This is a genomic window from Pantoea sp. ICBG 828, from assembly GCF_002928355.1.
Lineage (GTDB): Bacteria > Pseudomonadota > Gammaproteobacteria > Enterobacterales > Enterobacteriaceae > Pantoea > Pantoea dispersa.
In genome coordinates this window covers 343,670-400,677 of sequence record NZ_POWN01000005.1, presented here as the reverse complement: position 1 = coordinate 400,677, position 57,008 = coordinate 343,670, and the positions used below count along the sequence as shown (strand labels likewise).

Here is a 57,008-nt window from a genome sequence, read left to right as displayed (position 1 = left end):
ACGCTGTGCGTCTCCTCGCAGGTAGGCTGTGCGCTGGAGTGTAAATTCTGTTCGACCGCGCAGCAGGGCTTTAACCGTAACCTGCGCGTGTCTGAAATCATCGGTCAGGTATGGCGCGCGGCAAAAATTATCGGTGCCGCTAAAGTGACCGGCCAGCGTCCGATCACCAACGTGGTCATGATGGGCATGGGCGAGCCGCTGCTCAACCTTACCAACGTGGTACCGGCGATGGAGATCATGCTGGATGACTTCGGTTTCGGCCTCTCCAAACGTCGCGTGACGCTGTCGACCTCGGGCGTAGTGCCGGCGCTGGACAAGCTCGGCGATATGATCGACGTGGCGCTGGCGATTTCGCTGCACGCACCGAATGACACCATCCGCGATGACATCGTGCCAATCAACAAAAAGTACAACATCGAAGCCTTCCTGGCGGCGGTGAAGCGCTACATTGGCAAATCCAACGCCAATCAGGGCCGCGTGACGATTGAGTACGTGATGCTGGATCACGTCAACGACAGCACCGAACATGCGCATGAGCTGGCGGCGCTGCTGAAAGAGACGCCGTGCAAGATCAACCTGATTCCGTGGAACCCCTTCCCGGGCGCGCCGTATGGCCGCAGCTCGAACAGCCGTATCGACCGCTTCTCCAAAGTGCTGATGGAGTACGGTTTCACTACCATCGTGCGTAAAACGCGCGGCGATGACATTGATGCCGCCTGTGGTCAGCTGGCCGGCGATGTTATCGATCGCACCAAGCGTACGCTGCGTAAAAAAATGGCCGGTGAAGCCATCTCTGTGAAGGCGCTCTGAAAGATCGCGCCCGCTGCTACGCATCGGGCGTCAGGCATGGCAGTCTCTGCGCTGAACTGACAGGGAGAGACTGAGATGCGTAAAGGATTACCCGCCGCGCTGCTGGCCGGCTTTGTTGTAACCGGGTGTGTCGAAGCACCGGCGCGGCACGGCGCGGCCGATATCCGGCTGCAGCTGGGATTGCACTATCTGGCGGTGAAGGATTATGCCGCGGCGCAGCGCAATTTGCTGCGCGCGCAGCAGGCCGCGCCGCGCGATTACCGGGTGCCGCTGGCGCTTGCGCGCGTCGCGCAGGCACAGCAGAATAACGCCCGGACGCGCCATTACTACCAGCGCGCGCAGCAGTTAGCGCCGCTGAATGGTTATGTGGCTAACAATTACGGTGCGTTTCTCTGCGGTTTGAGGCAGTATGACGAAGCGCATCAACAGTTTAAGCTGGCAACTGAAGCGCAGCACAGCGACGCCGCTCAGGATGCCCTGCTGTTTTCGGGCTATTGTTACCTGCAGGCGGGAGAGGATCGCGCCGCGCGCCAGCAGTTCGATCTCGCGCTGGATGCCGCACCGGAGCAGGGCAGTATGCTGCTGACGGAAGTGGAACGACGGCTTGAACAGCAGCAGTGGGCTTCAGTGCCGCTGCTTTTAGAAGTTTACCATCAGCATTTGCCGGCAACGGCAGAGAGTCTGGGGTTACAGATACGTTTCGCCGCGCAACAGGGAAACGCTGCTGACGTTACACGTTATGGCGACCGGTTGGCGCGAAGTTTTCCACAATCGATACAGTACCAGCGTTATTTAGCTAATGAATACTGAAGCCACTCAAGAGAATTCTGCAGTACATTCCACAGGTGAACGCCTGCGTCTGGCCCGTGAGCAGATGGGGCTGACCCAGCAAAACGTCGCTGAGCGCCTGTGCCTGAAACTTTCTACCGTGCGTGATATTGAAGAGGATAAATCCCCGGCGGATTTGGCCTCGACCTTCCTGCGCGGCTACATTCGCTCTTATGCGCGTCTGGTGCATGTACCTGAAGATGATCTGCTGCCGATGATGGCGAAGCAGGCTCCGGTGCGTGCGGCGAAAATTGAGCCGATGCAGAGCTTCTCACTGGGTAAACGTCGTAAAAAGCGTGACGGCTGGTTGATGATCTTCACCTGGCTGGTGATTTTCGTGGTGGTCGGCCTGACCGGCGCCTGGTGGTGGCAGAACCATAAAGCCTCGCAGGCAGATCTGGTGTCGATGGCTGACCAGAACGGCAGCAGCAGTGACAACAGCCAGTCGATTCCGCTGGGTGACAACAGCACAGACAGCACTACCGACAGCGACACTAACGCGGCCGGTACGCCGATTGACACCGGTGCCGGAGCGGCCAGCACGCCAGACAACGCTGGCAGTACCAGCAGTGCGCCAGCAGCGACCAGCAGCAACACGGCAACCAGCAGCGACAACGCGGTGGTGTCTCCGAGCCAGGCGCCGATTGATAACGCACCGCCAGCGGCCACCTCACCGGCGCCGGCCAACAGCGTGCCGGCAGGCTCAATGCCAACCGGTACCGCTGCCGTCAGCCAGCCCGCGGGCGATCCTAACGCCGTGGTGATGAACTTCAAAGCTGACTGCTGGCTGGAAGTCACCGATGCGACCGGTAAGAAGCTGTTCAGCGGATTGCAACGTAGCGGCGGTAAACTCAGCCTGTCCGGCACCGCTCCGTATCGTCTGAAAATTGGCGCTCCGGGTGCGGTTGACGTGCAATATCAGAATCAGCCCGTTGATTTAAGTCGTTTTATCCGTAATAACCAGGTTGCCCGTCTGACGCTGGGTGCGCAATAACGCGCAGCGCGCTTTCCGGGTAATTGTGGAGAGAGAATATGCATAACGAAGCACCCATTATCCGTCGCAAATCTACACGTATTTACGTCGGCAAGGTGCCGGTTGGCGATGGCGCGCCTATCGCCGTTCAGTCAATGACCAACACCCGTACCACGGACGTCGAAGCCACGGTGAATCAAATCCGTCAGCTGGAGCGCGTCGGCGTGGATATCGTGCGTGTGTCCGTGCCCACCATGGATGCGGCGGAAGCCTTCAAACTGATTAAGCAGCAGGTCAACGTGCCGCTGGTAGCGGACATTCACTTTGACTACCGCATCGCTCTGAAAGTGGCCGAGTACGGCGTCGATTGCCTGCGCATTAACCCGGGCAACATCGGTAACAACGAGCGTATTCGCCAGGTAGTGGATTGCGCCCGTGACCACAATATTCCGATCCGTATCGGCGTTAACGCCGGTTCGCTGGAAAAAGATCTGCAGGAAAAATACGGTGAGCCAACGCCGCAGGCGCTGCTCGAATCCGCGATGCGTCATGTTGATCACCTCGATCGCCTCAACTTTGACCAGTTCAAAGTGAGCGTCAAAGCCTCCGATGTGTTCCTGGCGGTGGAATCTTACCGTCTGCTGGCAAAAGCCATCGATCAGCCGTTGCACCTTGGCATCACCGAAGCCGGTGGCGCGCGTGCGGGTGCCGTGAAGTCGGCAATTGGCCTTGGCCTGCTGCTGGCGGAAGGGATCGGCGATACGCTGCGCATTTCGCTGGCCGCCGACCCGGTTGAAGAAGTGAAAGTCGGCTACGACATCCTGAAATCACTGCGCATCCGCTCACGCGGCATCAACTTCATCGCCTGCCCGACCTGTTCGCGCCAGGAATTTGACGTCATTGGCACGGTGAACGCGCTGGAAGAGCGGCTGGAAGACATCATCACGCCGATGGACGTCTCGATCATTGGCTGCGTGGTGAACGGTCCCGGCGAAGCCACGGTCTCGACGCTCGGCGTCACCGGCGGCAACAAGAAAAGCGGTTTCTACGAAGATGGCGTGCGCCAGCGCGATCGCCTCGACAACAGTGACATGATCGATCAGCTGGAAGCGCGCATCCGTGCGAAAGCCACCATGCTGGACGAGAGCCGCCGCATTAACGTGCAGCAGCTGGAAAAATAAAGGACGGTGTGCGCCCGGCGCACGCCAGTTGTGATTGAACCTGTGCGGTTTCATCCTCATAAGGTATGATGCCGGACAGGTTTTTTTGTATTAAGAGATTCTAACGTGGCGAAAAATATTCAAGCGATTCGCGGGATGAACGATTACCTGCCGGCAGATACCGCCATCTGGCAGCGTATTGAGGGCACCCTGAAGCAGGTGCTGGCCAGCTACGGCTACAGTGAAATCCGTCTGCCAATCGTCGAGCAAACCCCCCTGTTCAGCCGCGCGATCGGTGAAGTCACCGACGTGGTTGAAAAAGAGATGTACACCTTTGAAGACCGCAACGGCGAAAGCCTGACGCTGCGTCCGGAAGGCACCGCAGGCTGCGTGCGCGCCGGTATCGAACATGGTCTGCTGTACAATCAGGAGCAGCGCCTGTGGTACATCGGTCCGATGTTCCGCTACGAGCGTCCACAGAAGGGTCGCTATCGCCAGTTCCACCAGATGGGTGTGGAAGTGTTTGGCCTGCAGGGGCCTGACGTGGACGCCGAGCTGATCATGCTGACCCATCGCTGGTGGAAAGCGCTGGGGATTGCTGACCACGTTGAGCTGGAACTGAACTCCATCGGTTCACTTGACGCGCGCGCCAACTACCGCAGCGCGCTGGTGGCCTTCCTCGAACAGCATAAAGAGGTGCTGGACGAAGATTGCAAACGCCGTATGTATACCAATCCGCTGCGCGTGCTGGACAGCAAAAATCCGGATATTCAGACGCTGCTTAATGACGCGCCGACGCTGGGTGAATTTCTCGACGAGGAGTCACGTGAACACTTCAGCGGCCTGTGCGCGCTGCTCGACGATGCCGGCATCAAATACCGCATCAATCAGCGCCTGGTGCGCGGCCTCGACTACTACAACCGCACCGTGTTCGAATGGGTGACCAGCAGCCTCGGCTCGCAGGGCACCGTGTGCGGTGGCGGTCGCTATGATGGTCTGGTGGAGCAACTGGGCGGCCGCGCAACGCCGGCGGTCGGTTTTGCCATGGGGCTCGAGCGTCTGGTGCTGCTGGTGCAGGCGGTGAATCCGGAATTTGAACCGACGCGCATTGTTGATGTCTATGTTATCGCTTCGGGGCAGGGCGTGCAGTCCGCCGCGATGCAACTGGCGGAAAAACTGCGTGATGCCGACCCGGCGCTGAAGCTGATGACCAACTTCGGCGGCGGTAACTTCAAGAAGCAGTTTGCCCGTGCAGACAAGTGGGGTGCACGCATTGCGCTGGTGCTGGGCGAAGACGAAGTGAAAGCGGGCCAGGTGGTGATTAAAGACCTGCGCACCGGCGATCAGCAGACGCTGGCGCAGAGCGACGCCGCCGCGACGCTGCACACGCTGCTGCAGTAAGCGCAGCACTGCAACAGGCATTTTAAGGAGAGGGATTGCGTGGAAGTTTACAGCAACGAAAACGAACAGGTTGATGCGCTGCGTCGCTTCTTTGCCAATAATGGCAAAGCGCTGGCGGTCGGGGTCATCGTCGGTATCGCTGCGCTGGGTGGCTGGCGTTTCTGGAGCAGCCATCAGGAAGGAGCGGACAAAGCCGCGTCGGCGCAGTATCAGCAGCTGACCAGCGCCATGCAGGCAGACAAGCCGCAGACGCTGGAAGCGGTCGCCAGCTTCGCCAGCGAGAACAACAACACCTACGGTGCGCTGGCCGCGCTGGATCTGGCTAAACAGTACGTTGCCGCCAATCAGTTAGACAAAGCCATCACGCTGTTACAGAGCGGGCTGAAAGACACCAAAGATGCCAATCTGCAGGCGGTGATCAACCTGCGTCTGGCACGCATTCAACTGCAGCAAAATCAGGCCGATGCCGCCCTTACTACCCTGAACAATGTGAAGGGTGATGGCTGGACAGCCATTGTGGCGGACATTCGTGGCGAAGCACTGCTGAGCAAAGGCGATAAGCAGGGCGCCCGCGATGCCTGGAGTAAAGGTGCGGAATCGCAGGCTTCTCCTGCGCTGAAGCAGATGCTGCAGATGAAGATGAATAACTTAAGTTAAGCCAGTCAAGAGAGCGCACATGGAATTACGTAAATACCTGCTGCCAGGGCTGATGTCAGTCACTCTGCTCAGCGGTTGCTCGCTGTTCAGCGGCGAAGAAGATGTAGTGAAAATGGCCCCGCTGCCGAAGGTTGAAAACCAGTTCACGCCGGAAACCGCGTGGAGCACCTCGGTCGGTGACGGCGTGGGTGATTTCTACTCCAATCTGCATCCCGCCTGGCAGGACGGCACCGTGTATGCCGCCGACCGCTTCGGTATCGTGAAAGCGCTCGACGCCAGCAACGGCAAAGAGAAGTGGAAAGTGAACCTCTCTGAGAAGACCGGCTTCTTTTCGAAAAACATTTCGGCACTGCTGTCTGGCGGCATCACGGCCAATGGCGATCGCCTCTACATCGGTAGCGAGCGGGGGCAGGTATTTGCCCTGAACAGCAGCGACGGCAGCATTGCCTGGCAGACCAAAGTGGCCGGTGAAGCACTGTCGCGTCCGGTGGTCAGCGATGGTCTGGTGCTGATTCACACCAGCAACGGTATGCTGCAGGGGCTCGATCAGAGCAGCGGCGCGGTGAAATGGAGCGTGAATCTGGATATGCCAGCGCTGTCGCTGCGTGGTGAATCGGCGCCGGCAGTAGCGTTCGGCGGCGCGATTGTTGGCGGCGATAACGGTCGCGTCAGCGCGGTGATCATGAACCAGGGTCAGCTGATCTGGCAGCAGCGTATCTCCCAGCCAAGTGGCGCGACCGAGATCGATCGTCTTAACGATGTCGACACCACGCCGGTTATCGTCAATGGCGTGGTCTATGCGCTGGCCTACAACGGTAACCTGACGGCGCTGGATCTGCGTTCCGGTCAGATTCTGTGGAAGCGTGAAATCGGCGGCGTCAAAGATCTGATCGTCGATGCCGGTCGTATCTATCTGGTGGATCAGGATGACCGCGTGATTGCGCTCAACGCCGATGGCGGCGTGGCGATCTGGCGTCAGAGCGATCTGCTGCACCGTAACCTGACGTCTCCGGTGCTGTTCAACGGTTACCTGGTGGTCGCCGATAGCGAAGGCTACGTGCACTGGATCAACACCCTGGACGGCCGCTTTGTGGCGCAGCAGAAACTGGACAGCGATGGCTTCCAGACCGAGCCGGTTGTGGTCGGTGACAAGCTGCTGATCCAGGCAAAAGGCGGTGAGGTCTACGCCATCACCCGTTAAGGCGATGGCCCAACGGGCAGCGTTTCGCACGCATTGATACGGCTCCTGATTCGTCAGGGGCCGTTCTGTTTTTAGTCAGGCATGATATTCTTGGCGCCTGCGGCCTGAACCTGACGGCAAATGCCGTTATAATCACGCCATTCGGGCGATTTATTTTTAAAACTGAGGCAAGTGTTATGGTACCTGTGGTCGCGCTGGTTGGGCGTCCCAATGTGGGGAAATCCACGCTGTTTAACCGCTTAACGCGCACACGTGATGCGTTAGTGGCCGATTTCCCTGGACTGACTCGCGATCGCAAATATGGTCGCGCCGAAGTGGAAGGGCGCGAATTTATTGTTATCGATACCGGCGGTATTGATGGCACCGAGGAAGGCGTGGAAAACCGCATGGCGGAGCAGTCGCTGCTGGCGATTGAAGAGGCCGATGTGGTGCTGTTTTTAGTTGATGCGCGTGCTGGCGTCATGCCGGCGGATCAGCAGATCGCCAATCATCTGCGTTCGCGCGATAAAGCGACGTTCCTCGTTGCCAACAAAACTGACGGTCTCGATCCGGATGCTGCGGTGCTGGACTTTTACGCGCTCGGCCTGGGTGAGATTCACCCGATTGCCGCGTCGCATGGTCGTGGCGTCACCAGCCTGCTGGAAACCGCGCTGCTGCCGTGGATGGATGATATCGCGCCGCGGGAAGTCAGCGAAGAGGACGAAAACGAAGCTTACTGGGCCGCGTTAGCCGCCGAGGAGAACGGTGAAGCGCTGGAGGAAGAAGAGGAAGAAGCCTTCGATCCGACCGGTCTGCCGATCAAACTGGCGATTGTCGGGCGTCCCAACGTAGGTAAGTCAACGCTCACCAACCGTATCCTCGGTGAAGATCGTGTGGTGGTGTACGACATGCCGGGCACCACACGCGACAGCATCTACATTCCGATGGAGCGTGATGACCGCGAGTATATTCTGATTGATACCGCGGGCGTACGTAAGCGCGGCAAAATCACTGATACGGTGGAAAAATTCTCCGTCATCAAAACGCTGCAGGCGATAGAAGATGCCAACGTGGTGATGCTGGTGATTGACGCGCGCGCGGGCATTTCCGATCAGGACCTGTCGCTGCTCGGCTTTATCCTGAATAGTGGGCGCTCACTGGTGATTGTGGTCAACAAGTGGGATGGCCTGTCGCAGGAGATTAAAGATGAAGTGAAAGAGACGCTGGACTTCCGTCTCGGCTTTATCGACTTCGCGCGCGTGCACTTTATCTCGGCACTGCACGGCAGCGGCGTGGGCAACCTGTTTGAATCCGTGACCGAAGCGTACGACTGCTCGACCAAACGCGTAAATACCTCCATGCTGACGCGTATCATGAACATGGCTGCTGACGACCATCAGCCGCCGCTGGTGCGTGGCCGCCGCGTGAAACTCAAATACGCGCATGCCGGTGGTTATAACCCGCCGATTGTGGTGATTCACGGTAATCAGGTGAAGGATCTGCCGGATTCTTACAAGCGTTACCTGATGAACTACTTCCGCCGCTCGCTGAACGTGATGGGAACGCCGATTCGCATCCAGTTTAAAGAGGGCGATAACCCGTATGCGGGCAAACGTAACCTGCTGACGCCAACCCAGCAGCGTAAGCGTAAGCGTCTGATATCGCATCTGAAGAAAAACAAACGCTAAACATGATGAGGGCCCGGATGGGCCCTCTTTTTTTGGCGTAACATCCGGTTTTATCACGATCCTCAGCCACGATTCCGGAGTCATCATGCTCACCCCATGCCCTCACTGTCAGCAACCGCTCACTTACAGCGAACAACGCTTCGACTGCCCGCACTGCCAGCGTCATTTCACCGCGCTGGCCTGCTGTCCCGACTGCCAGCAGCCGCTGCAGGTACTAAAAGCGTGCGGTGCCATAGATTATTTCTGTACCCACGGTCACGGCCTGATCTCCAGCAGACGCGTGCATTATCGCCCGGAAAACGTCATGGAATGAGGGTTTGCGATAGCGCGAAGTGGCACTGGCTGCTCGCTTCGCGCTGCGTTTGTAGCAAAAATGCTATTGCCCAGTAACTACCGCGTTATGGATGTTCACTTTTAATTGTACCGGATGGTACAATCCTGCCCGCCTTGTCGCGAATGCCAGCGGATATTGATCCTGCGGCCTCGCTCACAAGCGCTGCATAACGGGCGTAGCTCCCGTACCAACAGATATAAAATAAAGCGTAACGGATAACTTCCTGTCCCTGCTCAGTCAGGAGGACATTGACCGGCTGCTCCCGCATTCCGGCCGCCACGCGTTATTTTTTCAGGAGAGTTTGTGTTATGGCAGAAAATTCCGCTCGTCCCGGTAAAGGGTTGAGTCTCTGGTCCGTGTTATTCGGGCTGGTCCTGCTGGCGATCGGCCTGTTCTTCGCGATCGGTGGCGGTAAACTGGTGGCCCTGGGCGGCAGCTGGTACTTCCTCATTGCCGGTATCGTCATGTTACTGTCGGCGATTCAGTTCTTTCGCCGTAAATCCTCGGCGGTTACGCTGTTCATTCTGGTCTTCGCCGGCACGTTGATCTGGGCGCTGTACGATGCTGGCTGGCAGTTCTGGCCGCTGGTGTCGCGCCTGATGGTGCCGGCCGGCCTGATGGTGCTGGCGTTTATTACCTGGCCGGCGCTGCGTAAGCGTGAAGGCAAGGCCTCGCTGGCGAAGCTTTCGTATGCGCTGTCAGCGGTGCTTGCCGTTGGTATGGTGGTCACCTTTGTCCAGATGTTCCAGCCGCATCCGACCGTGGCCTTCACCGGCAAGCAACTGCCGCTGATCCCGGTAGATAAAAGCAAACCGCAGCAGGACTGGAGCAGCTACGGCCGTACGCCGCAGGGTGACCGTTTTGCCGCTATCGACCAGATTACCCGCGACAACGTGAAAGACTTGCAGGTTGCCTGGACGTTCCATACCGGCGACACGCCGATCAGCCCGACCGGTAACGGTGCAGAAGATCAGGAAACGCCACTGCAGGTGGGTAATACCCTGTATCTGTGTACGCCGCACAACAACGTGATTGCGGTGGAAGCCGACAGCGGTAAGCAGATCTGGAAGCGCGAAATCAATGCGCAGGCGCAGGTGTGGAACCGCTGCCGTGGTCTGGCGTACTTTGATGCCACCAAACCGGTACAGCAGCCAACGCAGCCGGGCTCCACGCCGGTGCCAGCGGTAACGCTGGCGGCGGGCGATAGCTGCCAGCGTCGCATCCTGATGAACACCATCGATGCACGTCTGATTGCCATCAATGCCGATAACGGCGAGCTGTGTGAAAACTTCGGCAACCACGGTGTGGTCGATCTGAAGCAAGGTCTCGGCAGCGCGCCGGACCCGCAGTATCAGCTGACCTCGCCGCCGCAGGTGGCAGGCACCACGGTTGTGGTGGGCGGTCGCGTCGCGGATAACGTACAGACAGACATGCCTGGCGGCGTTCTGCGTGGCTTCGACGTCATCACCGGCCAGATGCGCTGGGCGTTTGACCCGGGCAATGAAGATCCAAATGCCGTACTGATGCCAGGTCAGGATTACACCCGCAGCACGCCAAACTCATGGGCGCCAATCTCTTACGATCCGGCGATGAACACCGTGTTCCTGCCGATGGGCAGTTCGTCGGTGGACCTGTGGGGTGCCAACCGTACCGCGCTGGATCACAAATATGGCGCGTCGGTGCTGGCGCTGGATGCCACCACCGGTAAAGAGAAGTGGGTGTATCAGACGGTCCACAATGACCTGTGGGACTTCGACCTGCCAATGCAGCCGAGCCTGGTGGACTTCCCGATGAAGGACGGCACCACCAAACCTGCGGTGGTGATCGGCGGGAAAACCGGCATGATCTGGGTGCTGGATCGCCTGACCGGCAAGCCTTTGACCAAAGTTGAAGAGCTGCCGATGCCGCAGGGCCATATCCCGAACGAGCAGTACACCAAAACTCAGCCGCACTCGGTAGAAATGCCAAACATTGGCAATCAGAAACTGACCGAGTCAGACATGTGGGGCGCCACGCCGTTTGACCAGCTGGCTTGCCGTATTGCCTTTAAAGGCATGCGTTATGACGGCCTGTTCACCGTGCCGGACACCGATGTTTCGCTCAGCTTCCCGGGCTCGCTCGGTGGCATGAACTGGGGCAGCATCTCGTTCGATCCGAACAACCAGTACATGTTCGTTAACGATATGCGTCTCGGCCTGTGGGTGCAGATGATTCCGCAGGACACCACCAAATCGGCTGCCAGCAACGGCGGTGAAGCCATCAACACCGGCATGGGTGCGGTACCGCTGAAAGGCACGCCGTACGCAGTAAACAAAAACCGCTTCATGTCGCCGCTGGGCATTCCGTGTCAGGCACCGCCGTTCGGTACGCTGTCGGCCATCGACATGAAGACCCGTCAGATTGTGTGGCAGGTGCCGGTTGGTACGGTGCAGGATACCGGTCCGTTTGGTATCAAAATGCTTGCGCAGATGCCGGTCGGTATGCCGACGCTGGGCGGTACGCTGGCAACGCAGGGCGGTCTGGTATTTATTGCCGGCACCCAGGATTACTACCTGCGCGCCTTCGACAGCTCAACCGGTAAAGAAGTGTGGAAAGCACGTCTGCCGGTGGGCAGCCAGGGCGGACCAATCAGCTATGTTTCGCCGAAAACCGGCAAGCAGTACATCCTGATCTCCGCAGGCGGTGCGCGTCAGTCACCGGATCGCGGTGATTACGTGATTGCTTACGCGCTGCCCGACAGCAAGTAAGCCGCAGTAAAAGAAAGGCCGACATCATGATGTCGGCCTTTTTTATTAACCTTCCGTGGCGTACTCCTTCCTGTAAGGATCCTTACTTACTTCTGCTTAGAGGGGCGACGGCTTTTTTGACCTCCTTTTCTTCCAGCTTCCCTGGCTCTCTCAGGATCGTTCCTGAAATTGCCCCCACTGACTTTGCCGCCCGCGCTACCGGCTTCCCTGGCGCGCTCCGGGTCCTCTGCAAAGTTCCCGGCACCGCCTCGTTGCTTGGTTTGTGTCATAGCAGAGACCTCATCTAAGGGTATTTTCTTTGATGTGGACTAGCTAGCCACGTTATCCAGTATAGTCAGTTAGTTACGGCGATGCTGTGGGAACTGTCTAAGTTATTCTTCGCCATCGCGCCACAGCGCCTGCAGTTCAGGAGGCGCAACGTTTTCCGGAATCAGAATCACAATCGTTCCGGCTTCGCGGTGGGTCGCGTAGCTTATCTGGATGCGAAAATAGCGCTGGTCGCCGCGCCCGATACTGGCGGCCTGTTCCTCCGGCTCGCCGAGCGGCAGCGCCTGCTCCAGCACGTTGCACACGCGCTGCTTTTGCGGTTCCGGCAGCTGCGCCAGCGCAAATCGCCGCTCGCTGCGCAGGCCGGGGATAAATGCAATGCCGCCTTCACGCGCCAGCTCAATGATGGCGTCATCGGTCAGCTGAATATTCACCTTACACCTACCTCGTGCCACGCGGACTGGATCGCCTGTGCCACCGTATTATCAAAACGTTTTGCGGCATGCTGTACGGTAAAGCGCGCAAAGGTGCTGAAGTCGGCATCCTGCGGCAATTCCTTATCGCATAGCGTGTCGTACCATGCCTGACCGGCCCGTTCCCAGGCAAAGCCGCCCAGCGCGGTCGCTGCCAGATAGAAGGCGCGATTGGGAATGCCGGAGTTAAGATGCACGCCGCCGTTGTCTTCGCGCGTGTCGATATAATGATCCATATCGGCAGGCTGCGGATCTTTGCCGAGCAGCGGATCGTCATAGGCGGTACCGGGCGCAGACATCGAGCGCAGGCCGCTGCCCTTAATACCCGCCGCCAGCAGCCCTTCGCCGATGATCCAGTCGGCCTGATCGGCGCTTTGCCTGAGGTGATACTGCTTCACCAGCGAGCCAAACACATCGGACATCGATTCGTTGAGCGCACCCGCCTGCTGGAAGTAAATCAGCCCGGCTTCGGTTTCGGTTACGCCGTGCGTCAGCTCGTGCGCGACCACATCAATGGCAATGGTAAAGCGATTGAAGATCTCACCGTCGCCGTCGCCAAATACCATCTGCTGGCCATTCCAGAAGGCGTTCTGGTACTCCTTGCCGTAATGCACGGTGCCATCCAGTTTCAGGCCTTTGTTGTCCAGCGAGTTGCGCTGATAGATCTGCCAGTAGAAATCATAGGTGATGCCGAGATAGTTCCACGCTTCGTCGGCGGCGACGTCACCGTTACCGGGCTGGCCTTCCTCACGGATCAGGGTGCCAGGCAGATTTTGCGTATTACCCGCATCGTAGATAGCACGCAAAACACTGCCGGGCTGCGCGGTGCTGGCTGCGCTGGCGGTATGAGGATGTTCCGCCATCAGCTGTTGCACGTGGGTGAGGGTGCGCCGCGCGTAATCCTGCTGTGCGCCGGAACAGTTATCGATGATGTTTCGCAGAATATACGGAGGAATAACGCTGTAAGGCATGTCGGACTCCCTGACGGATGGGTATGTCAGAAAGTATAGACCCGCTTATCAATCGCGCGCCGCTGCGTCTGCGGTGCGCGCGATTTACGAGGGGTTATCAACCATTTATGCGGCTGAAAAGATTATCACGCCTTACGGCTGCGCGTCTTCTGCGGTTGTAACGCCGTCACCTGACTCTCCACCCAGCCATCATCCAGCCGGGTACGCAGCAGATCGCCGGTATGCAGCTGACGGGTCTTTTTCACCACCTGGCCCTGAGCATCGGTGGTGACGCTAAAGCCACGCGCCAGCGTCGCCAGCGGACTTACGCCTTCCAGCTGTGCTGTCAGCGTACCAAAACGCTGCCGGCTGTGATTGAGCTGTTTTTCCATGCCCTGCTGCAGCCGGTAGTGCCACTGCTGTAACTGCTGCTGAGCGCGCAGAATACGTCCCTGCGGCTGCTGGGATTGCAGGCGCTGCAGCAGGCGATCCTGCTGGCGATGCGCCAGGCGCAGCCGCTGGTCGGCCGCTTCCTGCAGACGACGCTGCAGCTGAATCAGCGTGGTTTGCTGCCGTGCCAGGCGCAGCTGCGGATGCTGCTGTTGCAGACGATGCTGCAGCCGGGTGAAGCGGCGTTGCTGCTGCGCCACGTAATAATCCATCGCCATCTCCATGCGCTGCTGCTGAGACTGCAAACGGCGCAGCAGCTCGAGCTGGTTGCGGCTCACCAGTTCGGCAGCGGCAGAAGGCGTCGGCGCGCGCAGATCGGCAACAAAGTCGGCGATGGTGACATCGGTTTCATGCCCAACGGCGCTGACGATCGGCAGGCGGCTGGCAAAGATGGCCCGCGCCACGCGCTCGTCGTTGAAGCTCCACAGATCTTCCAGTGAACCGCCGCCGCGCCCGACAATCAGCACGTCGCACTCGTCACGCTGGTTGGCCAGCTCGATGGCGCGCACGATGGCGGCGGGCGCATCAACGCCTTGCACTGCCGTCGGATAGATCACCACCGGCAGCGAGGGATCGCGGCGATGCAGCACGCGCAGCACATCGTGCAATGCCGCGCCGGTGGCAGAGGTGATCACGCCCACCTGGCGCGCCGGCTCCGGCAGCGGCTGTTTAAACTGCTGGTCGAACAGCCCCTCCGCCGCCAGCCGGGCTTTCAGCTGCTCAAACTGTTGCTGCAGCAGCCCTTCACCGGCCGGATGCATGCTTTCGATAATCAACTGATAGTCGCCGCGCGGCTCATACAGCGTGATGCTGGCACGCACCAGCACCTGCTGACCGTGCTGCGGGCGAAAGCTGACGCGTCGATTGCTGTTGCGGAACATGGCACAGCGCACCTGCGCGCCATCGTCCTTCAGGGTGAAGTACCAGTGACCGGAAGCGGGCTGAGTGAAATTGGAAATTTCAGCGCTGAGCCACACCAGGCCCATCTCATTTTCCAGCAGTTGGCGCACCGTGGTGTTCAGGCGGCTGACAGTAAAAATATTGGCGGTTGGCGGTAGCGACATGTGATGAGGATCAAATTTCAAATCAGAGGGTTAATTAACCGATACTACATGCCTGCCCCGGAGGATCAAGACTTTTTCCGAAAAAACACTGGAGGCAACCGATTTCGGCCTGTATAATGCCGCGGCAATATTTTATCTGTTTTAAACGCCCCAGGTGGAGATATTGCAATGTTAAGAATCGCGAAAGAAGCCCTCACATTTGACGACGTCCTGCTCGTTCCCGCTCACTCCACTGTTTTACCCAACACGGCCGATCTCAGCACACAGCTGACCAAAAACATCCGTCTCAACATTCCTATGCTGTCTGCAGCGATGGACACCGTGACCGAAGCCGGTCTGGCGATTGCGCTGGCGCAGGAAGGCGGTCTGGGCTTTATCCACAAAAACATGTCGATTGAGCGCCAGGCGGATGAAGTTCGCAAGGTGAAAAAACACGAAAGCGGCGTCGTAACGGAGCCACAGACCGTGCTGCCAACCACCACGCTGGCCGAGGTGAAAGAGCTGACCGAACGTAACGGCTTCGCCGGTTACCCGGTGGTTAACGCTGACAACGAGCTGGTGGGCATCATTACCGGTCGTGACGTGCGCTTCGTGACCGATATGACGCTGCCGGTGACCGCGGTCATGACGCCGAAAGAGCGCCTGGTGACGGTGAAAGAGGGTGAAGCGCGTGAAGTCGTGCTGCAGAAAATGCACGAAAAACGCGTCGAGAAAGCGCTGGTTGTTGACGACAGCTTCCACCTGCTGGGCATGATTACCGTTAAAGATTTCCAGAAGGCCGAGCGTAAACCTAACGCCTGTAAAGATGCGCAGGGTCGTCTGCGCGTCGGTGCCGCGGTGGGTGCCGGTGCCGGCAACGAAGAGCGCGTTGATGCGCTGGTCGCTGCGGGCGTTGACGTACTGCTGATCGACTCCTCGCACGGCCACTCCGAAGGCGTGCTGCAGCGTATCCGTGAAACCCGCGCAAAATATCCGGACCTCGAAATCATCGGCGGCAACGTGGCGACCGGTGCAGGCGCACTGGCGCTGGCTAACGCGGGCGTGAGCGCGGTGAAAGTGGGCATTGGCCCGGGCTCCATCTGTACTACCCGTATCGTTACCGGCGTTGGCGTACCGCAGATCACGGCAGTATCCGACGCTGTTGAAGCGCTGGAAGGTACCGGTATTCCGGTCATCGCTGACGGCGGTATCCGTTTCTCTGGTGACATCGCCAAAGCCATCGCCGCGGGTGCGTCGGCGGTAATGGTTGGCTCCATGCTGGCCGGTACCGAAGAATCGCCGGGCGAAATCGAGCTCTACCAGGGCCGTGCGTTCAAATCCTACCGCGGTATGGGTTCACTGGGCGCGATGTCCAAAGGCTCGTCTGACCGTTACTTCCAGAGCGATAACGCTGCCGACAAACTGGTGCCGGAAGGTATCGAAGGGCGCGTTGCCTATAAAGGCCGCCTGAAAGAGATCGTGCACCAGCAGATGGGCGGCCTGCGCTCCTGCATGGGCCTGACCGGTTGCCCGACCATCGACGATCTGCGCACCAAAGCCGAGTTCGTGCGCATCAGCGGCGCCGGCATCAACGAAAGCCACGTGCACGATGTGACCATCACCAAAGAGTCACCGAACTACCGCATGGGTTCATAATCCCGTAAGATTTCCCGCCCGGCTCCAGCCGGGCGCTTTTATTATTAAGTCCATCCCAATGGAAACGCCTCAATGACGACTGAAAATATTCATAAACATCGTATTTTGATCCTCGATTTTGGTTCTCAGTATACGCAGCTGGTCGCGCGCCGCGTGCGTGAGCTGGGCGTCTACTGCGAACTCTGGGCGTGGGATGTCACCGAAGAGCAAATACGCCAGTTCAACCCGAACGGCATCATCCTGTCCGGTGGTCCGGAAAGCACCACCGAGCACAACAGCCCGCGCGCGCCGGAATATGTGTTCAACGCCGGTGTGCCGGTGCTGGGCGTGTGCTATGGCATGCAGACCATGGCGATGCAGCTGGGCGGTAAGGTTGAAGGCTCGAACGAGCGTGAATTTGGTTATGCGCAGGTTGAAGTGACAACCCCGAGCGCGCTGGTGCGTGATATCGAAGATGCCATCAGCGCGGCGGGCAAACCGCTCCTCGACGTGTGGATGAGCCACGGTGACAAAGTCACGGCGATCCCGGCAGACTTCGTGACGGTTGCCAGCACCGAAAGCTGCCCGTTTGCCATCATGGCCAACGAAGAGAAGCGTTTCTACGGCGTGCAGTTCCACCCGGAAGTGACGCACACCCGTCAGGGCCTGCGCATGCTGGAGCGTTTTGTGCGCGACATCTGCGGCTGTGAAGCGCTGTGGACGCCAGCCAAAATCATCGAAGATGCGGTAGAGCGCATCCGTGAGCAGGTGGGTGAAGACCGTGTGATTCTCGGCCTGTCCGGCGGCGTGGACTCGTCCGTGACCGCGATGCTGCTGCACCGCGCGATTGGTGAGCGCCTGACCTGTGTGTTCGTCGATAACGGACTGCTGCGTCTGAATGAAGCTGAGCAGGTGATGGACATGTTCGGCGACCACTTTGGTCTGAACATCGTGCACGTTGCGGCAGAAGGGCGCTTCCTCGACGCGCTGGCGGGCGAGAACGATCCGGAAGCCAAACGTAAAATCATCGGCCGCGTGTTCGTGGAAGTGTTCGACGAAGAAGCACTGAAGCTGACCGACGTAAAATGGCTGGCGCAGGGCACCATCTATCCGGACGTGATTGAGTCGGCGGCTTCAGCTACCGGTAAAGCGCACGTAATCAAATCGCACCACAACGTGGGCGGTCTGCCGAAAGAGATGAAGATGGGCCTGGTTGAGCCGCTGAAAGAGCTGTTCAAAGATGAAGTGCGTAAAATCGGTCTGGAACTCGGCCTGCCTTACGACATGCTGTACCGTCATCCCTTCCCGGGCCCGGGTCTGGGCGTGCGCGTACTGGGTGAAGTGAAGAAAGAGTACTGCGACCTGCTGCGCCGTGCCGATGCCATCTTTATCGAAGAGCTGCGCAAAGCCGATCTGTACAACAAAGTCAGCCAGGCCTTTACCGTGTTCCTGCCGGTGCGCTCCGTCGGCGTGATGGGCGATGGCCGTAAATACGACTGGGTGGTTTCCCTGCGTGCTGTCGAAACCATCGACTTCATGACGGCCCACTGGGCGCACCTGCCGTACGACTTCCTCGGCCGCGTCTCAAACCGCATCATCAACGAAGTGAACGGCATTTCACGCGTGGTTTATGATATTTCAGGTAAACCGCCTGCGACGATTGAGTGGGAGTAACGCCCGCACTGGCAACCGCCAGCACCTGAAGCCTCAAAGCCCGCGTAACTGCGGGCTTTTTTATCCTGCCATCTTTCGCATCGCCCGATCAGCGCAGAATTTAGATACAGCGCCTACAGCCGCGCCGCCTGTTGTTCAATAAATTCCCTGAACCACTGCTGGGCGGGATGCGCGTCGCTGCGCCGGTGCCAGATCAGGTTGAACACCATTTCGGGCAACGACAGCGGGGGAGGGAACAGCACCAGCTGGCGACTGGCCTGCGCATGCAGCGCCACGCGTTTCATCACGGTCGCCGTCATGTGGGTTTGCGCCACGATAGACGGCACCGTAAACATCTGCTGGACCGTCAGCCCCAGCCGGCGCTTTTTACCCTGCTGCGCCAGCACCTGATCAACCAGGCCGTACAGTTCACCTTCCGGCGAGACCAGAATATGCGGCAGCGCCAGGTAGCTCTCCATGTCCATGCCGCGTCTGGCCGCCGGATGGTTGCTGGCGACGATGGTGACGAATTCATCGCGCAATACTGGCCGGGAGATGATGCGGCTATCGCTGTGGGTGGGCAGGACGCCGATGGCGACATCAATCGCGCCGGCATCTAACAAATCGACCGCGTGATCGCGGTTGGTAAACGCCTGCACATTCAATGACACGCCGGGGGCGACGTCCTGTAGCGTCTGCATTAACGAAGGCAGCAACACGAAAGCCGGATACTCCGACACGCCCAGTTTGAAGTTTATTTGCGCTTTTTCCGCTGCAAACGCGGGCTTTGCCACCAGCGTCGCTTCGAGCTGGCGCAACGCCCCGGCGATGGGGCCGGACAGATCGCGCGCACGCGCGGTCGGCAGTAAACCCTCCGCGCTGCGCATGAACAGCGGGTCACCGAACAGGGTGCGTAACCGTGACAAAGCCGCACTCATCGCCGGCTGGCTGACGCCCACATGGGTTGCCGCCCGCGTGACGTTGCGCTCGTTCATCAGCGCGTCAAAAGCCACTAACAGATTGAGATCGATGCCATGAAAATCCATACGGCAAATAATCACTCATATTGAATATTTGTTGGACGAATTGTAGGGCGCTGCGCAAAATTCCACAACCAACCCTCACCTGAAAGTGAATAACGATGAATCCAGCAGCAGAATACGTACAACGTCTGAAAATTGAACGACAGGCGGTAGAGACGCTCTATCAGGCCTTCAGCGACAACAACCCCGATCTGGTCGATAGCGTGCTGGCTCCGTCATGGGAAGACATTCCGCTGGCGCCGGGACAGGCGCCCGGGCCGGAAGGCATCAAGCCGATCATTCGCATGCTGGCGCAGGCTTTTCCGGACGTGCAGATCGTGGTGCATGACATGATTCAGGAACCTGGCCGCATCGCGGCGCGGGCGGAAATCAGCGGCACCCATCTCGGCGAAATTTTCGGTATCGCGCCGACCGGCAAGAAAGTGAGCTTCCGTCTGCATGAGTTCCATGCGCTGGAGGACGCCCGTCTGATCACCACCTGGCACATGGAAGATTGGTTTGGCCTGTTCCTCCAGCTTGGCCAGTTTCCGCCACAAGCCTGAATCAGACCGGAGAGTTGATAATGAAAGCAGCATTGATTGATACGTTTGGCACCGCCGATGTTCTGACGATTGGCGAACGTCAATTACGCGCCGCCAGTCCTGATGAGGTGACGGTGCAGGTTGAAGCGGCGAGCGTTAACCCGCTGGATGTGAAAATCATCTCAGGGCACATGCAGCAGGTTTTCCCGGTGGACCTGCCTTACGTGCCGGGCATGGATTTCTGCGGCGTGATTACAGCGGTTGGCGATCACGTGAGCCATTTAAAACCGGGCGATCGCGTATTCGGGCGCACGCCACCGGGTGCAGGCGGGGCTTTTGCACAAAGCCTGGTGATCGCCGCCGATGACGTATGCCTTGTCCCGACAGCAATGGGCGCCGAACAGGCCGCGGCGCTGCCTACCGCGTTTGGCTCCGCGCAGCAGGCGCTGTTCGATGTGGGCCAGCTGCAGCGCAGCGAGCGCGTGCTGATTCACGCCGCAGCGGGTGGCGTCGGCAGCATGGCCGTCCAGCTGGCGCATCAGGCGGGCGCTTATGTCATCGCCACGGCGTCGGCGAAAAACCACGCGCTGGTGACCAGTCTGGGCGCCGATGAGGTGATTGATTACCGCACGCAGGACTTTGCAGCAACGCGCGATATCGACCTGGTGATAGATAGCGTCGGCGGCGAAACGCTGAGCCGCTCCTGGTCCGTGCTGCGCGCCGGCGGGCGCATTGCCACGCTGGTGGAGTTTGGCATCACGCCCGTCAGCGGTCATCACGGCGAGTTTGTCTTCTTCGCCAGCGCGACGCCGTATCTTGCCCGGGCGAGCAGCCTGTTCCAGACCGGGCAGTTACAGGTCATCACCGACGCTATCTTTTCGCTGGATGATGCACGCTCCGCACTGGAGAAGGTGGCGACCGGCCATGCGCGCGGCAAAGTGATTATCCGCGCCAATCCTTAACGCCTGGCGTCATGTCGCAGTAAAAACGCGCCCGCTACCCCGCGGGCGTTTGTTTACCGGTCTGTCGCAGGGGATAAGGATATGTTAATAATCTGGTGTTAACGGCAGAGGCTTCAGGAGGAAACGTGCTGTTCAATTTCAGAGCCGCGGGCAAGCGCGCACCACCTGGCAAACGCTCGCTGACATCCATCATCATTCTCTATCTTGCGATGCTGTGCGGTACGGCTTTTCTCGCGTTTCTGCCGCTGATCTGCGCGATGGGCGCGGGATATGTCGCCAGTCTGGCGGGCTGCCAGCTGGACGAAGGCAACGTGCATCCCTGTTACATCCTGGGAGAAGATCGCGGCCAGTTGCTGTATGAATTAGGCGTCATGGGCTGGTTCCTGCTCGGCACCATTCCCCTGGGTGGGATACTGTTTTTACTCGCGACGCTCACCTTCATCGTTCAGCTGGTGGGCTATTACCGGCAAACACGCGCTGAGGGTAATCGGTAATTTGCGTCAGCTCTGTTCCGCACAAATCTCCAGGCAAAAACCGAGAAATGCCTCCACCGCCGCCGGGGCCAGACGGCGCGAAGGCCGGGTGATAAACAGCGGATAGGTTTCGTCAGGCCAGTCGGGGAAAAGTTCGACCAGTTCACCGCTGGCGATCAGATGTTGCACGCTCAGCGCCAGCACCTGGGCCACGCCGGCACCGCCGACGCACGCCTGTACCATTAAATCCGGATCGGTGGTGGTCAGATGGCCGTGGGTGGCGACCGTCAGCCGCTGCGTGCCACGATGAAACTCCCAGCTAAAGGGCTTATTGCTGCGCGGATCGATGTATTGCAGACAATTGTGCTCAGGCAGCTGCTGCGGCTGCGTCGGGCGGCCACAGCGCGCCAGATAGTCCGGAGCGGCCACCGTCAGGACGCGCGTTTGTAACAGCAGGCGTGAGGTCATGGTGGATGGCGGCTGCGGCCCGAAACGCACCGCCACATCAATACCTTCTGCTACCAAATCGCCCACATCGGGCTGCTGCAAAATCGTCAGTTCCAGATGCGGATAACGGGCACGCAGCAGCGGCAGCTTTGCCGCCAGCACATAGCGGGAAAACAGCGGATTGAGGCTCACGCGCAGCGTACCGCGCACCGTCACGGCGGCGCCGGAAACGTAGTTTGCTGCTTCTTCAATCCCTTCCAGATGCGGCGCCGCCCGCTCATACAGGCTGGCACCTTCGCTGGTGAGATGCAGGGTGCGGGTGGTGCGATCCAGCAGGCGCACGCCGAGACGCTGTTCCAGTCGTGAAATCGCCCGGCTGACGCCCGAGGCGGATAACCCCAGCACCTCACCGGCGCGGCTGAAGCTGCCGGCTTCAACCACGGCTGCCAGCACGCTCATGCCGGATAATAGTCGGCCATCAAAACTCATCCTGTTCTCCATCTTTGATTTTTAGCAAAGATCATTTGCCTGAGCCTACCTTTATCAAAAATGCGCTGCAACTTATTGTGTGCCCCGAAACGCGACCGGCACTGACCGCCGGATTCCTGATCTCTTTTGAGGAGAATGTTATGACTGTACGGCGCACCCTTTTTAAAGGCGGCACTATCCTGACGCTGGACGCCAGCGTGCCCGACCTCGTCTGTGGCGATGTGCTGATTGAGGACGATCGTATCGCCGCCGTGGGGGAAAACCTTTCCGCCGACGATGCGCAGGTGATTGATGCCCGCGGCCATATCGTGATGCCAGGCCTGGTGGATGCGCATCACCATATGTGGCTGGGTGCGATGCGCCGCCTGATGCCCAACGTTGACGACCTGTTTGTCTATATCGATGTGGTGGCAGAAACGCTCGGCGCGCATTACCGTCCGCTGGATATGTACCTCAGCACCCGGCTGACGGCGCTGGCATGCCTGGATGCCGGCATCACCACGGTGATTGATGCCTGCCACAGTTCACGCAGTCCGGCGCATACCGATGCGGCGCTCGATGCGCTGCAGGAGAGCGGGATTCGTGCGCTGCACATGGTTGGCGCAGCAATGGATAAGCAGGCTTCCAGCGATCATCTGCCGGGCGATCTGGCCCGTCTCGCCAGCCGCTGGAATCACGCCGGCAGCCGTGTGCAGGTTGGCCTGTTTGGCCAGCTCAACCTGGCGTGGTGGCGCGTGGCGCGCGAGCTGGATATGCGCATTCTCACCGAGTTTATTGGTGACCTGGCGCAGCTGCCGGCGGAGTTTGCCGAACCCGGCTTGCTGGGTCCGCACAACATTTTCAACCACTGTACGCGCGTACCGGCGCACACCTGGCAGCAGCTGGCGGACGCGGGCGTCAACATTACCGTGAATCCGCGTTCGGATGCGCTGTTTGGTTTCGACGACGACAGCTTTGCCTGGCAGCAGGCGGTCGATCGCGGAATGACGCCGGCTCTCGGTATCGATCTCGATACCGCCTTCGGCAGCGATCTGTTCGGTGAAATGCAGGCGCTGTTTAACCAGCAACGCTCAGCGATGCGCTATCGCCGCTTCCGGGGCGAAAGCGATGTACCGGCACCGATTAGCGTGGAAGCCGTACTGCAGTCGGCCACGATTAACGGCGCGCGTGCGGCCGGGCTGGAGCAGCAAACGGGCACGCTCACGCCAGGTAAACAGGCCGACGTTATTATGCTGCGCACCGATGGTATCGGCGTTTTCCCGCTGACCAGCGTGACGGCAACGGTGGTGCAGGCGGTGCAACGCGCCGATGTTGATACCGTGATGGTGGCGGGTGAACTGCGTAAACGTCATGGTCAGTTGCTCAACGTCGATGTGGCACAGCTGAACGCGGAAATTACCGCCTCGCGCGACTATCTGCTGAATGCCAGCGGCTATCACCATCCTTTGTTTGCCTGATTTTCCTCAGCGCGGCGGCCTGCCGCGCTGTCTGTTCATTTATGGAGGCTGTTATGTCTGCATTAAGCGCGCAGGCTGAAGCTGCGCATTTGTCGCGACCGGCGACCGGCGTGATTGCCGCGCTGTTTTGCGGTTATCTGGCGGTCGGCTTGCCGTTGCCGGTAATCCCGCTGTTTATCCATCAGCATCTCGGTTTCAGCAACCTGTGGGTCGGGCTGGTGATCGGGATACAGTTTGTTGCCACCGTGCTGACGCGCGGTTACGCCGGTCAACTGACCGATCGCGTTGGCGGTAAGCGCTCGGCGCTGCAGGGCGCGGCGGTGTGTGCGCTGGCTGGCGTGCTGTACTGGCTGGCCGCACTGCCGGGCTTTTCACCGGCGGTCAGTCTGGCGCTGGTGATTGCCGGACGGCTGGCGGCGGGTATGGGCGAAAGCCAGTTCGTCACCGGCTGCGTGGCCTGGTCAATCGCCTCGGTCGGGCCACAGCGTGCCGGTCTGTCGATGTCCTGGACCGGTATCGCCATGTTTGCCGCGCTGTCGCTCGGTGCCCCTGCCGGCATGATGCTGTATCAGCACGTCGGCTTAGCGGCGGCGATGCTGGCCTGCATCGCGGCTCCGCTGCTGGCGGCGCTCATCGCCACGGCTGCCAGCGGTTATCGCGCGGTCGGGGGAACACGTTTGCCGTTCTATCGGGTGATTGGCCGCATCTGGCGGGAAGGCTGTGGCCTGATGCTGCAGGGCGTCGGACTGGCCGGCCTGACGGCTTTCGCCTCGCTCTACTTCGCCGCGCGTCACTGGCAGCTGGCCGGCTGGGTGATGACCGCGTTTGGCGTTGGTTTTATCGCCGTGCGCCTGGTGCTGGGACATCTGCCGGATCGCATTGGTGGCTACCGCGTGGCGGCTTATTCACTGCTGGTGGAGGCGCTGGGGCAGATGCTGCTGTGGTTTGCGCCTGACGAAACGCTGGCGCTCACCGGCGCGCTGATTACCGGTCTTGGCTGTGCGCTGATCTTTCCCGCCCTCGGCGTGGAAGCGCTGAAACGCGTGCCGCCGGCCAGTCGCGGCAGCGCCATGGGCGCGTTCGTTGCTTTTCTCGACATCGCTTATGGTATTTCCGGACCGATTGCCGGTGCCATCGCCAGCCACTTCAGCTATGCCGCCGTCTATCTGTTTGGTGCGGCCTGTGCGCTGCTCGGTGCGCTGCTGGCGCTGACATCGCGCGCCGCTTCATTTCACGCTTAAGGAGTTTTCCATGTCACGTATTTTTATTTCCGGTTCATCCACCGGCCTCGGGCTGATGGCGGCTGAACTGCTGGTTGAGCAGGGCCATCAGGTGGTGCTGCACGGACGCAACGCCGCGCGTGCCCGCGCCGCGCAGGAGGCGCTACCGCAGGCTGAAGCCGTGGTCAGCGGCGACGTGATAACCATCGCCGGCGCCCGCAGTGTGGCGCAGCAGGTTAATGCGCTCGGCAGATTTGATGCGGTGATCCACAACGTGGCGGTTGGCTATCGCGAGCCTTATCAGTTAACCGCAGATGGCCTGCCGCATCTGTTCGCCATCAACACGCTGGCACCCTATATTCTTACCGCGCTGATTGAACGGCCGCAGCGGCTGATTTACCTCAGCTCCGGCATGCATCATCATGCCGAAGCTAACCTGGATGATATTTTGTGGCAGCGGCGGCGCTGGCACGCTTCGCAGGCTTATGCTGAGAGTAAACTGCATGATGCCATACTGGCGTTTGCCATCGCCCGGCGCTGGCCGCAGGTATACAGCAACGCGCTGGAGCCAGGCTGGGTGCCGACCAAAATGGGCGGTGCCGGGGCACCCGACGATCTTGATCAGGCGCATCGTACCCAGGTGTGGTTAGCCACCGCTGATGAGGCACGGGTCAGCGGAGAGTACTTTTATCACCGTCAGGCGCTGGCGGCTAATCCGCAGGCGCGCAATCCACGGCTGCAGCAGCAGTTGCTGGCGATATGCGCCGATATCAGCGGTATCGCCCTGCCTGACTAAGGAAAAATCAGCTGACCGGGCACCGCAACGCATATTTTGTCCACCGCATAGTTGGTGAATACAGACGCTGCCGTTTCGGCGCATCATGGCGGGAGCGTTTTTTCACCACCGGGATGTCCATGCATGTTGCCTGTTAAAGCGGTTTTACTCTCTTTTCTCTGTGTGGTGTTACTGTCGCTGGCGGCCAGCCTGGCGCAGGCGACGCGTAGCGGTGAGTTCACCACCGAACGCGGCGGCTGGGCGACGGCGCGCCGTGATTCGGCCGGGCTGGCACCGGATCCGCAGCGCTTCGCCAGTGAGGCAATTGTGCAGGTGTATGCTGCGCCGACCTACGGCTGGAAAGGTGCGGTGGCCGTGCATCCGTGGATTATCTTTAAGCGCGCCGGAGAAACCCGCTACAACCGTTATGAGGTGATCAGCTGGGGCAGCGGCGATAAAGTGCGGCGCAACAGCAATCTGCCGGACGGCTACTGGTACGGTGCGCGTCCGCGTTTGCTGGTGTCACATCGCGGTACGGCTGCGCAGGCGATGATCCCGCAGATTGAAGCGGCGATTCAATCCTATCCGTGGCCCAACACCTATCATGCGTGGCCGGGCCCCAACAGCAACACCTTCCTCGCTCACATTGGCCGTGAAGTGCCGGCGCTGAAGCTCGATTTGCCCGCCAATGCCATCGGTAAGGATTTCCGTTCGCTGCTGCATCCGCTTGGCCTGCCGCCATCCGGGCGCGGCGTGCAGCTGTCGCTGCTCGGCGTACTGGGCGTCACGCTGGGTGCGGAAGAGGGCGTGGAGGTAAATCTGCTGGGACTGAATCTGGGACTGGATTTCACCCCGCTGCGTCTGCGGCTGCCGTTTATCGGCGGGGTGGGGCAGGATAATTTACAGAAGGATAAGCCCTGAGACAGCGCCGCGCCGCGACAGCATCGGTTCGCGGGCGGCGCGGGCTCGCAGCCGTTAACACACGCCGAAATCCCCGTCTTCATGATAGAGATTGACGCTGTCGGCCTTCACCTCGATCTCTTTTTTGATCGGATCGTCAACGCGGGCGCACCACAGCGTATCGCCCGCAACGCGCAGCACCTGCATTTTTGGCCCACCGGTTTTCGCCTGCACAAAATCATCCACGTTAAACATCACTGCTCTCCAGCTGATTAGGGATCAACGCTGATTGTAGCTGCGCTTTAGTGGCCGTGCAGCAGAAACAGCGTGGCCAGGCCGAGGAAGATAAAGAAGCCGCCGGTATCGGTGATGGCGGTGATCAGCACGCTGGAGCCGACCGCCGGGTCGCGTTTGAGTTTGGTCATGATGAGCGGAATCAGCACGCCCATCAGCGCCGCCAGCAGCAGATTCAGCACCATCGCCAGCATCATCACGCCGCCCAGTTGCAGGTTGTCGTACATCAGCCAGGTCACGCCACCCATGATGCCGCCCCAGAACAGGCCGTTAAGCAGCGCCACGCCCAGTTCGCGCGCAATCAGAAACGAAAAGTTGCCGGGTTCAACCTGATGCAGCGCCAGCGCGCGCACGATCATGGTGATGGTCTGATTGCCGGTGTTACCGCCAATGCCGGCGACAATCGGCATCAGCGTGGCCAGCGCCACCAGCTGCGAAATGGTGTCCTCAAATAGGCCAATGACGCGCGAGGCGATAAACGCCGTACACAGGTTGACTGCCAGCCAGGTCCAGCGCTTTCTCACCGCTTTGCGCACCGGTGCAAACACGTCCTCGCCCTGGCTGATGCCGCCCATCTTACGGATGTTGCTTTCGTTCTCTTCGTTCACCAGGTCAATCACATCTTCCACGGTGATACGGCCAATCAGCTTGCCTTTGGCATCGGTCACCGCAGCAGAGATCAGGTTATAGCGTTCGAAGGCGCTGGCGGCCTCTTCCGCTTTGTCATCCAGCTGGAAAGTGGTGGGGCGCGCGTTCATCACCTCAGCCACCAGCGTTTTAGGCTTGTTGAGCAGGATATCGGTCAGCGCCAGTTCACCTAGCAGCTGATTGTGTTCGTCGGTGATGAAGATTTTATCGGTGCCGTCCGGCATGCTTTTGCGCTTGCGCAGAAAGCGTTGCACCGTCGCCAGCGTCACGTCTGAGCGCACGGTCAGGATATTGAAGTCCATCACCTGGCCGACGCGATCGCGATCCAGCTCAATCACATCCAGCAGTCGGGCGCGCAGGCTGGGGTCGAGCGTGGTGAGCAGGCGGCCGGTGAGATCGCGCGGCAGGTAACGCGCCAGATAGACCTGATCGTCAATATCCAGCGGCTCGATGGCGCGCAGGATTTCGCGGTCGGTCATCTCTTCCGTCAGGCTGGCCCACACGGTTTCGGAGGCCTCCACCAGCACGCGACCGCGCTGTTCGTAGGGCACCAGCCGCCATAGCGCCAGACGCTCCTCTTCCGGCAGCGCTTCGAGAATGTCCGCCAGGTCGGCCGCGTGCAGCTGCGGCAGTTCATGCTCCAGCTGCTGACGCCAGCCGGTGATTTTGCGCAGTTCGGCGGCGTTGAGGTCGACGGATTTATCCAGCAGCACATCGACTAAATCGTGCTCGCTGAGCAGAAGGTGCAGAATTCGCTGGCGGGTTTCTGATAGTTGTTGTGCGTGCGAAGCAGACATAACGCGTCCTTTGTGTCTGTAAAGTCAGGTCAAAGTGTAGCGCGTTGCGGGTAAAGTGGGCGTAACAAGCAGCATTGCCGCGGCGGACAATGTGATGGCAGAGCGACGATGACCCGCAAATTCCTTAGCGCGTCTCGCTGGTGCTCAGTGTGACCGGTTCAGGTGCGGCTTTCTTTTGCTGATGATGCTCGATGGCACCGGGGATAATGAAAATCAGACGGCCAACCAAAATAAAGAAACTGATCAGCAAAACGATGCGGGTCATGGTACCGGTTTTGGGACGTCTTCGTGCAGAGATGGCGCTATTCACGCGGGGTGGTTCCTGTCAAAGCCCGGCTGGGCGGTGGCAACATTTAGTCACAACCCGACCGGGAGGTCAACCGCTGCGTGAAAAATGAGCAGAAAAGGTTAAGGTTGCTTTGATCGATATCAGCCGGCGGGCGAAGCGTGCGTCATCGACTCTGCAGGGGCGACATTTATGACGACCAAAACCCGCATGATGTGACTCATGCCAGTTAACCTTTGAATTTATTCAAAAAAGAGGCACTTTTCGTAGCGGCGCAATTTATTGCGCGATGAATCGCGCCGCTACGATAGGGTGCGGCTTGCGTTTTCGTCACCGAACGGCATTACGCCATTGATGACGACCAGAACCCGCATACTTTCACCAACCGCACTAATCCGTTGTAGGGTCGCCATTCATGGCGACCGGACCATCATGATGCCAGCCATCAGTAGCTGGCTTTCTGCGCCAGCAGGGTAGCGAAGCGATACTTAATGCGCTGACCGTGTTCATCGCGGCGATGCAGTTCACCGACCTCTTCGTTGTACTTCACGATGTGCCAGTTACGGTAATAATGGCTCAGCTCGCCTGATTTAAAGGTAAACGGGAAGTTTTGCGTGTTGGGATAATCGTCGGTGCTCATCGCCGCCACAATCAGGTTGTAACCGTACTTGCGCGTGCTGGCCTGCATATCGGCGATCAGCTGCGGAATGGTCGTCGGCTGCAGGAACATCATCACCACGGTGGAAAACACAAACTGATAATCACCGTTGAAGCGCACCTGATTCAGGTCGCACTGTTCGGTATGTATCTGCTGCAGCTGCTCTTCCGCGATGATGCTGTTAAGGCGTTCCAGACTCTGCGGATTGTTGTCCCAGGCGGTCACCGCAAAACCGTGCTGATTAAGCAGCAGGCTGTTGCGGCCCTGGCCGCAGCCGAGGTCCAGCGCGTTACCCACTGCCAGTTTTGGCAGCGCGGCCAGCACTTCGGAGTGGGGCGGCGTCAGGCCGTATTTCTCCGCAAAATAGTTATCGGGGCGTGTTGTCATAGTGCTATTGCGGGCCTGAAGCCCGCTTTACTCCTCTTCCAGCATCAGTTTCCAGCCGGTGACGTCATTCCAGTAAGCCTGCTCCCGCTCCAGATCCAGCTGAACCAGCGTGTTCTGGCTGAGGAAACCGGCCGGGAAGGTCAGCGTCCAGTGACCATCGTCGGTGCTCAGCTTCAGCGTGTCGGGGCGCGTGGTGGCCTGACGCTGATTGTTCAGCAGGGTGCCGAGCCGCAGCAGGAAGATCATCGGCAGGAACTGTTTCTTTTTAAACAAGGTGAAACGCGGCATCTCATCCTGCTTCACCGCTTTACGGTGGAAGCGTACCAGCGTGGCCAGCAGCATCTGTTGATCCTGATTAAAGCCCGGCATATTGGAGTTCTGCAGGATGTAGGCCGAATGGCGCTGCATACCGCTGTGGTTGATGGTCAGCCCGACTTCGTGCAGCAGTGCTGCCCACTTCATCAGCGCCGTCAGCTGGGGATTGGCCAGCTTCGGGTTCTGCTCCAGCCACTGGCTGTATAGCTGTTCGGTGGTTTCCAGCACGCGGCGTGCCTGGTCGCTGTCGATGGCGTAATGATTTGCCAGGCTCTGCGCGGTACGGCTGCGGATATCCTGATGACGGAAGCGGCCCTCCATCTCATACAGCACGCCTTCACGCAGCGCGCCATCCGACAGGCGCAGCTCGCGAATGGCCAGCGCGTCAAACACGCCACACAGAATCGCCAGCCCCGGTACAAACACTGCCTTGCGCTCGTCCGACAGCCCGGGCAGGCTCAGGGCAGCAAAGGATTTGTGCTTCAGCACTTCGCTCACCAGCATGTCGAGGTTTTCCGGCGTCACGCGCTTCTCTTTCTCGCCCATCGCCAGCAGCACTTCACAGGCCGCTTTGATACTGCCGGACGCGCCCAGCGCATACTGCCAGCCCTGCAGACGATACTGCCACGCCAGCGTTTCCAGCTTTTGCGCGGCGGCCAGCCGGGCGCGGCGGAAATTCTCCTGGCTAATCTCGCCTTTCGGGAAGTAGAGGTTGGCGAAGCTGACGCAGCCCATGCGGCGACTCTCCACCAGCTGCGGCTCAAAATCTTCGCCGATCACCAGCTCGGTTGAACCGCCGCCGATATCAATCACCAGCTTGCGGCCTTTCTCCGGCTGCGTGTGCTCAACGCCCATAAAGATCAGGCGCGCTTCTTCATTGCCGGAAATCACCTCAATCGGATACGGGATGACCTCCGCGGCGCGCTGCAGAAACTCTTCCGCGTTGGACGCGATGCGCAGCGTGTGCGTACCGACGATGGTGACGTTGGCGGCACTAAACCCCTGCAGGCGCTCGGCAAATAGCGCCAGGCAGCTCAGCCCGCGCTCCATCGCCTCTTCGCTCAGGCGATTTTGCGCATCCAGCCCGTCGGCGAGGTGCACGCGCTGTTTCAGGCGTCCCAGCACCTGCATGGCACCATCCACCACACGGGCAATCACCATGTGGAAGCTGTTCGAGCCGAGATCGATGGCGGCGAATTCCTGCGGTTTCGGCGTACTTTTATGGGAGATTGGCATAGGCGTTATTCGGGTTGTTCCAGTTTCTTGATGTAATCGTAAATCGCCAGCTGCGAGCGCACCTTCTTGCGATTGCCGCGCGGAACATAACGGTTACTCAATTCTTTGTCTACGATGCGGGCTTTTACCGTATCACTTAACAGAATGGCAATGATATCCAGTATGCGCTGTTTCAGGCGCGGATCGAGCACCGATACCGCCACTTCGATACGATAATCGATGTTGCGCGTCATCCAGTCCGCCGACGACAGGAATACTTTTTTATCGCCGCCGCTTTCAAAAATATAGACGCGGTCGTGCTCAAGGTAGCGGTCAACGATACTGGTGATGCGAATATTTTCACTGATGCCCGGCAAATCGGGGATCAGCGAGCACATGCCGCGCACCAGCAGGTTGATCTTCACGCCGGCCGATGAGGCGGCATACAGCCGATCCACCAGACCATTGTCCACCAGGTTGTTGATTTTCAGCGTAATGCCGGAAGGATTGCCCTGCTGCGCGTTGGCAATCTCGTTATCAATCAGCTGATACAGCATGGCGCGCGAGTTTTGCGGCGACACCATCAGGTGTTCGAACGTTACCGGGCGATACGGGTTTTCGATAAAGTTAAATACGCGCCGGACTTCGTTGGTGATGCGCGCATCGGCGGTCAGCAGCGAATAGTCAGTGTAAATACGCGCGGTTTTTTCGTTGAAGTTGCCGGTACCGATGTGGGCGTAACGCACCACTTCTTCGCCCTCGCGGCGGGAGATCAGGAACAGCTTGGCGTGAATCTTCAGGCCGGGCGCTGAGAAGATCACATGCACGCCCGCTTCGGTCAGCCGCTTCGCCCAGCGAATGTTGGCTTCTTCATCAAAGCGCGCCTGCAGCTCGACCACCACCGTGACCTTTTTACCGTTGTAGGCGGCGTGGATCATCGCATCCATAATGCGCGAATTCTTGGCCACGCGGTAAATGTTGATCTTGATGGCCAGCACGTTCGGGTCAAACGACGCCTGACGCAGCAGCTCCAGCACGTGCTCAAAGGTGTGGTACGGATAGTAAAGCAGCACATCACGGTTGCGGATGGCATCAAAGCCGTTGCGGAAGCCGTCAAAACCGATATGACGAATCTGCGGCAGCGGACGATTTTCCAGATTGGCTTTGCCCACGTTCGGGAAGCCGATGAAATCTTTGAAGTTATGATAACGGCCGCCCGGCACAATCGAGTCGTAGCTGGAGATCGATAGCTTATGGCGCAGCATTTCCACCATCGCATCGGGCATATCGCGCTGATAGACAAAGCGCACCGGCTCAGCGGTCAGGCGCTGTTTCAGGCTGGAGGACATCAGCTCCAGTAGGCTGGATTCCATCTCCGTGACCAGGTCGTACTCGGCGTCGCGCGTCATTTTCATTGAGTAGGCGTTCAGCGCGTCGTAATCAAAGAAGCCTTTAAAAATCTCATCAAGGCAGTAGCGCAGAATGTTATCCAGCAGAATCATTGGCTTGCGACGGCGCGGCGATTCTGCCGGCAGATTCACAAAGCGCGGCACTTTATCGGACGGGATCTCCAGCAGGGCGTAACGGATTTCTTCGCCGCGGATAATCTCCACCGCCAGATAGGTGTAATCGTCTTTCAGGAACTCAATCAGGTCGGTGTCGTGGTTGATCAGAATGGGCGTGACGTGCTGGCGCAGCTGATGCTTAAAGTAGTAGCGTAGCCACTCCTGCTGATTGGGTGACAGCTGGCGCTCGTTGATCAGGAAAATCTGGTTGCGCGCCATCTCCAGCAGCAGGTCGTTATACAGCGCATCGAACTCCTGATCCGATTTCTGTACCCGCAGCTGAATCTTTTTCAGCAAATGGCGCAGGGTGGTGGGCGTCCCCTGTTCTTCGCCAATCAGAATGCGGCGCTTGAGATCGGCAAAGCGCACTTTATAAAACTCTTCCAGGTTATTGGAATAGATGCCGAGAAAACGCATGCGCTCAATGAGCGGATTGCTTTTATCAGCGGCTTCCTGCAGCACGCGTTCGTTAAAGGTTAACCAGCTTAGTTCTTTTTCTATATACAGCTTTTCCTGACCCATTCTGACTCCGTGATGCTGTTGCTGGACGGAATGTCCGGCGGAATAAACGCAAAATTGCGGTTCCGCTCAGTGTCCTCCACCATTATGGCGAGAGTATGGCAGCCTTGTCCAACCTCAACAGTTGTCTTATCAATCAGCTACGGGCAACATAGCGGCATAACTTCAAGGGTAACTCTGGCCTGCATGAGCATAAATCGTATTCCTGTCCACTTTAGTGACCGTCGTCGACGCGCCATCGATCAGTTCGTGCGCCGCATCGTCACGGCCTGCGGTGTGGGAATTTTACTGCTGATGCTGCTGCTGTTCTTCTGGCTGATCTGGGTGGTGATGCCGCTGTTCAGCGCGCCGGGCATGCAGCCGACGCTCAGTCAGCAGCTGTGGGACAAAGCCCCGGCGCTGGCGCTGGGCAGCGAAGGCCAGCTCGGCTGGCGCATCAGCCGCAACGAAGCGCGCTTTATTCCGCTTGACGGCCAGCCAGCGGGCGACGCGCTGGCGCTGAACGGCCAGCCGCAGGCGGCGGTGACCAGCAGCAACGGCAGCAGCGTATTGCTCAATATGCAGGGCGATCTGTTGCTGATGCAACCGCTCATCCACGGCCAGCACGGTGAATGGTATTTCCCGCTGGGCGATCGGCCGCTGCATCTGCCGCAGGGCGCGGTCAGCCAGATGGCGCTGGCAGTGCCGGGCGATCACCAGTGGCGCATCGCCGCGCAAACGCCGGCCGGTATCAGCCTGCTGACCTTTGCCGGCCAGAAAACCGTCGATCAGATTGTGCTGCCCGGTGAACCGGCCGACCATCTGCTGCTGTCGCCGGACGGAACGCTGCTGTACGCCAGCGCCGGACGGCTGTTGCGTGTATGGCAGATCACGCCGCAGGGCGCGCAGCTGAGGGAAACCCAGACGCTGACTCAGCAACCGCGCAGCCTGCAACTGCTGGCGGGCGGGCGCAGCTTACTGATTCAGGATGCGCGCGGCATCCAGCAATGGTTTGCCATCACCGGCGACCACGGGCCACGGCTGCAGCAGATTCACACCTTCACGCACAGCGCGGGTGCGCTCGGCATCGTGCCTGAGGTGCAACGGCGCGTTTTTGCCAGCTTTGACGCGCAGGGCGTTGTGCGCCTGTTCGCCAGCAAGCAGGCGGGCCCGATCGTCACGCGTCAGCTGGCCGCGGGCATCAGCGCGCTGGCGCTGTCTCCGCGCGGCGATAGCCTGATCGTCGAACGTGCCGGACAGTGGCAGCAGTTCGCGCTGGATAATCCGTGGCCCGATTTCAGCTGGCGCAATCTGTGGCAGAAAATCTGGTATGAAAACTATCCGCAGCCGGACTGGGTATGGCAGTCCACCGCCGCTGGCGACAGCTATCAGGCCAAATTCAGCCTGATGCCGCTGGTGATCGGCACGCTGAAAGCGGCTTCGCTGGCGCTGCTGTTTGCCACGCCGCTGGCGCTGGCGGCGGCAATGTATACCGCATGGTTTATGTCGCCGGGCCTGCGCCGCTGGGTCAAGCCGGGCATTGAAATGATGGGCGCGCTGCCGAGCGTGGTGATTGGCCTGATCGCTGGCGTGTGGCTGGCGCCGCACATCAGCCGTGCACTGCCCGGCGTGATGCTGCTGCCGCTGGTACTGGCCGCCACGTTGCTGGTATGCGGCATGCTCAGTCCGCGTTTGCCGGCGCGCTGGCGGCGGCCCGGTTTTGAAGTGCTGCTGCTGATGCCGCTGCTGTTACTGGTGACGTTACTGACGCTGTGGCTGCCGACACTGTGGTGGCCGCAGATGGGCGAACAGCTGGCGCACTATGAGCAGCGTAATCTGCTGGTGGCGGCGCTGGCGATGGGCTTTGCGCTGGTGCCGCTGATCTTTACCCTGGCGGAAGATGCGCTGTTTAGCGTGCCGGTGGCGCTGGGGCAGGGCTCGCTGGCGCTGGGTGCGACACCGTGGCAAACCCTGACGCGCGTGGTGCTGCCGGGCGCGTCGGCAGGCATTTTTGCTGCACTGATGATCGGCTTTGGCCGTGCGGTAGGGGAAACCATGATTGTGCTGATGGCCACCGGCAACACGCCGGTGAGCGAAGGCGGACTGTTTGCCGGGCTGCGCGCGCTGTCGGCCAATATCGCCATTGAAATGCCGGAAGCCGCGGCGGGCAGCGCCCATTATCGCATCCTGTTTCTCAGTGCGTTGCTGCTGCTGATATTCACGCTGGCGATCAACACCGTGGCGGAACTGATTCGTCAGCGGCTGCGCCAGCGCTACAGTCAGCATGAGGGGCAGGCATGAGCGCGCTGCGTCAAAACGATCGCTGGCGCTGGCTGACTGCCGGTGCGGTCGCCGTCTGCCTGCTGGCATTTACCTTATTAATCGGCCTGCTGGGCTGGCAGGGCGTCAGGGCGTTCTGGCCGCAGCCGGTCGATCAGTATCAGTTCCAGCCGCCGCAGGGGGCACCGCTGATGGTGCTGGGTGAAACGCTGGATCGCCAGCAGCAGGGCGATCGCTGGCGCTACGTAGTGAAAACCGGTAACCGCGATTTTGCCGCGCCGGATTTCCGCGTCATCGTTAGTCAGGGCGAAGCGCAAACCCGACGCCCGGCAGAGGCGCTGGTGCTACAGCGACGCAGTGGCGGCAATGCCTACGGCTGGCTGGTGGAGCTGCGTGAAGACAACGAGGTGCTGACCGCGCGCGACCGCGATGCACTGCTGCAGCAGCGGCTGAAGCAGGTGCATGAGCAGCTGCGCCAGGCGAGCAACATCCGGCGTATTGAAATGGCGCGCCTTAACGCCCAGCTGGAGAGTCTGCAACAACAGGCTGACGAGCAGCGGCGCGGGGGGTACTTCAGCCTGCAGGATCAGTCAGAACTGGATGCCAACAGCGCGGCGCTGCATAAACGCTTCGGCGCGCTGGCGCAGCAGCTGGCGCATCTGCAGCATGAAAGCCAGCGCGATACGCTGGTACTGCGCGACGTGCAGGGCGACGATCATCTGATTCCGCTGGCGCAAGTGGTGGCTGCCTGGTATCCAAACAGCCTGAGCATCGGGCAGAAAATCGGACATTTCCTCAGTCAGATCTGGCAGTTTGTCAGTGACTCGCCCACCTCGGGCGGCAGTGAAAATGGCGCGCTGCCGGCGATTTTCGGCACTGTTTTGATGGTGCTGCTGATGTCGGTGATTGTCATGCCGCTGGGCGTGGTGGCCGCCGTCTGGCTGCACGAATACGCCGGGCGTAACGCGCTCACCCGGCTGGTGCGCATTGCGGTGGTGAATCTGGCGGGCGTGCCGTCGATTGTGTATGGCGTGTTTGGCCTCGGCTTTTTTGTCTGGCTGATTGGCGGCACCCTCGATCAGCTGTTCTTCTCCCGCTCGCTGCCCAATCCTACCTTCGGCACGCCTGGCCTGCTGTGGGCGGCGCTGACGCTGGCGCTGCTGACGCTGCCGGTAGTGATCGTCGCCACCGAAGAGGGGCTGTCGCGTATTCCGGACAATCTGCGTCAGGGCTCGCTGGCGCTGGGCGCGACTCAGGCAGAAACGCTGTGGCGCGTGGTGCTGCCGCTGGCGGTACCGGCGATGCTCACCGGCCTGATTCTGGCGGTGGCGCGCGCCGCCGGCGAAACCGCACCGCTGATGCTGGTGGGCGTGGTCAAAATGGTGCCGGAGCTGCCGGTCGATGCGGTGTTTCCTTACCTGCATCTTGACCGTAAATTTATGCATCTCGGTTTTCAGATTTACGATCTGGCCTTCCAGAGCCCGAACATCGACGCCGATCGACCGCTGGTGTATGCCACGGCACTGCTGCTGGTGGCGATCATTCTGTCGCTTAACCTGCTGGCGATGGTGCTGCGCCATCGGCTGCGCGAGCGCTACCGGCTTATGACGCACTAAAAAGGTTTACACATGACGCCCGATTACGCTATTGCGCTCACCGTTAATCAGCTGTCGCTGTGGTACGGCGAACGCCAGGCGCTGAATAACATTGATTTGCAGATCCCGAAGCATCGCATCACGGCGCTGATTGGGCCCTCCGGCTGTGGTAAATCGACGCTGTTGCGCTGCTTCAATCGCATGAACGACGTCATTGATGGCTGCCGCATCGAAGGTGAGATTCTGCTCGATAGCCACGCGGTGATGCAGGCGAACCAGGACCTGCCGGCGCTGCGGCGGCGCATCGGCATGGTGTTCCAGCGCCCGAATCCGTTCCCCAAGTCGATCTATGAGAATGTGGTTTACGGTCTGCGTTTGCAGGGCGTGCGCGATCGTCGCGTGCTGAATGAGGCCTGCGAGCGCGCGCTGCGGGCGGCGGCGCTGTGGGGCGAAGTGAAAGATCAGCTGGGGCAGAATGCGCTGACGCTGTCGAGCGGTCAGCAGCAGCGGCTGGTGATTGCGCGCGCCATCGCCATCGAGCCGGAAGTGCTGCTGCTGGATGAACCCACCTCGGCGCTGGATCCGATCTCGACGCTGGTGATTGAAGAGTTGATGACCACGCTGAAGCAGCATTTCACGCTGGTGCTGGTGACGCACAACATGCAGCAGGCAGCGCGCGTATCCGATTACACCGCGTTTATGCATAACGGGCAGCTGGTGGAGTTTGATGAAACCGACCGGATTTTCACCGCACCGCAGGCGCGGCGCACCGAGGATTATATTACCGGCCGGTTTGGGTAGAGAGGGGCGTTGTTCACGTGGTCGCCGTGAATGGCGATCTCACGAGATGCCCCGTAGGGTGCGCATTCATGCGCACCTGGTCAACTAATCGTGCGCATAACCTTCCGGCGGCAACGGTTCGCCATCTAACCACGCTTTGCCCGCGCGCATCTGCAAGCGTCCTTCGACAAACCAGCTGATCACCAGCGGATAAATCGCGTGCTCCTGATGCTGCACGCGGGCGCTGATCTCAGCTTCGTCATCGTCAGCAAATACCGGCACGCGCGCCTGCAGAATGATCGGTCCACCGTCCAGCTCATCAGTCACAAAATGCACCGACGTCCCGTGTTCCGCGTCCCCGTTCGCCAGCGCCTGGCGATGCGTATGCAAACCGGGATATTTCGGCAGCAGCGACGGATGAATATTCAGCAGACGATCGTGATAGTGCGCGACAAACGCCGGGCTCAGAATGCGCATATAACCGGCCAGCACCACCAGATCCGGCGCATAAGCGTCGATCTGCTGCATCAGCTGGCGGTCAAAGGCGTCGCGATCGGTGAAATCCTGCGCGGACAGCGCGTGAGCAGGCACGCTGGCCTGCTGCGCACGCGTCAGACCATAGGCCGAGGCTTTATTACTGAAAACGGCAGCCACGCTGCCGTTGATACGCCCGCTCTCGCAGGCGTCGAGGATGGACTGAAGATTGCTGCCGTTGCCGGAGATCAGTACAACCAGTTTCTTCATGGGTTAATAACCACACGCTCTTCGGCATCAGACGCGTTAATCACGCCAATTTTCCACGCCTGCTCGCCAGCCGCGGTCATCAGCTGTACCGCTTTGTCGGCATCGGCCGGGCTCAGCGCAATCACCATGCCCACGCCGCAGTTAAAGGTGCGGTACATCTCGTGACGGCTGACGTTACCGGCCTGCTGCAGCCAGCTGAATACCGCCGGCCACTGCCAGCTTTTCTCGTCAATCACCGCCTGGGTGTTATCCGGCAGGACGCGCGGAATGTTTTCCCAGAAGCCGCCGCCGGTCAGGTGGGCAATGGCGTGCACGTCCACCTGCTCAATCAGGCTAAGGATATTTTTCACGTAGATGCGGGTCGGCGCCAGCAGGTGATCGGCCAGCGGTTTGCCTTCCAGCTGTTTAGTGGTGGGATCGGTCTGGCTGACTTCAAGAATTTTACGCACCAGCGAGTAGCCGTTAGAGTGCGGACCGCTGGAGCCCAGCGCGATCAGCACGTCGCCATCCTGCACTTTGCTGCCGTCGATGATCTCGGACTTTTCCACCACGCCGACGCAGAAACCGGCCACGTCGTAATCTTCGCCGTGATACATGCCCGGCATCTCAGCGGTTTCACCGCCGACCAGCGCACAGCCCGACTGCAGACAGCCTTCGGCGATACCGGTGATCACCGCGGAGGCGGTATCCACATCCAGCTTGCCGGTGGCGTAATAGTCGAGGAAGAACAGCGGCTCAGCGCCCTGTACCACCAGATCGTTCACGCACATCGCGACCAGATCGATGCCGATGCTGTCGTGGCGTTTGAGATCCATCGCCAGACGCAGCTTGGTGCCGACGCCATCAGTTCCGGAGACCAGCACCGGCTCGCGGTATTTCTGCGGCAGCGCACACAGCGCGCCAAAGCCACCCAGTCCACCCATCACTTCCGGGCGGCGGGTTTTCTTTACTACGCCTTTAATACGGTCAACCAGATCGTTACCAGCATCAATATCAACACCGGCGTCTTTGTAGCTGAGAGAGGTTTTGTCGGTCACTGCGGAATCCCCACGCGATTGCGGTTGGTGGCAAAAATTAAGCGCGGCAATTCTACCAGCGCAGGCAAACGTTTGCGAGTCCCATCTCAGGGCACCTTTGCAGCGTGCTGATTTTTCGCTAATCCTTATTCTCAGGCGATTTGTGCACGTTACCTGACCAATCACCGGTGGCGCGGCGGTAAAAAGGCGGTATAATCCGGCGATTTTTTTTTAGCTCAACTCAATTCCGGGAGAATAATCATGAAGATCGTGGAAGTCAGACACCCGCTGGTCAAACATAAACTGGGCCTGATGCGTGAGCATGATATCAGCACCAAGCGCTTCCGCGAGCTGGCCTCGGAAGTGGGCAGCTTACTGACCTATGAAGCCACCGCCGATCTCGAAACCGAGCGCGTGACCATTGAAGGCTGGAACGGTCCGGTCGACGTCGATCAAATCAAAGGCAAAAAAATTACCGTCGTCCCGATTCTGCGTGCTGGCCTTGGCATGATGGAAGGTGTGCTGGAACACGTACCGAGCGCGCGCATCAGCGTGGTGGGCGTTTACCGTGACGAAGAGACGCTGGAGCCGGTGCCTTACTTCCAGAAGCTGGTGTCAAACATCGAAGAGCGTATGGCGCTGGTGGTTGACCCGATGCTGGCGACCGGCGGCTCGATGATCGCTACCATCGATCTGCTGAAGAAAGCCGGCTGCAACAGCATTAAAGTGCTGGTGCTGGTGGCCGCGCCGGAAGGCATTGCCGCGCTGGAGAAAGCGCATCCGGACGTTGAGCTGTACACCGCGTCAATCGATCAGGGCCTGAACGAGAAGGGGTACATTATCCCGGGCCTCGGCGATGCCGGCGACAAGATTTTCGGAACCAAATAAATAAACCAGCCGGCCAGAGAGTCGGCTTTTTTTTGGCAAAAATACCGTTCAGTCAGACACCGTATCGACAGGATGCACATTTTGTAGCGGCGCGATTTATCGCGCTGATGCCGGGCAAGCTATGGTGCCCATCCGGACAAGGCGCAATGAATTGCGCCACTACGATAAGGTGCGGTGTTGACGAACGAGCATAAAAATAAACGTATAGGGGATAAATGATGACTCGCAGAGCCATTGGCGTTAGTGAACGCCCGCCACTGTTGCAAACCATTCCGCTCAGCCTGCAGCACCTGTTCGCCATGTTCGGCGCCACCGTGCTGGTGCCGATTCTGTTCCACATCAACCCGGCGACCGTGTTGCTGTTCAACGGCGTCGGCACGCTGCTGTATCTGTTTATCTGTAAAGGCAAAATCCCGGCCTATCTTGGCTCCAGCTTTGCCTTTATCTCGCCGGTGTTGCTGCTGCTGCCGCTCGGTTATGAAGTGGCGCTCGGTGGCTTTATCCTGTGCGGCGCGCTGTTCTGCATTGTGGCGCTGATTGTGAAGAAGGCCGGCACCGGCTGGCTCGATGTCATGTTTCCACCGGCGGCGATGGGTGCCATCGTGGCGGTTATCGGTCTCGAACTGGCTGGCGTGGCGGCGAATATGGCCGGGCTGCTGCCCGCTGACGGCACCACAGCGGACAGTAAAACCATCATTATTTCGCTGGTGACGCTGGCGGTGACGGTGTTTGGCTCGGTGCTGTTCCGTGGTTTCTTCGCCATTATCCCAATCCTGATTGGCGTGCTGGTCGGCTACGCGCTGTCGTCGGCGATGGGCATCGTTGACTGGAGTACGGTGGAAAACGCGCCGTGGTTTGCGCTGCCAACCTTCTACACGCCGCGCTTTGAGTGGGCCGCGATGCTGACTATTCTGCCTGCGGCGCTGGTGGTGATTGCCGAGCACGTGGGACATTTGGTGGTGACGGCTAACATCGTGAAAAAGGATCTGATTCGCGATCCGGGCCTGCACCGCTCGATGTTTGCCAACGGCCTGTCGACCATAATCTCCGGCTTCTTTGGTTCCACGCCGAATACCACCTACGGTGAAAACATTGGCGTCATGGCGATCACCCGCGTTTACAGCACCTGGGTGATCGGCGGCGCGGCGATCTTCGCCATTCTGCTCTCCTGCGTCGGTAAACTGGCGGCCGCGATTCAGGCGATCCCGGTACCGGTGATGGGCGGTGTGTCGCTGCTGCTGTATGGCGTGATCGGCGCTTCCGGTATTCGCGTGCTGATTGAATCCAAAGTCGACTACAACAAAGCGCAGAACTTGATCCTCACCTCGGTGATCCTGATCATTGGCGTCAGCGGCGCGAAGGTGCACGTGGGTGCCGCCGAGCTGAAGGGCATGGCGCTGGCCACCATCGTCGGCGTTGGCCTGGCGCTGATTTTCCGCGTAATCAGTCTGTTACGTCCGGAAGAAGTGGTGCTGGACGCGGAAGAAAAACGCGAGCTTTAAAGGATCCTGCGGGCAGGGAAGCCCGGTTCATCTCTGCGGAGGATCGTGATAAACTTGCCCGGTTTTCTGCCCGCTCATCCGTTGAGGTACTTCTGAACACGCCGGCACAGCTTTCACTGCCACTCTATCTACCCGATGATGAAACCTTCGCCAGTTTCTGGCCGGGGGAAAATCCGTCACTGCTGGCGGCGCTGCAGGGCGCGCTGGCGCAACAGCACGGCAGCTATCTCTACTTCTGGTCGCGCGAAGGCGGTGGCCGCAGCCATTTGCTGCATGCAGCCTGCGCCGAAATGTCCGCGCGCGGCGAAGCGGTGGGTTATGTGCCGCTCGATAAGCGCACCTGGTTCGTGCCGGAAGTGCTGGAAGGCATGGAGAATCTGGCGCTGGTGTGCATTGATAATATTGAGTGCATCGCCGGCGAAGCCGAGTGGGAGATGGCGATCTTCGATCTCTACAACCGCATTCTGGAAACCGGCAAAACCCGCTTGCTGATCACCGGCGATCGTCCCCCGCGTCAGCTCAATCTGGGCCTGCCGGATCTGGCGTCACGTCTCGACTGGGGACAAATTTACCGCTTACAGCCGCTGTCCGACGAGGACAAACTGCAGGCGATGCAGCTGCGTGCCGGCCTGCGCGGCTTTGAGCTGCCGGAAGACGTTGGGCGTTTCCTGCTGAAACGCCTCGACCGCGAAATGCGCACGCTGTTTGACACGCTTGATCGCCTCGATCGCGCCTCGATCAGCGCACAGCGCAAGTTGACCATTCCCTTCGTGAAAGAGGCGCTGGGGCTTTAGAGAATCTCCAGCACCGCTTCCGGCGGACGACCAATGCGGGCGCGGTCGCCCTGAATCACAATCGGCCGCTCGATCAGTTTTGGATGCTCCACCATCGCCTGTAACAGCTGTTGTTCGCTGAGATCGTCACTGGCCAACCCCAGCGTTTTATAGATTTCCTCGCCACGACGCATCAGCTCGCGCGCGCTGTGCATGCCCAGCTGTTGCAGCAGCGTTTTCAGCGTGTCGATGTCCGGCGGCGTGTCGAGATACAGCACCACCTGCGGTTCAATGCCCTGTTGCTGCAGTAGCGCGAGGGTTTCGCGACTCTTGCTGCAGCGCGGATTGTGATAAATACGGACCATGTTTTTTTATCCTGCGTAATCCATTGTTGCCAGGTGCGCATGAATGCGCACCGAAATCCTGCCAGCCATCCACCCGCGTAACCGGCTATTTACCCTTTTGCATACTGCTTAAAACGCCGCTGTAACTCGCGGAACTGGTCGATGCGCGCATCGTAACGCGCCTGCTTCAGGCTGCCGAGCGGCACCTGGGCGCTGGCGCTGCTCAGGGTGGTGATGGCCTGATCGAGCTGGCCGTTCAGCGCCAGACTTTCAGCCCGTGCCGAAAGCTCCTCATCGCGCAGCCCCTGCGCGGCTGAAGCCTGCGCCAGTAAATCCCATGCGTTGAGATCGTCAGGGTGCGCAAAGGTGTAGCGGTTAAGGATGCGGCTGGCGTTGGCCGGCTGCTTCGCCTCGACGTAGGCGTTCGCCAGGTTAAGCTGCAGCACCGGACTGGTCTGGCTGCCGCGGGCGGCGTTCAGCATGCTGATGGCCTGCTGCGGCTGGTTCAGACCGATGTCGATATCGGTCATGATATCAAGGAACCACAGGTTATCCGGCTGCTTCGCCAGCAGCGGCGCGATGACCTTTTTCGCGTTGGCAAAATCTTTTGCCTGCAGGAACTGCACCGCTTTGCCGTACTGCGCCGCCTGCTGTTCCCGCGTGTTGCCTTTGGCGTACTCATTCAGCAAATCGTCAGTCAGCTGATTGCGGCCGGTGGCGTACATGCCCAGCGCGCGCACCTTCGCCATATAGAAATCCTGCGACGACTGCACCACCACCGGGCGCATCTGGTTGGCGCGGTTACGCGCGTCGGCCAGGCGGCTATCGGGCAGCGGGTGCGTAAGCAGAATTTCCGGTGGTTTTGACGAGAAGCGGCTTTGATCGGCCAGCTTTTGCAGAAACGCGGGCATCGCCTGCGGATCGAAACCGGCGCGCTGCAGCACCTGAATGCCGATGCGATCTGCTTCCTGTTCGTTGCCCTGGGTGAAACTGATGATACCCTGTTGTGTACCGGCCAGCGTACCGGTCAGTGCCGCCATCCCGGCCTGCGGGCTGGCCAGCGCCAGCAGGATCGAACCCAGCGCGCCGACCCAGGTGAGCGGGGCGCTGCGCTTTTGCTCTTCCATGGCGCGCGCCAGATGACGCTGCGTCACGTGCGAAATTTCGTGCGCCATCACCGACGCCAGCTGGCTTTCGTTATCGGTATAGCGGAACAGCGACGAGTGCAGCACCACATTGCCGCCAAAGAAGGCGAAAGCGTTGAGCTCGTCATTCTGAATCAGGAAAAAGTGAAACGGCGTGCGCACTGAATGGGCGTGTGCCACCAGCCGCTGGCCGAGTTCATTGATGTACTGATTAAGCAGCGGATCGTTGATCAGTGGCGCGCTGGCGCGCAGCTGGCGCACGTAGAAGTCGCCAATCTGCAGCTCCTGATTAATGGAGAGCGTGGAGCCTGCCGTGGTGCCCATGTCGGGCAAATTGTCGCTCAAATCGGCGCGGACACCGACCGCAGGCGTGAGCAGCAGCGCAGGAATAAGGGCCGCCAGCACTGATTTTTTCAACCGGTTAAACATGCCTTGATCCTGTAAAAGTCTCCTGCCATTGGACAGGAAAGTCATGCCAATGTTCTGTGGCGGCGTTTCCTTTTCTGCCGCGGCTCTATCTTAACCACAGTGAGGATACAAGCAAATGCCGCCGTCACATTGACGTGATGGCAAAGAATGGCTGACTGACGCGAAATTTGTAGCAAAAAATTGAATAGCGAAAAGGCAAAAGAAAAAGGCGCAGCGCCCTGATGAAATTAAAGTTACGTAAAGTTGCTCAAAATAATTGAATCTGGCATGGTTTTTTCCAGGTTTACTCTGAAAAACACGCCCGAAAACCTACGGTTGGCCCGCTTTATCCATCAGTGATTTTTATCGTGCTGCTCTGGCCGTGCATCACCAGCCCAGAAATGAATGGTCAGGTTTTGCTCACTGGTCAACTGGCGGCGCGCGATGACAGTATTAACCCGCACGATGAGGCGCTGTCATCTGCCATACATCCCTCTGCCTGGTGACTGCCGGTATTTCCGGCCAGCTATTTTTCAACTCGCCCGCACCGCTCAATCAACAGCCTTATTCAATCAGCTGGCGCAATGATTTCTGCTGGCAGCCAAACGCCGGACAGCCCGCCAGTACAGGCGTTTTGCCCGCCGCGCGCTGTGGTATAGATAAAGCACTTTTTCAAACGGACTGTGAATTAACGCGCAGTACATGCCGGAGAGTTTCTATGCGTTCTGTTGTTTCCTGTGCCCTGATTGCCATCGTGGGTGGGATGGTCGGTGCCGCCGTAATCAAAAGCGATGACCTGTATCAGCGCATCGCGGGCCATTTTTCCGCCGAACCTGCCGATCCGGACGGGTTCTGGAGCACGCCGGCGGTCGCGGGCTACGGCAAAATTCATTATGAAGCCGACGCCGCGTTTAAACCGGCGGTGGGGCTGAGCAATAAAGTGGTATTCCAGCTGACCCGCAATGAAGGCGATATCAAACGACCTAACCTCGGGCTGGAGCGCGTGGCGCGCGTGGTCAATCTGTACATCGCCGCTGGCGTACCGGCCGAACAGCTGCAGTTTGTGGTGTCGATGACCGGCGATGCCACGCCCGCCACGCTGGATAACGCGCATTTTAAGCAGTTTTACGGCGTCGATAACCCCAACCTCGCGCTGATTGGCGCGCTGAACAAGCTGGGCGTCAAAGTTTCGGTGTGCGATCAGTCGGTGGCGTTCCATCACTATCCGCGCGACTGGATCGACCGGTCGGTGATTCATGCATTGTCCAGCCCGACCACGGTGTCGACGCTGGAAAATCAGGGCTATGCCTTTTTACAGATGTAATCGCGTCTTTGGTTAAGGAGAAGTGTCATGCGTCCAGCATCCTATATTGTTATCGCCGCGCTGGCGGGCTTTGTCGGCGGAAATGTGCTGCAGCTGCCGGAACTGGTGGATAAAGTCAGCGGCAAATTCGCTGACCAGAAAACCGAACCGGCGGATTTCTGGAGCACGCCGGCGATTGCCGGTTACGGTAAAATTCACTTTGTTAACACGCCGGATTACAACCCGGCCAACACGCCCGGGCTGAGTAATAAGATTGTGTTTCAGATCAACCGCAGCGAAGGGGATATCCATCAGCCGAACCTCGGCCTTGAGCGCGTGGCACGCGTCACTAACCTCTATTACGCGGCCGGCGTGCCGCTTAATCAGCTCAACTTTGTGGTGTCGATCAACAGCGATGCGGTGCCGGCCGCGCTCAATAACGATCAGTTCCGTAAAGCATACGGCAGCGATAACCCTAACCTGAAGCTGATTGATGAGCTGAAGAAAGCCGGGGTGAAAGTGACCATTTGCGACCAGTCGGTGGCCTTCCATCAGCTGGAGCGCGACTGGATTGATACCCGCGTCACGCATACGCTCTCCAGCGGCACCACCGTCGCGTCGCTGCAAAACGAAGGGTACGCCTTCCTGATGCTGTAATCCTGCCGACAGCAGTGCAGGCTGCTGTCATCTTTTCGTCATCCCTTCGCGATGTCACTGTCACAGTTCGCCGTTAGTTTAGGCGCCAATGAGATCGATCTCATCGGCACTTTACGAGGCGAACATGTCCGATTTACTCACGGTGGCAAAGCTGGCAGGCGTTTCACGCGCCACGGCCGCGCGCGCCTTTTCCGATCCCCATCTGCTGCGGCGCGACACGCTGGAGAGAGTGCTGGCGGCGTCGGAGCAGCTCGGCTTTCGTCCTAACCACATCGCGCGCCAGCTGCGCACGCAGCACTCCACCACCTTCGGCGTGCTGCTGCCCTCGTTGCTTAACCCGATCTTCTCCTGCCAGTTACAGGCGATGGAGCGCCAGGCGCGCGACGCCGGCTATGGCCTGCTGGTGGCCACCAGCGATTACCAGCCCGAGCGCGAAGCCGCCATCATTGAACATATGCTGCGTCAGCGCGTGGCGGGCCTGGTCCTGACGGTGGCCGACGCGGATAACAGCGCGGTGCTCAGCACGCTGCAGGCGGCTGGCCTGCCGTTTGTGCTGGCGCATAACGTGCCGCAGCACAGCCACTGGCCGGCGGTGTGCGTGGATAACCGCCAGGCGATGCGCGAAGCCACCGCACAGCTGCTGGCGCTTGGTCATCGCCGCATTGCCATGGTCGCCGGACCGATGCTGCAGTCAGATCGTGCGCGCCTGCGCTATCAGGGCTATTGCGACGCCATGCAGCACGCGGGCCTGACGCCGCTGCCGGTGATTGAGATGGCCAGCCATACCCAATCCGACTTTACGCTGCTGGCCCCGATGCTCGGCGGTGCCACCCCGCTCAGCGCCGTGATCTGCACCAACGACCTGCTGGCCATCAGCCTGATTGGCGCGGCAGCGCGCGCGGGCGTGCCTGTGCCACAGCAGCTGGCGGTGATGGGCTTTGACGGGATTGCGATGGGGGCACAAATGGCCCCGTCGCTAGCCAGCGTAGCGCAGCCCGCCGAACGGCTCGGCGCCTGCGCCATCGATATGTTGTTGCATAACGTCAGCCGCGGCACCCGCGTGCTGCCACATCAGTTGCGGAGCGGTGAGAGTGTTGCTGCCCCCGCGTTTATTGCCACCACCAGGGAACCTCATGATGCTGCATAAAAAAGTAAAAATTTACGCCGGCGCCATCGCGCTCAGCGCCAGCGCGTTGTTTACCAGCCTGACGCAGGCGGCGGAAACCGCCATCTGTTACAACTGTCCGCCTGAGTGGGCCGACTGGGGCACTCAGCTCAAAGCGATTGCCAGAGACACCGGCATTCAGGTGCCGCAGGACAACAAAAACTCCGGCCAGGCGCTGGCGCAGCTGGTGGCGGAGCAGGGCAATCCGGTGGCCGACGTGGTCTATTACGGCGTCAGCTTCGGCATTCAGGCGGACAGCGCCGGCGTGGTCGCCAGTTACAAACCGGCGCACTGGGATGACATTCCTGCCGGCATGAAAGACAGCAACGGCAAATGGGTGGCGCTGCACTCGGGCACCATGGGCTTTATGGTCAACGTCGATGCGCTGGGCGGCGCGCCGGTGCCGCAATCCTGGGACGACCTGCTGAAGCCGGAATACAAAGGCATGATTGGCTATCTCGACCCGGCCAGCGCCTTTGTCGGTTACGTGGCGGCGGTGGCAGTCAACCAGGCGAAGGGCGGCAACATGCAGGACTTCACGCCGGCGCTGAACTGGTTCAAAAAGCTGCAGGCGAATCAGCCTATCGTGCCTAAGCAGACCGCGTATGCGCGCCTGATTTCCGGCGAGATTCCGATTCTGCTCGACTATGACTTCAATGCTTACCGCGCCCGCTACAAAGATCACGCTAACGTCGCCTTTGTTATTCCCAAAGAGGGCACGGTAACGGTGCCGTACGTCATTAGCCTGGTGAAGAATGCACCGCACGCGGCGAACGGCAAAAAAGTGATCGACTATGTACTGTCAGACAAAGGGCAGGCCATCTGGGCCAGCGCGTTCCTGCGCCCGGTGCGCACCGGCGCCATGAGCGTAGAAGCGAAGAAATATTTCCTGCCGGACAGCGACTATGCGCGTGCGCAAACCGTTGACTATCAGCAGATGGCGGCAGCGCAGAAAGCTTTCTCGGCGCGCTATCTGAGTGAGATTCGCTGATGGCGATGACCGACACCCTGGCGGCTTCGTGCCGCCGGACACCGCGCCTGGCCGGCAGCCGCTGGCTATGGCTGACGCTGCCGGCGCTGCTGTTCTTCTGCGCCTTCTGGCTGCTGCCGTTTGTCCGTCTGCTGCAGATGGCAATGCAGGACGACCGCAGCACCCGGCACAGCGGCTACTGGACGGTACTGACCCAGCCGCACTACCTGCTCAGCCTGCTGAACACCGTGTTGCTGTCGCTCGCCGTCACGCTGGTGACGCTGACCATCGCCGCGACAGTCGGCTGCTTTCTGGCACGCCAGCGCTTCAGCGGACGCAGCACGCTGCTGGCGCTGCTGACGTTTCCGCTGGCCTTTCCGGGCGTGGTGGTGGGATTTCTGGTGGTGATGCTGGCGGGCCGTCAGGGACTGCTGGCGCAAATCAGCCTGGCGCTGTTCCACGAGCGCTGGATGCTGGCCTATTCGTTTACCGGCCTGTTTATTGGCTATCTCTATTTTTCACTGCCGCGCGCCATCATCACGCTGGTGGCGGCGAGTGAAAAACTCGACCGCTCTCTCGAAGAGGCGGCGCGTTCGCTGGGCGCCAGTCAGTGGCGCATCACCTGGGATGTGATTGTGCCGGGACTGCAGCCGGCGCTGCTCTCCACCGGCGCGCTCTGTTTTGCCACCAGCATGGGTGCCTTCGGTACCGCGTTTACCCTGGGCACCGATCTGGCGGTGCTGCCGCTGACCATTTATGGCGAATTCACCAACTACGCCAATTTCGCCACCGCCGCCGCACTGTCGGTGGTGATGGGCGGCGTCGCCTGGCTGGCACTGATGCTGGCGCGCCGACTGGCTCACCAGGAGGTGACATGAGACGTCGCGGCCTGTTCAGCCTGCAACTGCTGGTCACCGTGCTCACCGCGCTGTTCATGATCGTGCCGGTGGTGCTGTCGATGCTGGCCGGCGTGACCAACAACTACTTTACCGGCCTGCGCAGCGGCCTGACGCTGAAGTGGGTGACCCAGGTGTGGCAGCTTTACGCCGACACCTTCTGGCTGTCGCTGCTGATTGCGCTGGCCTGCCTGCTGATCACGCTGCTGATCGGCGTGCCGGCAGCGTGGGGATTATTAAAAGCGCCGCGGCGCTGGGCGGCGCGCATTGAAGAGTGCCTGATGCTGCCGGTCGCGCTGCCGGGCCTCGCCACCGCGCTGGGCATCATCCTGCTGTACGGCCAGTTCTCTGGCCTGCGCGATAGCTGGCTGTTCATTCTCATCGGTCACGTGCTGTTTACCTTGCCGTTTATGCTGCGCCCGGTGCTGGCGGTGATGCAGGCGGTGGAGATGCCGCGACTGGAAGAGGCGGCGGCCAGTCTCGGTGCCAGCCTGTGGCAACGCTTTTTTACCGTGGTGGTGCCCAACTGTCGCAACGGCATTCTCGCCGGGGCGTTTATGGTGATCACCCTGTCGGTGGGTGAGTTCAACATCACCTGGATGCTGCATACGCCGCTGACAAAAACGCTGCCGGTGGGGCTGGCAGACAGCTATGCCTCAATGCGACTGGAAGTGGGATCGGCCTACACGCTGATCTTTATTCTGCTGATTCTGCCGCTGCTGCTGATGCTCAACGCGGTCAATCACTGGCTCAACCGTACGCTCACGCGTGCTAATAAGGAGGCGGCATGAACCCTGCGGCCGTAACTGTTACGCTGCGCCACTGTGCGCGGCACTTTAATCACCAGCTGGCGCTGCAGCCGCTCGATCTGACGGTGCAGCCTGGCGAAACCCTGGTGCTGCTCGGTCCGTCCGGCTGTGGCAAAACCACCACGCTGCGCATCATCAGTGGCCTGGAGCGCTGTGACGACGGCGGCGAAGTGTGGTTTGACGATCGTAACGTGACCGCGCTGCCGATTGAGAAACGCAACGTGGGCATGGTGTTCCAGAACTACGCGCTGTTTCCCCATCTCAACGTGGCGCAAAACGTCGCCTACGGCCTGAAAGTGCAGGGCGTGGCGCGCGCCGAACGCGACGCGCGCGTGCAGGAGATGCTGGCCCTGGTGGATCTCAGCGCGCTGGCGCAGCGCAGCATCGACAAGCTGTCGGGCGGTCAAAAGCAGCGCGTAGCGCTGGCGCGTGCGCTGGCGGCGCGTCCGAAGGTGCTGCTGTTTGATGAGCCGCTGGCGGCGCTGGATGCGCGCCTGCGCGACCGGCTGCGGCTGGAGATTGGCGCGCTGCTGAAACAGCTGGCGATCACCGCCGTGTACGTCACGCACGATCAGCAGGAAGCGATGGCGCTGGGCGATCGCATCGCGGTGATGGAGCAGGGACGTCTGGTGCAGATCGATACGCCGCAAAATATTTACCAGCGCCCGGCGTCACAGTTTGTCGCGGATTTTGTCGGCGCGATTAACTGTGTCGGGGTCGATGCGCGCGGCAATCCGCAGCATTTCTGCCGCCCGGAGGATGTGCTGCTGGCGGCGGACCAGCGCTACGCACGCCCCGGTTTTATTCTCGGCACCACCTTTCTCGGTGCTGCGCAGCGGCTGAGTATTGATATCGGGCTGGCGGCGCCGATCCAGGTTGATCGCCACGCGCGCGAAGCCTGGCACGCCGGCCAGCCGGTAAGCTGGACGCTGGCGCAGGATGCCGCGCTGCACTTTTCTGCCTGATAAGGAGCTGTTGTGACTGACGCAATGACGCTGATTGCGCAAATCAGCGATTTACACATCAAGGCCCATGGCCGTCTCTCCTATAAAAAAGTGGATACGCACGCTGCGCTGCTGCGGGTGATCGACACGCTGAATCAGCTGGTGCCGCGACCGGATACGGTGGTGATTACCGGCGACCTGGTGGATTTTGGCACTGCGGAAGAGTACCAGACGCTGCGCGAGGCGCTGCGCCATCTGCAGCTGCCGTTCCTGCTGATGCCGGGCAATCACGACGATCGCCAGCAGCTGCGCGCCGCGTTTCCGGAGCATCACTACCTGCAGCACGGCGAAACGCTCAACTGGCAGATGCGTGTGAATCATCTGCAGCTGCTGGCGCTCGACTCCAGCGTACCGCATCAGCCGTGGGGCTACGTCGATGACGCACAGCTGCAATGGCTGGCAGAGCAGCTGGCGCGTGAGCCTGATTTGCCGACGCTGGTGCTGCTGCATCATCCGCCGTTCCTGAGCGGCATTGGCCACATGGATCGGCAGCCGCTGCGCAATCCGGCGGCGCTGGCTGCCATTATTGGTCAGCATCCCCAGGTGGAACGGGTGCTGAGCGGCCACCTGCACCGCTCGGTGCAGGCGCGTTTTGCCGGCACGCTGGCCTGCGTGGCGCCCGGTGTGTCGCATCAGGTGGCACTGGATTTGCGTGACCACGGTCCGGCGAACTTTGTGCTGGAACCGCCCGGTTTTCTGCTGCATCGCTGGCAGCCGCAGCAGGGGATGAGTACGCATCTGTGCGCAATCGGCGATTATCCAGGACCCTGGCCGTTTTACGATGCGCAGGGTTTAATTGATTAGCACCAGTAATAGCACAATAAAAAAGCGTTCCTGAGGGTCTGCGTCGTAGTCAATTTGGCTCAGAGGTGTACAATTGTCTGTTACCTCACCAGGGTAAACACCTCCAATTATAACAAGATAGTCAGGCACGCTAACTTATGAAGCTACTCACCAGGGCGGTTGCGCCATGTTAACGCGCATCCGGCCAAAAACTGATCTGCGCACGCTGATTGCGCTGCTGGCGATCACCAGTATCGTCATCACACTGGCTAATACGCTGTACGCCACCTGGCGCGTACAGCGCATGGTGCTGATCGAAAGCACCCTTGAAGCCAATCGCGCTTACGCCACCAAGCTGGCGGCCACCACCGAAGTGTTTTTCCAGCTGGCGCAGTCGCAGCTGCACTACAGCGCCAATCAGCTGGGTAAAGATTTCGATAATCCCGAACTGCTGCAGCAGGAAGTGAACCGACTGCGCGAGCAGACCAGCAGCTTTAACTCGGTGGCGATTGTCGACAGCAACGGCGTGATTAAAGCCATTTCGCCGGAATCGCTGATGCTGAAAGGCATGCAGCTCACCAGCCAGTCTTCGCGCGAAGCGCTGGCGCAGCGCCAGCCGATGGTCAGCCGGCCCACCATTTCTGCCACCAATAACCTGCTGGTGTTTGTTTCCTGGCCGGTATGGAGCACCGATGGGCGCTATCTTGGCTACGTCGGCGGCACTATTTATCTGAAGAAAAAGAGCATTCTTAACGTGCTGCTCGGCGAGCAGTACTATCGTGACGGCACCCATGTTTACGTGCTGGATCGCGAAAACCGCGTGCTGTATCACCAGAACAATCAGCTGATTGGCAAAAACGTGCCGGGCATCGTCAGCGATCGTCAGCGCCAGGAGCACAGCAATGGCGAAGTTCAGCTGACGGAAGAGGGCACCGCGAAGCTGGCGGGCTACGCTGTGGTGCCCACTACCGGCTGGATGGTGGTGGCGCTCAAGCCGACAAACGTCACGCTGGCGCCGCTCTCCGGGCTGCTGCTACAGGTGCTGAAGAATTCGGTGCCGTTTGCGCTGCTGACACTGCTGGTGGCGGTGGTTCTGGCCCGGCTGATTGCCTTGCCACTGTGGCAGCTGGCGCGCAAAGCCAGCCAGATGGATACCCAGGGCGTTTCCGGGGAAATTGGCGTGATCCGCGCCTGGTACTTTGAAGCGGCACAGGTGAAGCGCGCGCTGCTCACCGGTATTGGTCTGGTGCAGGATAAAATCGGCCGGCTTAAGTCAGAGGTGCAGAGCGATCCCATGACCAGCCTGCTCAATCGCCGCGGCCTGAGCGCGGTGCTCGACTATTTCGATACCATGCAGCAGCCGTTTGCCGTGCTGGCGCTGGATATTGACCATTTCAAACGGGTGAATGATAACTTCGGTCATGATGTTGGCGACGAGGTGATCAAACAGGTGGCGCGCACGCTGCGCCAGAGCGCGCGTCAAACCGACGTGGTGTGCCGCAACGGCGGCGAAGAGTTTCTGATGCTGCTTCCCGCCACCGCCCCTGATGAAGCGCGTGTGATTGCCGAGCGCGTGCGCACCAGCATTGCCGGCGGCTGGATTGATCCGGTCGGGCAGATCACGATTTCGATTGGTATCGCCAGCTGGCAGCCGACGCACGGCAGTCAGGAGCAGATTCTGAAGCAGGCCGATGATGCGCTGTATCAGGCGAAAAACGCCGGACGTAACTGCGTGGTGATCGCCGGGCAGGAGGCGCTGGCCAGCACGGTTTCGCGCTATTAACCGGGCAGCGTCACAGCAGGATAAAAAACGGGTGCCTGGCTGGCACCCGCGGGTAATCAGGCTGATTTCAGGTAATCGAGCACGATATCGTGGTGGTTCGAGGTTTTAAAATCGTCGAACACCTTCTCCACTTTGCCATCGCCGCCAATCAGGAAGCTGATGCGGTGAATGCCGTCGTAGGTTTTCCCCATAAAGGTTTTCTCACCCCAGACGCCAAACTGCTCGCAAACCTGATGATCTTCATCCGACAGCAGGGTGAAGTTGAGCAATTCTTTCTCGACAAAGCGAGACAGTTTTTCCGGCTTGTCGGTGCTGATGCCCAGCACTTCCACGCCCGCCTTCTTTAAATCATCCATGTTATCGCGCAGACCGCAGGCCTGCGTGGTGCAGCCCGGCGTCATGGCTTTCGGGTAGAAATAGACCAGAACGCGCTGTCCCTGGAAGTCGGCCAAATTTACTTGTTCGCCATCCTGATCGGGCAAGCTAAATTTCGGTGCGGTGTCACCGGCTTTCAGTGGATTCATCACAACTCTCCATTTTTTTCTTCATGCTGTGGGTAATACACCATCAGCGGCAAAAGCGCCAGGTGGAGTTTACCTCAGGGTTATTTCACTACACGGTATGCCAGCGCGGCAGAGTGTGTGGCGGAATAACCCGGAGCCTGATTCAGACGGCGCTGTGCGCGTCGTCGGTGACACTATAGAGGCGAATTGAACCTTGTGCATGCAGTTCTTCGCACAGCCGATGGAAAGCCTGCTCAAACGGTGCGCTGGCATGATTCGCCGGGCTGTGCGCGGTCATCTGAATATAGAGCACCGGCGGCTCGTCGTCCTGGGCGGGCGTAATGCGCGACACCAGCTCGGCGATGTTCATCTGATGTTTATCGAACAGATCGGTGAAGCGTTCGATGATATGCGGTGAGTCCGGCACTTCCACCTGTACCCAGACGGTGGCGGGCATCGGCGGCGTAACGCGCGCGTTAGTGCGCTTCATCACGATCAGCAGTTCCAGCTCGGCACCCTTCATCGGCAGGGTCGATTCAATCAGGGTAATGGCGTTCCAGCTGCCGGAGAGCAGCATAATAAAGGTGAACTCGTCGCCCAGCATCGCCAGGCGGCTGTCTTCAATATTGCAACCGCAGCTGCTGACGTGGCGGGTAATGGTATTGACGATACCCGGACGATCAACGCCCAGAGCGGTGATCACCAGATGGTGCGGCTGTGACTGCGGCAAAATGGCGTTTCCTGTACGTTCGCTAATAACCATAAGGTAAACATAAAAAAAACTGCTGACAAGCGCGGTAATGGCGTGGCTCGCTTGCTTTTCTTTCGGCGGAAAACGTAACATGAGGCACTTGTTTGTCGAGGGGATAGCCCATGTTCACCGGAAGTATTGTTGCGCTCATTACGCCTTTGAATGAAAAAGGTGATGTCTGCCGCGCAAGTCTGAAAAAACTGATTGATTATCATGTCGCCAGCGGTACGGCGGCGATTGTTTCTGTTGGCACCACCGGCGAATCCGCGACCCTCAGCCATGAAGAGCATGGCGATGTGGTGATGCAAACCCTGGAGCTGGCCGATGGCCGCATTCCCGTGATTGCCGGGACCGGCGCGAATGCCACCGCCGAAGGGATCTCTCTGACAAAACGCTTCACCGGCACCGGCGTAGTCGGCTGCCTCACTGTGACCCCGTACTACAACCGTCCGACGCAGGAAGGTCTGTACCAGCACTTCAAAGCGATCGCCGAAAGCACCGATCTGCCCCAGATGCTGTATAACGTCCCATCACGTACCGGCTGTGACATGCTGCCGGAAACCGTTGCCCGCCTGGCTGAAATCAAAAATATTATCGGAATCAAAGAGGCCACCGGGAACTTATCGCGTATTTCGCAGATCCAACAGCTGGTTGGAGATGAGTTCATTATTGTCAGCGGTGATGACGCGACAGCGCTGGACTCCATGCAACTGGGCGGCAAAGGCGTTATTTCGGTCACGGCTAACATTGCAGCACGTGAAATGGTTGAACTCTGTGCGCTGGCACAAGAGGGAAAATTTGCCGAAGCGCGTCGCCTGAATCAGCGTCTGATGCACCTGCACCAGACGCTTTTCTGTGAACCGAATCCTATCCCGGTGAAATGGGCCGCGAAACAGCTAGGATTGATCGCCGATGACACGCTGCGCTTGCCGATGACGCCGCTGACCGAAGCCGGTCAGGCGAAAACCGCGCAGGCGCTGATCCAGGCGGGTCTGCGATAATTTAGGGAGAATCAATGAGTTATTCAGTTAAGCGCTCGACGCTGGCAACCGTGGTGGGCCTCTCCACCCTGATGCTGCTAACAGCTTGTTCCAGCGATCAGCGTTATAAGCGCCAGGTCAGCGGTGATGAATCTTTCCTGCAGGCGCCTGAACTGCATGATTTAAAAGCCCCGGCGGGCATGATTCTGCCGCTGCAGAATGGTGATTACGATGTGCCGCACAGCGTGGCGAAAGGCGCGCTGGGTAAAGAGCTCGACATCCGTCCACCGGCGCAGCCGCTGGCGCTGATGAACGGCACCCGCGCGCAGTTCACCGGTAACACCGGCGTGCTGGCGGTTGACAGCAGCCGTGGCTCCATCTGGTCGCAGGTGGTGAACGTGGTGCAGTCATACAAATTCCCGGTTGCCCAGCGTGATGATGCGGCGCAGCAGCTCACCACCGACTGGGTACAGTGGAACCGTGCTGACGAAGATAACCAGTATCGCGGCCGTTACCAGATCAGCGTGCAGAACCAGGGCTATCAGCAGGTGCTGACCGTACGTCTGCTGGAACTGCAGCAGCAGGGTCAGACGGTCACCACGCCGGTTCAGGTTCAGCGCTATACCGGTCAGATGCTGAATGACATCAGCACCGGTCTGGATAAGATCGATACCGCCAGCCAGGATGCGGCTGCCGGACGTGCCAGCGGACAGATTGATGTTCAGAGCGG

At 59.5% G+C, this 57,008-nt stretch carries 54 protein-coding genes (2 of these 54 running past the window's edge); 36 read left to right on the top strand and 18 right to left on the bottom strand.

The features are described 5' to 3' along the window. From C1Y43_RS14730 to C1Y43_RS14685, 10 genes are all read left to right on the top strand, one after another. On the top strand, nt 1-810 hold the 3' portion of the coding sequence (locus tag C1Y43_RS14730) for a bifunctional tRNA (adenosine(37)-C2)-methyltransferase TrmG/ribosomal RNA large subunit methyltransferase RlmN (protein ID WP_021506556.1). 360 nt of this gene lie to the left of the window's left edge; 810 of the gene's 1,170 nt are visible here — the last part of the coding sequence; its start codon lies beyond the left edge, outside the window; the stop codon is at nt 808-810. A gap of 75 nt (nt 811-885) precedes the next feature. Continuing rightward, nucleotides 886-1,620: a type IV pilus biogenesis/stability protein PilW gene (pilW, locus tag C1Y43_RS14725; protein WP_058770850.1), complete on the top strand. Its 735-nt coding sequence runs from the start codon at nt 886-888 to the stop codon at nt 1,618-1,620. Beyond that, a complete protein-coding gene (gene rodZ, locus C1Y43_RS14720; RefSeq protein ID WP_104188682.1) occupies nt 1,610-2,632 on the top strand; it encodes a cytoskeleton protein RodZ in 1,023 nt (340 codons plus the stop codon). The genes pilW and rodZ overlap by 11 nt, the downstream gene beginning before the upstream one ends. Nucleotides 2,633-2,670: 38 nt before the next feature. Next, complete coding sequence (gene ispG, locus C1Y43_RS14715) at nt 2,671-3,792, top strand: flavodoxin-dependent (E)-4-hydroxy-3-methylbut-2-enyl-diphosphate synthase (protein ID WP_104188680.1); 1,122 nt, start codon at nt 2,671-2,673, stop codon at nt 3,790-3,792. 105 nt (nt 3,793-3,897) lie between these two features. Continuing rightward, complete coding sequence (gene hisS / locus C1Y43_RS14710; protein WP_031279395.1) at nt 3,898-5,172, top strand: histidine--tRNA ligase; 1,275 nt, start codon at nt 3,898-3,900, stop codon at nt 5,170-5,172. Nucleotides 5,173-5,211: 39 nt separating this feature from the next. Continuing rightward, nucleotides 5,212-5,829 carry a YfgM family protein gene (locus C1Y43_RS14705; protein WP_021506561.1) on the top strand — a complete coding sequence of 206 codons (618 nt, stop codon included), beginning with the start codon at nt 5,212-5,214 and terminating at the stop codon, nt 5,827-5,829. A gap of 19 nt (nt 5,830-5,848) precedes the next feature. Continuing rightward, the gene (gene bamB, locus C1Y43_RS14700; RefSeq protein WP_104188678.1) at nt 5,849-7,030 is read left to right on the top strand and encodes an outer membrane protein assembly factor BamB; all 1,182 of its coding nucleotides are present in this window, start codon (nt 5,849-5,851) and stop codon (nt 7,028-7,030) included. Between the two features lie 176 nt (nt 7,031-7,206). Further along, nucleotides 7,207-8,697 carry a ribosome biogenesis GTPase Der gene (gene der, locus C1Y43_RS14695; protein ID WP_021506563.1) on the top strand — a complete coding sequence of 497 codons (1,491 nt, stop codon included), beginning with the start codon at nt 7,207-7,209 and terminating at the stop codon, nt 8,695-8,697. 85 nt (nt 8,698-8,782) lie between these two features. Then, a complete protein-coding gene (locus C1Y43_RS14690) occupies nt 8,783-9,010 on the top strand; it encodes a zinc ribbon domain-containing protein (RefSeq protein ID WP_104188676.1) in 228 nt (75 codons plus the stop codon). A 329-nt stretch (nt 9,011-9,339) separates the two neighbouring features. Then, the gene (locus C1Y43_RS14685) at nt 9,340-11,778 is read left to right on the top strand and encodes a glucose/quinate/shikimate family membrane-bound PQQ-dependent dehydrogenase (protein ID WP_104188674.1); all 2,439 of its coding nucleotides are present in this window, start codon (nt 9,340-9,342) and stop codon (nt 11,776-11,778) included. 86 nt (nt 11,779-11,864) lie between these two features. On the opposite strand, the gene C1Y43_RS14680 is transcribed toward C1Y43_RS14685, so the two are convergent. From C1Y43_RS14680 to xseA, 4 genes are all read right to left on the bottom strand, one after another. Beyond that, nucleotides 11,865-12,047, bottom strand: coding sequence for a general stress protein (locus C1Y43_RS14680; RefSeq protein WP_071813581.1), 183 nt, complete (start codon nt 12,045-12,047; stop codon nt 11,865-11,867). A gap of 102 nt (nt 12,048-12,149) precedes the next feature. Then, on the bottom strand, nt 12,150-12,479 hold the full coding sequence (locus tag C1Y43_RS14675) for a protealysin inhibitor emfourin (RefSeq protein WP_021314501.1): 330 nt from the start codon (nt 12,477-12,479) through the stop codon (nt 12,150-12,152). After that, nucleotides 12,476-13,489, bottom strand: a complete 1,014-nt coding sequence (locus tag C1Y43_RS14670) for a M4 family metallopeptidase (protein WP_104188672.1) — start codon at nt 13,487-13,489, stop codon at nt 12,476-12,478. Before C1Y43_RS14670 ends, C1Y43_RS14675 begins: the two co-directional genes overlap by 4 nt. A gap of 125 nt (nt 13,490-13,614) precedes the next feature. Continuing rightward, nucleotides 13,615-14,982: an exodeoxyribonuclease VII large subunit gene (gene xseA, locus C1Y43_RS14665; protein ID WP_104188792.1), complete on the bottom strand. Its 1,368-nt coding sequence runs from the start codon at nt 14,980-14,982 to the stop codon at nt 13,615-13,617. Nucleotides 14,983-15,150: 168 nt separating this feature from the next. Between xseA and guaB the strand changes: the two genes are divergently transcribed. After that, nucleotides 15,151-16,617, top strand: coding sequence for an IMP dehydrogenase (gene guaB / locus C1Y43_RS14660; RefSeq protein ID WP_021506568.1), 1,467 nt, complete (start codon nt 15,151-15,153; stop codon nt 16,615-16,617). 72 nt (nt 16,618-16,689) lie between these two features. Next, nucleotides 16,690-18,270, top strand: a complete 1,581-nt coding sequence (guaA, locus tag C1Y43_RS14655) for a glutamine-hydrolyzing GMP synthase (protein WP_021506569.1) — start codon at nt 16,690-16,692, stop codon at nt 18,268-18,270. Nucleotides 18,271-18,383: 113 nt separating this feature from the next. On the opposite strand, the gene C1Y43_RS14650 is transcribed toward guaA, so the two are convergent. Further along, the gene (locus C1Y43_RS14650; protein WP_104188670.1) at nt 18,384-19,295 is read right to left on the bottom strand and encodes a LysR family transcriptional regulator; all 912 of its coding nucleotides are present in this window, start codon (nt 19,293-19,295) and stop codon (nt 18,384-18,386) included. Between the two features lie 95 nt (nt 19,296-19,390). On the opposite strand from C1Y43_RS14650, the gene C1Y43_RS14645 reads away from it, so the two are divergent. The 3 genes from C1Y43_RS14645 (at nt 19,391) to C1Y43_RS14635 (ending at nt 21,269) form a co-directional block, all read left to right on the top strand. After that, nucleotides 19,391-19,834, top strand: a complete 444-nt coding sequence (locus C1Y43_RS14645; RefSeq protein WP_104188668.1) for an ester cyclase — start codon at nt 19,391-19,393, stop codon at nt 19,832-19,834. A gap of 20 nt (nt 19,835-19,854) precedes the next feature. Further along, nucleotides 19,855-20,775 carry an NADP-dependent oxidoreductase gene (locus C1Y43_RS14640; RefSeq protein ID WP_104188666.1) on the top strand — a complete coding sequence of 307 codons (921 nt, stop codon included), beginning with the start codon at nt 19,855-19,857 and terminating at the stop codon, nt 20,773-20,775. A 125-nt stretch (nt 20,776-20,900) separates the two neighbouring features. After that, nucleotides 20,901-21,269: a hypothetical protein gene (locus C1Y43_RS14635; RefSeq protein WP_021506573.1), complete on the top strand. Its 369-nt coding sequence runs from the start codon at nt 20,901-20,903 to the stop codon at nt 21,267-21,269. A 6-nt stretch (nt 21,270-21,275) separates the two neighbouring features. Here the strand turns inward: C1Y43_RS14635 and C1Y43_RS14630 are convergent, their stop codons facing one another. Further along, nucleotides 21,276-22,184 carry a LysR family transcriptional regulator gene (locus C1Y43_RS14630; protein WP_104188664.1) on the bottom strand — a complete coding sequence of 303 codons (909 nt, stop codon included), beginning with the start codon at nt 22,182-22,184 and terminating at the stop codon, nt 21,276-21,278. Between the two features lie 140 nt (nt 22,185-22,324). On the opposite strand from C1Y43_RS14630, the gene C1Y43_RS14625 reads away from it, so the two are divergent. From C1Y43_RS14625 to C1Y43_RS14610, 4 genes are all read left to right on the top strand, one after another. Beyond that, complete coding sequence (locus tag C1Y43_RS14625) at nt 22,325-23,641, top strand: amidohydrolase family protein (protein WP_058770840.1); 1,317 nt, start codon at nt 22,325-22,327, stop codon at nt 23,639-23,641. Nucleotides 23,642-23,694: 53 nt separating this feature from the next. Further along, entirely contained in the window at nt 23,695-24,882 is a 1,188-nt protein-coding gene (locus C1Y43_RS24140) for an arabinose transporter (RefSeq protein WP_104188662.1), read from the top strand. A 10-nt stretch (nt 24,883-24,892) separates the two neighbouring features. After that, nucleotides 24,893-25,657 carry an SDR family NAD(P)-dependent oxidoreductase gene (locus C1Y43_RS14615; RefSeq protein ID WP_021506577.1) on the top strand — a complete coding sequence of 255 codons (765 nt, stop codon included), beginning with the start codon at nt 24,893-24,895 and terminating at the stop codon, nt 25,655-25,657. Nucleotides 25,658-25,780: 123 nt separating this feature from the next. Next, nucleotides 25,781-26,557 carry a DUF3750 domain-containing protein gene (locus C1Y43_RS14610; protein WP_104188660.1) on the top strand — a complete coding sequence of 259 codons (777 nt, stop codon included), beginning with the start codon at nt 25,781-25,783 and terminating at the stop codon, nt 26,555-26,557. A gap of 54 nt (nt 26,558-26,611) precedes the next feature. Here the strand turns inward: C1Y43_RS14610 and C1Y43_RS14605 are convergent, their stop codons facing one another. From C1Y43_RS14605 to ppk1, 6 genes are all read right to left on the bottom strand, one after another. Further along, entirely contained in the window at nt 26,612-26,791 is a 180-nt protein-coding gene (locus tag C1Y43_RS14605; protein ID WP_010617609.1) for a hypothetical protein, read from the bottom strand. Nucleotides 26,792-26,838: 47 nt separating this feature from the next. After that, nucleotides 26,839-28,275, bottom strand: a complete 1,437-nt coding sequence (mgtE, locus tag C1Y43_RS14600; RefSeq protein ID WP_021506579.1) for a magnesium transporter — start codon at nt 28,273-28,275, stop codon at nt 26,839-26,841. Nucleotides 28,276-28,399: 124 nt separating this feature from the next. Continuing rightward, complete coding sequence (locus C1Y43_RS14595; RefSeq protein ID WP_022548292.1) at nt 28,400-28,585, bottom strand: YfgG family protein; 186 nt, start codon at nt 28,583-28,585, stop codon at nt 28,400-28,402. Between the two features lie 421 nt (nt 28,586-29,006). Further along, entirely contained in the window at nt 29,007-29,606 is a 600-nt protein-coding gene (gene tehB / locus C1Y43_RS14590) for a tellurite resistance methyltransferase TehB (RefSeq protein WP_104188658.1), read from the bottom strand. Nucleotides 29,607-29,633: 27 nt separating this feature from the next. After that, entirely contained in the window at nt 29,634-31,157 is a 1,524-nt protein-coding gene (gene ppx, locus C1Y43_RS14585; protein WP_021506582.1) for an exopolyphosphatase, read from the bottom strand. A 5-nt stretch (nt 31,158-31,162) separates the two neighbouring features. Beyond that, nucleotides 31,163-33,223: a polyphosphate kinase 1 gene (gene ppk1, locus C1Y43_RS14580; RefSeq protein WP_021506583.1), complete on the bottom strand. Its 2,061-nt coding sequence runs from the start codon at nt 33,221-33,223 to the stop codon at nt 31,163-31,165. A gap of 183 nt (nt 33,224-33,406) precedes the next feature. Here ppk1 and C1Y43_RS14575 point away from each other — a divergent pair, with 183 nt between their 5' ends. The 3 genes from C1Y43_RS14575 to pstB are packed head-to-tail and all read left to right on the top strand — an operon-like array spanning nt 33,407 to nt 37,875. Continuing rightward, a complete protein-coding gene (locus tag C1Y43_RS14575; RefSeq protein WP_104188657.1) occupies nt 33,407-35,500 on the top strand; it encodes an ABC transporter permease subunit in 2,094 nt (697 codons plus the stop codon). After that, nucleotides 35,497-37,095 (top strand): phosphate ABC transporter permease PstA, encoded by a 1,599-nt coding sequence (gene pstA / locus C1Y43_RS14570; RefSeq protein ID WP_104188655.1) that lies wholly within the window; start codon nt 35,497-35,499, stop codon nt 37,093-37,095. The genes C1Y43_RS14575 and pstA overlap by 4 nt, the downstream gene beginning before the upstream one ends. Before the next feature lie 12 nt (nt 37,096-37,107). Then, nucleotides 37,108-37,875 carry a phosphate ABC transporter ATP-binding protein PstB gene (pstB, locus tag C1Y43_RS14565; RefSeq protein ID WP_021506586.1) on the top strand — a complete coding sequence of 256 codons (768 nt, stop codon included), beginning with the start codon at nt 37,108-37,110 and terminating at the stop codon, nt 37,873-37,875. Between the two features lie 84 nt (nt 37,876-37,959). On the opposite strand, the gene purN is transcribed toward pstB, so the two are convergent. Together purN and purM are read right to left on the bottom strand one after the other, a co-directional pair. Further along, on the bottom strand, nt 37,960-38,598 hold the full coding sequence (gene purN / locus C1Y43_RS14560) for a phosphoribosylglycinamide formyltransferase (RefSeq protein ID WP_058758319.1): 639 nt from the start codon (nt 38,596-38,598) through the stop codon (nt 37,960-37,962). Continuing rightward, nucleotides 38,595-39,635 (bottom strand): phosphoribosylformylglycinamidine cyclo-ligase, encoded by a 1,041-nt coding sequence (purM, locus tag C1Y43_RS14555; RefSeq protein ID WP_021506588.1) that lies wholly within the window; start codon nt 39,633-39,635, stop codon nt 38,595-38,597. The genes purN and purM overlap by 4 nt, the downstream gene beginning before the upstream one ends. Before the next feature lie 240 nt (nt 39,636-39,875). Between purM and upp the strand changes: the two genes are divergently transcribed. The 3 genes from upp to hda all read left to right on the top strand — a co-directional run bounded on the left by upp (nt 39,876) and on the right by hda (nt 42,798). Then, a complete protein-coding gene (gene upp / locus C1Y43_RS14545) occupies nt 39,876-40,502 on the top strand; it encodes a uracil phosphoribosyltransferase (protein ID WP_010617600.1) in 627 nt (208 codons plus the stop codon). 218 nt (nt 40,503-40,720) lie between these two features. Beyond that, nucleotides 40,721-42,004 (top strand): uracil permease, encoded by a 1,284-nt coding sequence (gene uraA, locus C1Y43_RS14540; RefSeq protein ID WP_104188790.1) that lies wholly within the window; start codon nt 40,721-40,723, stop codon nt 42,002-42,004. Between the two features lie 92 nt (nt 42,005-42,096). Beyond that, nucleotides 42,097-42,798: a DnaA inactivator Hda gene (gene hda, locus C1Y43_RS14535; protein WP_031279417.1), complete on the top strand. Its 702-nt coding sequence runs from the start codon at nt 42,097-42,099 to the stop codon at nt 42,796-42,798. On the opposite strand, the gene arsC is transcribed toward hda, so the two are convergent. After that, complete coding sequence (arsC, locus tag C1Y43_RS14530) at nt 42,795-43,142, bottom strand: arsenate reductase (glutaredoxin) (protein WP_104188654.1); 348 nt, start codon at nt 43,140-43,142, stop codon at nt 42,795-42,797. The two genes, hda and arsC, sit on opposite strands and share 4 nt — an antisense overlap. Nucleotides 43,143-43,231: 89 nt before the next feature. Beyond that, a complete protein-coding gene (locus C1Y43_RS14525; RefSeq protein ID WP_088517123.1) occupies nt 43,232-44,695 on the bottom strand; it encodes a M48 family metallopeptidase in 1,464 nt (487 codons plus the stop codon). 697 nt (nt 44,696-45,392) lie between these two features. On the opposite strand from C1Y43_RS14525, the gene C1Y43_RS14520 reads away from it, so the two are divergent. The 9 genes from C1Y43_RS14520 (at nt 45,393) to C1Y43_RS14480 (ending at nt 54,044) form a co-directional block, all read left to right on the top strand. Continuing rightward, nucleotides 45,393-45,998 (top strand): DsrE family protein, encoded by a 606-nt coding sequence (locus C1Y43_RS14520; RefSeq protein ID WP_058775665.1) that lies wholly within the window; start codon nt 45,393-45,395, stop codon nt 45,996-45,998. A 27-nt stretch (nt 45,999-46,025) separates the two neighbouring features. Further along, nucleotides 46,026-46,634, top strand: a complete 609-nt coding sequence (locus C1Y43_RS14515) for a DsrE family protein (RefSeq protein WP_021506594.1) — start codon at nt 46,026-46,028, stop codon at nt 46,632-46,634. Nucleotides 46,635-46,758: 124 nt separating this feature from the next. Beyond that, the gene (locus C1Y43_RS14510) at nt 46,759-47,781 is read left to right on the top strand and encodes a substrate-binding domain-containing protein (protein ID WP_104188652.1); all 1,023 of its coding nucleotides are present in this window, start codon (nt 46,759-46,761) and stop codon (nt 47,779-47,781) included. Beyond that, a complete protein-coding gene (locus tag C1Y43_RS14505; RefSeq protein WP_104188651.1) occupies nt 47,768-48,790 on the top strand; it encodes an ABC transporter substrate-binding protein in 1,023 nt (340 codons plus the stop codon). Before C1Y43_RS14510 ends, C1Y43_RS14505 begins: the two co-directional genes overlap by 14 nt. Continuing rightward, complete coding sequence (locus C1Y43_RS14500) at nt 48,790-49,647, top strand: ABC transporter permease (RefSeq protein ID WP_059011715.1); 858 nt, start codon at nt 48,790-48,792, stop codon at nt 49,645-49,647. Before C1Y43_RS14505 ends, C1Y43_RS14500 begins: the two co-directional genes overlap by 1 nt. Continuing rightward, nucleotides 49,644-50,456 carry an ABC transporter permease gene (locus C1Y43_RS14495; protein WP_021506598.1) on the top strand — a complete coding sequence of 271 codons (813 nt, stop codon included), beginning with the start codon at nt 49,644-49,646 and terminating at the stop codon, nt 50,454-50,456. Before C1Y43_RS14500 ends, C1Y43_RS14495 begins: the two co-directional genes overlap by 4 nt. Continuing rightward, on the top strand, nt 50,453-51,439 hold the full coding sequence (locus tag C1Y43_RS14490) for an ABC transporter ATP-binding protein (protein WP_058770829.1): 987 nt from the start codon (nt 50,453-50,455) through the stop codon (nt 51,437-51,439). Before C1Y43_RS14495 ends, C1Y43_RS14490 begins: the two co-directional genes overlap by 4 nt. A gap of 24 nt (nt 51,440-51,463) precedes the next feature. Further along, nucleotides 51,464-52,282: a phosphodiesterase gene (locus C1Y43_RS14485; protein ID WP_168715103.1), complete on the top strand. Its 819-nt coding sequence runs from the start codon at nt 51,464-51,466 to the stop codon at nt 52,280-52,282. Nucleotides 52,283-52,448: 166 nt separating this feature from the next. Next, nucleotides 52,449-54,044, top strand: a complete 1,596-nt coding sequence (locus C1Y43_RS14480) for a sensor domain-containing diguanylate cyclase (RefSeq protein ID WP_104188648.1) — start codon at nt 52,449-52,451, stop codon at nt 54,042-54,044. 56 nt (nt 54,045-54,100) lie between these two features. Here C1Y43_RS14480 and bcp read toward each other — a convergent pair whose 3' ends face one another. Together bcp and C1Y43_RS14470 are read right to left on the bottom strand one after the other, a co-directional pair. Continuing rightward, a complete protein-coding gene (gene bcp / locus C1Y43_RS14475) occupies nt 54,101-54,568 on the bottom strand; it encodes a thioredoxin-dependent thiol peroxidase (RefSeq protein ID WP_021506602.1) in 468 nt (155 codons plus the stop codon). A gap of 142 nt (nt 54,569-54,710) precedes the next feature. Continuing rightward, a complete protein-coding gene (locus tag C1Y43_RS14470) occupies nt 54,711-55,277 on the bottom strand; it encodes a glycine cleavage system transcriptional repressor (protein ID WP_081049393.1) in 567 nt (188 codons plus the stop codon). Nucleotides 55,278-55,420: 143 nt separating this feature from the next. On the opposite strand from C1Y43_RS14470, the gene dapA reads away from it, so the two are divergent. Both dapA and bamC read left to right on the top strand, forming a co-directional pair. Then, entirely contained in the window at nt 55,421-56,299 is an 879-nt protein-coding gene (gene dapA, locus C1Y43_RS14465) for a 4-hydroxy-tetrahydrodipicolinate synthase (protein WP_021506604.1), read from the top strand. A 14-nt stretch (nt 56,300-56,313) separates the two neighbouring features. Then, on the top strand, nt 56,314-57,008 hold the 5' portion of the coding sequence (gene bamC / locus C1Y43_RS14460; RefSeq protein WP_104188646.1) for an outer membrane protein assembly factor BamC. It continues 337 nt past the right edge of the window; only the first 695 of its 1,032 coding nucleotides appear in the window; the start codon lies at nt 56,314-56,316; its stop codon lies beyond the right edge, outside the window.

Coding starts and splice junctions, on each gene's coding strand:
- pilW (WP_058770850.1), top strand. CDS start 886: ATGCGTAAAGGATTACCCGCCGCGCTGCTGGCCGGCTTTGTTGTAACC.
- rodZ (WP_104188682.1), top strand. CDS start 1,610: ATGAATACTGAAGCCACTCAAGAGAATTCTGCAGTACATTCCACAGGT.
- ispG (WP_104188680.1), top strand. CDS start 2,671: ATGCATAACGAAGCACCCATTATCCGTCGCAAATCTACACGTATTTAC.
- bamB (WP_104188678.1), top strand. CDS start 5,849: ATGGAATTACGTAAATACCTGCTGCCAGGGCTGATGTCAGTCACTCTG.
- der (WP_021506563.1), top strand. CDS start 7,207: ATGGTACCTGTGGTCGCGCTGGTTGGGCGTCCCAATGTGGGGAAATCC.
- C1Y43_RS14690 (WP_104188676.1), top strand. CDS start 8,783: ATGCTCACCCCATGCCCTCACTGTCAGCAACCGCTCACTTACAGCGAA.
- C1Y43_RS14685 (WP_104188674.1), top strand. CDS start 9,340: ATGGCAGAAAATTCCGCTCGTCCCGGTAAAGGGTTGAGTCTCTGGTCC.
- C1Y43_RS14680 (WP_071813581.1), bottom strand. CDS start 12,047: ATGACACAAACCAAGCAACGAGGCGGTGCCGGGAACTTTGCAGAGGAC.
- C1Y43_RS14670 (WP_104188672.1), bottom strand. CDS start 13,489: ATGCCTTACAGCGTTATTCCTCCGTATATTCTGCGAAACATCATCGAT.
- xseA (WP_104188792.1), bottom strand. CDS start 14,982: ATGTCGCTACCGCCAACCGCCAATATTTTTACTGTCAGCCGCCTGAAC.
- guaB (WP_021506568.1), top strand. CDS start 15,151: ATGTTAAGAATCGCGAAAGAAGCCCTCACATTTGACGACGTCCTGCTC.
- guaA (WP_021506569.1), top strand. CDS start 16,690: ATGACGACTGAAAATATTCATAAACATCGTATTTTGATCCTCGATTTT.
- C1Y43_RS14650 (WP_104188670.1), bottom strand. CDS start 19,295: ATGGATTTTCATGGCATCGATCTCAATCTGTTAGTGGCTTTTGACGCG.
- C1Y43_RS14645 (WP_104188668.1), top strand. CDS start 19,391: ATGAATCCAGCAGCAGAATACGTACAACGTCTGAAAATTGAACGACAG.
- C1Y43_RS14640 (WP_104188666.1), top strand. CDS start 19,855: ATGAAAGCAGCATTGATTGATACGTTTGGCACCGCCGATGTTCTGACG.
- C1Y43_RS14630 (WP_104188664.1), bottom strand. CDS start 22,184: ATGAGTTTTGATGGCCGACTATTATCCGGCATGAGCGTGCTGGCAGCC.
- C1Y43_RS14625 (WP_058770840.1), top strand. CDS start 22,325: ATGACTGTACGGCGCACCCTTTTTAAAGGCGGCACTATCCTGACGCTG.
- C1Y43_RS24140 (WP_104188662.1), top strand. CDS start 23,695: ATGTCTGCATTAAGCGCGCAGGCTGAAGCTGCGCATTTGTCGCGACCG.
- C1Y43_RS14615 (WP_021506577.1), top strand. CDS start 24,893: ATGTCACGTATTTTTATTTCCGGTTCATCCACCGGCCTCGGGCTGATG.
- C1Y43_RS14610 (WP_104188660.1), top strand. CDS start 25,781: ATGTTGCCTGTTAAAGCGGTTTTACTCTCTTTTCTCTGTGTGGTGTTA.
- C1Y43_RS14605 (WP_010617609.1), bottom strand. CDS start 26,791: ATGTTTAACGTGGATGATTTTGTGCAGGCGAAAACCGGTGGGCCAAAA.
- mgtE (WP_021506579.1), bottom strand. CDS start 28,275: ATGTCTGCTTCGCACGCACAACAACTATCAGAAACCCGCCAGCGAATT.
- tehB (WP_104188658.1), bottom strand. CDS start 29,606: ATGACAACACGCCCCGATAACTATTTTGCGGAGAAATACGGCCTGACG.
- ppx (WP_021506582.1), bottom strand. CDS start 31,157: ATGCCAATCTCCCATAAAAGTACGCCGAAACCGCAGGAATTCGCCGCC.
- ppk1 (WP_021506583.1), bottom strand. CDS start 33,223: ATGGGTCAGGAAAAGCTGTATATAGAAAAAGAACTAAGCTGGTTAACC.
- C1Y43_RS14575 (WP_104188657.1), top strand. CDS start 33,407: ATGAGCATAAATCGTATTCCTGTCCACTTTAGTGACCGTCGTCGACGC.
- pstA (WP_104188655.1), top strand. CDS start 35,497: ATGAGCGCGCTGCGTCAAAACGATCGCTGGCGCTGGCTGACTGCCGGT.
- pstB (WP_021506586.1), top strand. CDS start 37,108: ATGACGCCCGATTACGCTATTGCGCTCACCGTTAATCAGCTGTCGCTG.
- purN (WP_058758319.1), bottom strand. CDS start 38,598: ATGAAGAAACTGGTTGTACTGATCTCCGGCAACGGCAGCAATCTTCAG.
- upp (WP_010617600.1), top strand. CDS start 39,876: ATGAAGATCGTGGAAGTCAGACACCCGCTGGTCAAACATAAACTGGGC.
- uraA (WP_104188790.1), top strand. CDS start 40,721: ATGACTCGCAGAGCCATTGGCGTTAGTGAACGCCCGCCACTGTTGCAA.
- arsC (WP_104188654.1), bottom strand. CDS start 43,142: ATGGTCCGTATTTATCACAATCCGCGCTGCAGCAAGAGTCGCGAAACC.
- C1Y43_RS14525 (WP_088517123.1), bottom strand. CDS start 44,695: ATGTTTAACCGGTTGAAAAAATCAGTGCTGGCGGCCCTTATTCCTGCG.
- C1Y43_RS14520 (WP_058775665.1), top strand. CDS start 45,393: ATGCGTTCTGTTGTTTCCTGTGCCCTGATTGCCATCGTGGGTGGGATG.
- C1Y43_RS14515 (WP_021506594.1), top strand. CDS start 46,026: ATGCGTCCAGCATCCTATATTGTTATCGCCGCGCTGGCGGGCTTTGTC.
- C1Y43_RS14510 (WP_104188652.1), top strand. CDS start 46,759: ATGTCCGATTTACTCACGGTGGCAAAGCTGGCAGGCGTTTCACGCGCC.
- C1Y43_RS14505 (WP_104188651.1), top strand. CDS start 47,768: ATGATGCTGCATAAAAAAGTAAAAATTTACGCCGGCGCCATCGCGCTC.
- C1Y43_RS14500 (WP_059011715.1), top strand. CDS start 48,790: ATGGCGATGACCGACACCCTGGCGGCTTCGTGCCGCCGGACACCGCGC.
- C1Y43_RS14495 (WP_021506598.1), top strand. CDS start 49,644: ATGAGACGTCGCGGCCTGTTCAGCCTGCAACTGCTGGTCACCGTGCTC.
- C1Y43_RS14490 (WP_058770829.1), top strand. CDS start 50,453: ATGAACCCTGCGGCCGTAACTGTTACGCTGCGCCACTGTGCGCGGCAC.
- C1Y43_RS14485 (WP_168715103.1), top strand. CDS start 51,464: ATGACGCTGATTGCGCAAATCAGCGATTTACACATCAAGGCCCATGGC.
- C1Y43_RS14480 (WP_104188648.1), top strand. CDS start 52,449: ATGTTAACGCGCATCCGGCCAAAAACTGATCTGCGCACGCTGATTGCG.
- bcp (WP_021506602.1), bottom strand. CDS start 54,568: ATGAATCCACTGAAAGCCGGTGACACCGCACCGAAATTTAGCTTGCCC.
- dapA (WP_021506604.1), top strand. CDS start 55,421: ATGTTCACCGGAAGTATTGTTGCGCTCATTACGCCTTTGAATGAAAAA.